The organism is Halorientalis persicus (assembly GCF_900110215.1).
Taxonomy (GTDB): Archaea; Halobacteriota; Halobacteria; order Halobacteriales; family Haloarculaceae; genus Halorientalis; species Halorientalis persica.
Window position 1 is genome coordinate 1 of sequence record NZ_FOCX01000026.1, and the last position, 42,047, is coordinate 42,047.

55 protein-coding genes and 1 tRNA gene are annotated in these 42,047 nt (G+C 57.7%); 3 read left to right on the forward strand and 53 right to left on the reverse strand.

The window, feature by feature from the left end; genetic code table 11:
* Positions 1-97: 97 nt before the first annotated feature.
* The 32 genes from BMX17_RS19625 to BMX17_RS27575 all read right to left on the reverse strand — a co-directional run bounded on the left by BMX17_RS19625 (position 98) and on the right by BMX17_RS27575 (position 20,825).
* The gene (locus BMX17_RS19625; protein WP_139203603.1) at positions 98-625 is read right to left on the reverse strand and encodes an ASCH domain-containing protein; all 528 of its coding nucleotides are present in this window, start codon (positions 623-625) and stop codon (positions 98-100) included.
* Positions 622-960 (reverse strand): hypothetical protein, encoded by a 339-nt coding sequence (locus tag BMX17_RS19630; RefSeq protein WP_092663300.1) that lies wholly within the window; start codon positions 958-960, stop codon positions 622-624. The genes BMX17_RS19625 and BMX17_RS19630 overlap by 4 nt, the downstream gene beginning before the upstream one ends.
* Positions 957-1,550: an HNH endonuclease signature motif containing protein gene (locus tag BMX17_RS19635; protein ID WP_092663302.1), complete on the reverse strand. Its 594-nt coding sequence runs from the start codon at positions 1,548-1,550 to the stop codon at positions 957-959. Before BMX17_RS19635 ends, BMX17_RS19630 begins: the two co-directional genes overlap by 4 nt.
* A gap of 53 nt (positions 1,551-1,603) precedes the next feature.
* Positions 1,604-1,966, reverse strand: coding sequence for a hypothetical protein (locus BMX17_RS19640; protein WP_092663304.1), 363 nt, complete (start codon positions 1,964-1,966; stop codon positions 1,604-1,606).
* Between the two features lie 333 nt (positions 1,967-2,299).
* Positions 2,300-2,449 (reverse strand): hypothetical protein, encoded by a 150-nt coding sequence (locus tag BMX17_RS26370; RefSeq protein ID WP_170845491.1) that lies wholly within the window; start codon positions 2,447-2,449, stop codon positions 2,300-2,302.
* Positions 2,450-2,720: 271 nt separating this feature from the next.
* Positions 2,721-2,978: a hypothetical protein gene (locus tag BMX17_RS25350; protein ID WP_139203605.1), complete on the reverse strand. Its 258-nt coding sequence runs from the start codon at positions 2,976-2,978 to the stop codon at positions 2,721-2,723.
* Positions 2,979-3,196: 218 nt separating this feature from the next.
* Positions 3,197-3,427: a hypothetical protein gene (locus BMX17_RS19660; RefSeq protein ID WP_092663312.1), complete on the reverse strand. Its 231-nt coding sequence runs from the start codon at positions 3,425-3,427 to the stop codon at positions 3,197-3,199.
* A gap of 136 nt (positions 3,428-3,563) precedes the next feature.
* Positions 3,564-3,842 (reverse strand): hypothetical protein, encoded by a 279-nt coding sequence (locus BMX17_RS19665; protein ID WP_092663314.1) that lies wholly within the window; start codon positions 3,840-3,842, stop codon positions 3,564-3,566.
* Entirely contained in the window at positions 3,832-4,968 is a 1,137-nt protein-coding gene (locus BMX17_RS19670) for a hypothetical protein (RefSeq protein ID WP_139203607.1), read from the reverse strand. The genes BMX17_RS19665 and BMX17_RS19670 overlap by 11 nt, the downstream gene beginning before the upstream one ends.
* A gap of 192 nt (positions 4,969-5,160) precedes the next feature.
* Positions 5,161-5,682, reverse strand: a complete 522-nt coding sequence (locus BMX17_RS19675) for a hypothetical protein (RefSeq protein ID WP_139203608.1) — start codon at positions 5,680-5,682, stop codon at positions 5,161-5,163.
* Between the two features lie 86 nt (positions 5,683-5,768).
* Positions 5,769-6,317 (reverse strand): metal-dependent hydrolase, encoded by a 549-nt coding sequence (locus tag BMX17_RS27570; protein WP_092663320.1) that lies wholly within the window; start codon positions 6,315-6,317, stop codon positions 5,769-5,771.
* 65 nt (positions 6,318-6,382) lie between these two features.
* Positions 6,383-7,123, reverse strand: a complete 741-nt coding sequence (locus tag BMX17_RS25355; RefSeq protein ID WP_139203609.1) for a hypothetical protein — start codon at positions 7,121-7,123, stop codon at positions 6,383-6,385.
* 35 nt (positions 7,124-7,158) lie between these two features.
* Positions 7,159-7,599: a hypothetical protein gene (locus tag BMX17_RS25360; protein WP_139203610.1), complete on the reverse strand. Its 441-nt coding sequence runs from the start codon at positions 7,597-7,599 to the stop codon at positions 7,159-7,161.
* The gene (locus tag BMX17_RS19685) at positions 7,596-8,255 is read right to left on the reverse strand and encodes a hypothetical protein (RefSeq protein ID WP_092663322.1); all 660 of its coding nucleotides are present in this window, start codon (positions 8,253-8,255) and stop codon (positions 7,596-7,598) included. Before BMX17_RS19685 ends, BMX17_RS25360 begins: the two co-directional genes overlap by 4 nt.
* A 16-nt stretch (positions 8,256-8,271) precedes the next feature.
* On the reverse strand, positions 8,272-8,706 hold the full coding sequence (locus BMX17_RS19690) for a hypothetical protein (protein WP_092663324.1): 435 nt from the start codon (positions 8,704-8,706) through the stop codon (positions 8,272-8,274).
* Between the two features lie 26 nt (positions 8,707-8,732).
* Entirely contained in the window at positions 8,733-9,047 is a 315-nt protein-coding gene (locus BMX17_RS19695; protein ID WP_092663326.1) for a hypothetical protein, read from the reverse strand.
* A gap of 67 nt (positions 9,048-9,114) precedes the next feature.
* Positions 9,115-9,188: transfer RNA gene (locus BMX17_RS19700), tRNA-Thr, on the reverse strand.
* A gap of 99 nt (positions 9,189-9,287) precedes the next feature.
* A complete protein-coding gene (locus BMX17_RS19705) occupies positions 9,288-10,016 on the reverse strand; it encodes a hypothetical protein (RefSeq protein ID WP_092663328.1) in 729 nt (242 codons plus the stop codon).
* 92 nt (positions 10,017-10,108) lie between these two features.
* Positions 10,109-10,477: a hypothetical protein gene (locus tag BMX17_RS19710; RefSeq protein ID WP_139203611.1), complete on the reverse strand. Its 369-nt coding sequence runs from the start codon at positions 10,475-10,477 to the stop codon at positions 10,109-10,111.
* A 2-nt stretch (positions 10,478-10,479) separates the two neighbouring features.
* Positions 10,480-10,869 carry a hypothetical protein gene (locus tag BMX17_RS19715; protein WP_092663332.1) on the reverse strand — a complete coding sequence of 130 codons (390 nt, stop codon included), beginning with the start codon at positions 10,867-10,869 and terminating at the stop codon, positions 10,480-10,482.
* 67 nt (positions 10,870-10,936) lie between these two features.
* Positions 10,937-11,461, reverse strand: a complete 525-nt coding sequence (locus BMX17_RS19720) for a hypothetical protein (protein WP_092663334.1) — start codon at positions 11,459-11,461, stop codon at positions 10,937-10,939.
* The gene (locus tag BMX17_RS19725) at positions 11,454-11,723 is read right to left on the reverse strand and encodes a hypothetical protein (protein WP_092663336.1); all 270 of its coding nucleotides are present in this window, start codon (positions 11,721-11,723) and stop codon (positions 11,454-11,456) included. Before BMX17_RS19725 ends, BMX17_RS19720 begins: the two co-directional genes overlap by 8 nt.
* 55 nt (positions 11,724-11,778) lie before the next feature.
* Entirely contained in the window at positions 11,779-12,849 is a 1,071-nt protein-coding gene (locus BMX17_RS19730; protein ID WP_139203612.1) for a deazapurine DNA modification protein DpdA family protein, read from the reverse strand.
* A gap of 513 nt (positions 12,850-13,362) precedes the next feature.
* Positions 13,363-14,274: a hypothetical protein gene (locus tag BMX17_RS19735; protein WP_139203613.1), complete on the reverse strand. Its 912-nt coding sequence runs from the start codon at positions 14,272-14,274 to the stop codon at positions 13,363-13,365.
* A 122-nt stretch (positions 14,275-14,396) separates the two neighbouring features.
* Positions 14,397-14,903 (reverse strand): hypothetical protein, encoded by a 507-nt coding sequence (locus tag BMX17_RS19740; protein ID WP_092663342.1) that lies wholly within the window; start codon positions 14,901-14,903, stop codon positions 14,397-14,399.
* Between the two features lie 65 nt (positions 14,904-14,968).
* A complete protein-coding gene (locus tag BMX17_RS25365; RefSeq protein ID WP_139203614.1) occupies positions 14,969-15,940 on the reverse strand; it encodes a hypothetical protein in 972 nt (323 codons plus the stop codon).
* Positions 15,941-16,031: 91 nt separating this feature from the next.
* Positions 16,032-16,898: a hypothetical protein gene (locus tag BMX17_RS19750; protein WP_139203615.1), complete on the reverse strand. Its 867-nt coding sequence runs from the start codon at positions 16,896-16,898 to the stop codon at positions 16,032-16,034.
* Positions 16,895-17,635 carry a hypothetical protein gene (locus BMX17_RS19755; protein WP_139203616.1) on the reverse strand — a complete coding sequence of 247 codons (741 nt, stop codon included), beginning with the start codon at positions 17,633-17,635 and terminating at the stop codon, positions 16,895-16,897. The genes BMX17_RS19750 and BMX17_RS19755 overlap by 4 nt, the downstream gene beginning before the upstream one ends.
* A 54-nt stretch (positions 17,636-17,689) precedes the next feature.
* Entirely contained in the window at positions 17,690-18,805 is a 1,116-nt protein-coding gene (locus tag BMX17_RS19760) for a hypothetical protein (protein WP_092663350.1), read from the reverse strand.
* Positions 18,802-19,182: a DUF6908 domain-containing protein gene (locus BMX17_RS19765; protein ID WP_139203617.1), complete on the reverse strand. Its 381-nt coding sequence runs from the start codon at positions 19,180-19,182 to the stop codon at positions 18,802-18,804. The genes BMX17_RS19760 and BMX17_RS19765 overlap by 4 nt, the downstream gene beginning before the upstream one ends.
* An 83-nt stretch (positions 19,183-19,265) precedes the next feature.
* Complete coding sequence (locus BMX17_RS19770) at positions 19,266-20,255, reverse strand: transcription initiation factor IIB (protein ID WP_092663354.1); 990 nt, start codon at positions 20,253-20,255, stop codon at positions 19,266-19,268.
* 87 nt (positions 20,256-20,342) lie between these two features.
* Entirely contained in the window at positions 20,343-20,825 is a 483-nt protein-coding gene (locus BMX17_RS27575; protein WP_139203618.1) for an SWIM zinc finger family protein, read from the reverse strand.
* Between the two features lie 374 nt (positions 20,826-21,199).
* Between BMX17_RS27575 and BMX17_RS19775 the strand changes: the two genes are divergently transcribed.
* Both BMX17_RS19775 and BMX17_RS25375 read left to right on the forward strand, forming a co-directional pair.
* Positions 21,200-21,583 (forward strand): hypothetical protein, encoded by a 384-nt coding sequence (locus BMX17_RS19775; protein WP_092663356.1) that lies wholly within the window; start codon positions 21,200-21,202, stop codon positions 21,581-21,583.
* A gap of 82 nt (positions 21,584-21,665) precedes the next feature.
* Positions 21,666-22,013 carry a hypothetical protein gene (locus BMX17_RS25375; RefSeq protein WP_211611401.1) on the forward strand — a complete coding sequence of 116 codons (348 nt, stop codon included), beginning with the start codon at positions 21,666-21,668 and terminating at the stop codon, positions 22,011-22,013.
* 98 nt (positions 22,014-22,111) lie between these two features.
* On the opposite strand, the gene BMX17_RS19785 is transcribed toward BMX17_RS25375, so the two are convergent.
* The 18 genes from BMX17_RS19785 to BMX17_RS19870 all read right to left on the reverse strand — a co-directional run bounded on the left by BMX17_RS19785 (position 22,112) and on the right by BMX17_RS19870 (position 39,663).
* On the reverse strand, positions 22,112-22,672 hold the full coding sequence (locus tag BMX17_RS19785; protein WP_092663360.1) for a hypothetical protein: 561 nt from the start codon (positions 22,670-22,672) through the stop codon (positions 22,112-22,114).
* Between the two features lie 59 nt (positions 22,673-22,731).
* Positions 22,732-24,012 (reverse strand): phosphoadenosine phosphosulfate reductase domain-containing protein, encoded by a 1,281-nt coding sequence (locus BMX17_RS19790; RefSeq protein ID WP_092663362.1) that lies wholly within the window; start codon positions 24,010-24,012, stop codon positions 22,732-22,734.
* Positions 24,013-24,015: 3 nt separating this feature from the next.
* Complete coding sequence (locus BMX17_RS19795; RefSeq protein WP_244515064.1) at positions 24,016-24,279, reverse strand: hypothetical protein; 264 nt, start codon at positions 24,277-24,279, stop codon at positions 24,016-24,018.
* A 41-nt stretch (positions 24,280-24,320) separates the two neighbouring features.
* Complete coding sequence (locus tag BMX17_RS19800) at positions 24,321-25,178, reverse strand: hypothetical protein (RefSeq protein WP_092663364.1); 858 nt, start codon at positions 25,176-25,178, stop codon at positions 24,321-24,323.
* A 9-nt stretch (positions 25,179-25,187) separates the two neighbouring features.
* Positions 25,188-26,393 carry a hypothetical protein gene (locus BMX17_RS19805; RefSeq protein ID WP_092663366.1) on the reverse strand — a complete coding sequence of 402 codons (1,206 nt, stop codon included), beginning with the start codon at positions 26,391-26,393 and terminating at the stop codon, positions 25,188-25,190.
* A 38-nt stretch (positions 26,394-26,431) separates the two neighbouring features.
* A complete protein-coding gene (locus BMX17_RS19810) occupies positions 26,432-26,827 on the reverse strand; it encodes a hypothetical protein (RefSeq protein ID WP_092663368.1) in 396 nt (131 codons plus the stop codon).
* Positions 26,820-27,047: a hypothetical protein gene (locus BMX17_RS19815; protein ID WP_092663370.1), complete on the reverse strand. Its 228-nt coding sequence runs from the start codon at positions 27,045-27,047 to the stop codon at positions 26,820-26,822. Before BMX17_RS19815 ends, BMX17_RS19810 begins: the two co-directional genes overlap by 8 nt.
* Positions 27,044-27,625 (reverse strand): hypothetical protein, encoded by a 582-nt coding sequence (locus tag BMX17_RS19820; RefSeq protein ID WP_092663372.1) that lies wholly within the window; start codon positions 27,623-27,625, stop codon positions 27,044-27,046. The genes BMX17_RS19815 and BMX17_RS19820 overlap by 4 nt, the downstream gene beginning before the upstream one ends.
* 148 nt (positions 27,626-27,773) lie before the next feature.
* Positions 27,774-27,962, reverse strand: a complete 189-nt coding sequence (locus BMX17_RS19825) for a hypothetical protein (protein WP_092663374.1) — start codon at positions 27,960-27,962, stop codon at positions 27,774-27,776.
* Positions 27,963-28,004: 42 nt separating this feature from the next.
* Positions 28,005-28,448 (reverse strand): dual specificity protein phosphatase family protein, encoded by a 444-nt coding sequence (locus BMX17_RS26375; protein ID WP_170845493.1) that lies wholly within the window; start codon positions 28,446-28,448, stop codon positions 28,005-28,007.
* Positions 28,449-28,455: 7 nt separating this feature from the next.
* Complete coding sequence (locus BMX17_RS26380; protein WP_170845494.1) at positions 28,456-28,986, reverse strand: DUF6884 domain-containing protein; 531 nt, start codon at positions 28,984-28,986, stop codon at positions 28,456-28,458.
* A 60-nt stretch (positions 28,987-29,046) separates the two neighbouring features.
* Positions 29,047-30,369 (reverse strand): methyl-accepting chemotaxis protein, encoded by a 1,323-nt coding sequence (locus BMX17_RS19835; protein ID WP_092663378.1) that lies wholly within the window; start codon positions 30,367-30,369, stop codon positions 29,047-29,049.
* Between the two features lie 130 nt (positions 30,370-30,499).
* On the reverse strand, positions 30,500-32,002 hold the full coding sequence (locus BMX17_RS19840) for a hypothetical protein (protein ID WP_092663380.1): 1,503 nt from the start codon (positions 32,000-32,002) through the stop codon (positions 30,500-30,502).
* A 247-nt stretch (positions 32,003-32,249) separates the two neighbouring features.
* On the reverse strand, positions 32,250-35,261 hold the full coding sequence (locus BMX17_RS19850) for a VWA domain-containing protein (protein WP_092663384.1): 3,012 nt from the start codon (positions 35,259-35,261) through the stop codon (positions 32,250-32,252).
* A 176-nt stretch (positions 35,262-35,437) separates the two neighbouring features.
* Positions 35,438-35,635: a hypothetical protein gene (locus tag BMX17_RS19855; protein ID WP_092663386.1), complete on the reverse strand. Its 198-nt coding sequence runs from the start codon at positions 35,633-35,635 to the stop codon at positions 35,438-35,440.
* Positions 35,636-35,686: 51 nt separating this feature from the next.
* Positions 35,687-35,947, reverse strand: coding sequence for a hypothetical protein (locus BMX17_RS19860; RefSeq protein ID WP_092663388.1), 261 nt, complete (start codon positions 35,945-35,947; stop codon positions 35,687-35,689).
* A gap of 16 nt (positions 35,948-35,963) precedes the next feature.
* On the reverse strand, positions 35,964-37,979 hold the full coding sequence (locus tag BMX17_RS19865; RefSeq protein WP_211611403.1) for an AAA family ATPase: 2,016 nt from the start codon (positions 37,977-37,979) through the stop codon (positions 35,964-35,966).
* 28 nt (positions 37,980-38,007) lie between these two features.
* Positions 38,008-39,663 (reverse strand): hypothetical protein, encoded by a 1,656-nt coding sequence (locus tag BMX17_RS19870; RefSeq protein WP_092663390.1) that lies wholly within the window; start codon positions 39,661-39,663, stop codon positions 38,008-38,010.
* Positions 39,664-39,761: 98 nt separating this feature from the next.
* On the opposite strand from BMX17_RS19870, the gene BMX17_RS27580 reads away from it, so the two are divergent.
* Complete coding sequence (locus BMX17_RS27580; protein WP_170845495.1) at positions 39,762-40,835, forward strand: archaellin/type IV pilin N-terminal domain-containing protein; 1,074 nt, start codon at positions 39,762-39,764, stop codon at positions 40,833-40,835.
* Positions 40,836-40,928: 93 nt separating this feature from the next.
* Here BMX17_RS27580 and BMX17_RS19880 read toward each other — a convergent pair whose 3' ends face one another.
* The 3 genes from BMX17_RS19880 to BMX17_RS19890 form a co-directional block, all read right to left on the reverse strand.
* Positions 40,929-41,162, reverse strand: a complete 234-nt coding sequence (locus BMX17_RS19880) for a type II toxin-antitoxin system HicA family toxin (protein WP_280141424.1) — start codon at positions 41,160-41,162, stop codon at positions 40,929-40,931.
* Positions 41,163-41,444: a type II toxin-antitoxin system HicB family antitoxin gene (locus BMX17_RS27725; protein ID WP_092663396.1), complete on the reverse strand. Its 282-nt coding sequence runs from the start codon at positions 41,442-41,444 to the stop codon at positions 41,163-41,165.
* A 57-nt stretch (positions 41,445-41,501) separates the two neighbouring features.
* A partial coding sequence (locus tag BMX17_RS19890; RefSeq protein WP_092663402.1) for an IS6 family transposase occupies positions 41,502-42,047 on the reverse strand: 546 nt, incomplete at its 5' end.

A 42,047-nucleotide genomic window follows, 5' to 3' on the forward strand; every position in this document is an offset into this window, starting at 1 on the left:
TTGATAGATATAATGTGGTGCTTTAGCGAACGCTTCTGTGATCACATTGTATCTCGATGGTAGCTTGCCCGGCTGAGTTCCTTGATTTTGCTTTGTGTCAGACATGGTTATTATCTGGGTTGTGAGGGGAGGTGGTGGACTCGTGAGCTTCAGTTCGGCCGTCGCGCCAGGCTTCCCGACCGCCATCATACTCGTCGGCTACGGTCACGTTTGTCCACGAGATTGCGACAACTTCGGTTTCGGGCCCTATCTCTTTTTCTGGGTAGTACTGGCGCATTTGGTCAAGGAACTGGCCTACCTTTCGGTATGAGCGGTGACCTTCGTAGTGGGCCTCGCCAGCGACGCGAGCGAAGTAGGCGGCGTCGTGTTCGCCGATCAGGTCGACTGTAGCACGGCCGACTTCCTCGCCTGTTTCGTCGCAGAGGACGATCGTATCGCCAGTGTGGACGGACTGGTACTTCGATCCAAGGCGGGCTGTCACTGTCTTCTCCTGGTCAAGGATCGGTTGGATATGCACGCTGTCGAACTTGATTCGGAGAGGCGAAGAGCTTGGCTCACCATTGTTTTCTGTTCGCTCTGAGTCTTTTTCTTCGCCTGCCGTACTTTGGCTTGGTCTTTCTGTCATGCCACTGACCTCCGGTGTGGATAGAATGCGCGGTCTGGCTGGTTGAACGGCCAATGAGCAGCGCATGCCCGACAGTACTGCGTATCTGACTCGTGGTCGACGTGCGTGGATCCACATTCGGGACATTCGTCGATCATCATATCGGGCTTCACCATCCACTCTCCGGGGATGTCGCCGTGGAGGTCTGCGAGGATGCAGAACACCTCGTGCGTGGGCCGATCACTGTCACGGAACGAGGACGCCAGCGCGTAGGCTGTCTGCAACGGAACGCCGTAGCGAACTGTTCCGTTGTTCGTCTTGTTCTCGGACTCTTTGGACCTATCTGTGTCTGTCATTGCTGATCTCCTTTTTCGGTATTCGTACTTCCCGGTGCAGCCGATTCGCTTTCGCCAGTTTCGAGATAGTCGTCTAGCGTGACTGCCTGCGCTGGACGGTTGGGCTCACTGTTCTCTTCGGCGGTCTTTTCGCGGTGACACCGGCGACAGAGGGTCTGGAGGTTCTGTTCGTCGAACGGGTGTCCACCTTCTGAGATCGGAGTGATGTGGTCGACGTGGAATGCGCCATTGGAGAAGTTGATCCAACCGTACCGTCGATGAAGTTCTTTCCCGGCGCGTCGCCAGCGGTCGTAGCTGGCTGCGGGGTGGTCGCTCTTTTCTGGGTGGAGCGGCTCTTTCAACTCGTCAATCCGTTCCTCAATCTGCCAGTACGCTCGCTGAGCCATGTCGTAGCTCAGGCCGCATTTTTGGCAGGTGTGGTCGTCACGTTCGAGGACTTGCTCACGGACCACATCCCAGACGAACATCTTCTGGACGGCCTCGGCGATCTCGCGACACCGCTTCGAGCAGTAGTTCCATCGGCCGTCGACAGTTGGCTCCCCGCAAACACGGCACTGGCTGTTGTGATCCTGTGGAAACAGTGTGTCCATTGACTTCCGAAGCCGGCTGCGGTCGGTCGTTTCCCAAACTGGATCTGCCTCGGTCACGCCGACTCACCTCTCTCACTGGACGGGATGCGATCTTCCCATTCGACCAGTTTCACCTCCAGTTGTTTTTCGTAGATGTCTTGGGCAAGATCCTTGGCGTTTGAATGGTGACACTGCCCGATGAGTGGCGGCTGTACCTGGAACTTGTCGCCGTATCTGGATGGCCGAAGCTCGTCGCAGCGCCCGGCCATCATACCGTCGCCCTGAACGACGGATTTCAACATGACTTTTCCACGCTCTAGCCTATCGAGAAGCTCGTGCGCTTCTTCGATAGAGTCGACAGTCTGGAACTCGTCAGCACCGATCCTAAACAGCTCATTGACTTCCTTTTGCTCCTCGGTCTCTTTTGTTTCTGTCATTGCTCATCCTCCCGTTCACCGTCCGCGTCTTCTGACTGCTTGTGACGGGTCCGCTCCATTGCCATGAGCATATGGTTCAGTGCGTCTGCGATGTGCTGAGTAGCTTGATCATATTCGCCCTCGTGAGCGTAGTCACGAGCCTGAAAGAGTTCGTCACATGCCTTCCAAATATGCCAGCGGGCTTCGGGTGCACTAGGACCGAGCCAGTTTTTCCCTGCTCCATGTTTCTTGACGTTCTTCCGATATTGAGCCTCTGCTGTGTTAAGGAGAGTTTCTAGGTCTTTTCGGGGATAGCCGAGAGAATCCACGTGTTCAGTGCCGTCCGCAGGAGACTCACTGGGCAACGTAAGTCACCTCCGTGTAGGTGAACGTCTCATGCCCCTTCCGCTCGGCGCGGGAGTCCGCTTGATCCTTCGCTGTTTCTTCATCGTCCCACTTCATGTGGAAGTGACAGCCTTCGCGCTCGGAGACATACGGGGTCACTCGTTCAGTTTCTCCCCTTTGCTGACTGGTCTTGTCTTCAGAATTGTCAACCTGTTCTGTATTGGTCATTGTTGCTCTCTCTGTTGGATGTCTGTGTTTGGTGGAGTGGTGTCGCCCATCCAAATCGCAGTGAGCATGATGCTCATGCCTACAATTTGGAGAGCTGTTTCTTTTTGAATCAGGCCGAGAAGTGTTAGCAACCAGCCGACAATCAGCATCCCCCACAACCGTTTTTCTGAGGCTTGGAGTGAACGATTTCCTCTCGTGTTCGTCACGTTTGGTCACCGTCTGGAGTGGTGGGGTCTGGCTCGAATGGCCCGGCTACTTGGTATACTTCGTATCCGTCCTGCCGTCCGATGAGCGAGTAGAGGCCGGACTTTGCTTCTTCGACGGCGCGCTCTTTGGCTGTCTCTTTGTCGGGAGCGTTCGGGTGGAAGTGATCCCATCGGGCCTCGCCGGGCTCGTCATCAGGGCCCCAAGCTCGGATGCCGACTTCCCATTCTGGATCTGGCTGAGAATTGTTACTCATTGGTGTAGCTACCTCCTGACTTCATACATCGGTCGTTGCACCACCAGCAGTAGGCAAGCAATCCGCCTGCTGCAGTCTCAGTTACGGTGCGACCGCAGGTTGGACACTCGTCGCCAACCGACAAACGTCGTGATGGGCCTGATGTGGCACTCATTTTTGCAGTAGCGAAAAAACGCCGCTGTTCACTGGATCCGCACGAGAAAAATCGGCCTCTGATGCTACTCGATGGTTTCCCAGCCGCTCTGCTTGAGTTCTTCCAGCTTTTCGAGCGGATATGATCTCTGCTCGGACTTTGGTTTGAGGTCGTCGGAGAGCAGAGAGACGCCAGCAGGGGCGGTCCCCTCGCTGAATCTGACTCTTTCGTCTCCGATGTTGACGCTCATTTCGATCTCGTCTTCTACGAGGGCGATTCTGTCGCCGTCTTCGAATGGGAGTTGTTTGGCTTCCATGGTGTCTGGTTGCCTCGCTGCCGTTGTTGGGCAGGTCATTGGCAGGGGAATGCATCTTGTCTGTGGTGGTGACCGGGGCGGTTCGTTTCCTCATCGCTGTCCTTTGGGGGCGAAAAATGGCTTGGCGTTTGCTCTGTTACTCGACGGGCCGCGTGGAGGCTCTCGATTCAGCATGATCGTTGCGGTGCGTGTCGATCGCGTCGTAGGCCTCTTTTTTTGAGAGGGCTGACTCTGGGTAGTACGACGTCGACCAGCCACACTCTGGATACGGACAGCGATACGTCCGCTGGGATTGCTCGCGACGCCGGCTGTTGAGACAGTCCATCGAGCAGTACGGATGCCCGCTCACGCGTTGGATCGTCTTCGTCCCGCAGTGGAGACACGGCTCCGGATCGATCTCGCGATCACTCGTCATGCGTATCCTGTGCGGGGGTCTGAGTAGCGGACTGGGGCGATGGGAGGACGCCACGTTCCTGCAGCTGCTCCATGTAGTACTCGTGTTCCGCGTCGGGACCACGTGCTGGTTTCGGGAGCATCTCCGCCGTGAGCGACGGCGTCGATGTCTCGGTCTCCGACTCCGGCGGCGCGTCCACATCTGCGGGTTCGGGATCTGGCGATTCGAGGACGCTTTCACACTTCGGACCGGTGCGGGGCGTCCGACACTCGAGGCAGCGCCAGACGAACGGCCCGATCACCCGATCGGGCACTGTCGACTTGGGGGTGTTTCGAGCGTTGGCGACCGGATCGCCGTTGCGATTGTAGTCGCGAAGCGCCGGCGGGACGCCGACTGTGCCATCGCAGTCGTGGGGCTGGACGGAGCCACATTCCCGACACTCGAACTCACGGATATCTCCATCGCGTTCGGAGTGCGTCTCTGGAATGTATGCGAGTGCGCTCACGAGGTAGTAGTCACTCTCACCAGTGACGGTGTCTCGGAACGCCTCGAAGTCCTCACTGGAGAGGATTGCCGTCCCATGCTCGTCGTAGAGCGGCGGGCGGCGGCCGCCGTCGAGGGAGATGTGTGTCCACGGCGTGTCCGCAAACCGGTCCAGAACGGTCTGCCCCTCTGGGTCCGTGGCGGGCGTGTATGCGGGCACCTGGTCCCAGTCATCGGCCATCTTGGTGACCGGGACCTTGTCGAACTCGTCGACGAGCCTGAAGGACTTCAGCTCATGATCGCGGATGCTGCCCTCAAAGCCATCGCGCTGCCGGAAGACGCCTTTGGCCTTCGCGAGAGCGACGGGCGAACTGGGGGCTGGCACAGCGACGAAGATGATCCGATCGAATGTCCAGGTCGTCGTGTTCCCCGTTGGGATTTTGTCGGCGGGGAAGTCAGCTGAGGAGACGTCGGCCTTGCAGTAGGGACACTGCTCGGTGAGCGGGCCAAGGTTGCGCCAACACTGTGGGCAGGTCTGCCCGTCTGGGGATGCCTGAGATGCTGTCTCGCCGGCACTCTGGTCTGCGTCGGGGGCACGGGAGGAATGTTCGCGACTAGATCTGTTCGACGGCGTACCGTCGCTGGGGGGATCGCGTCGGGGCATGTCCGTCACTAGTATATTCAAATTGAGATTACTTAAGTGTTCATCTGAATTCGCACGGATTCGGGTAATATTAGCCATGTAGCTCCCGGTTTCAATCTGCCAAAAACTAGGAAAGTGGGTGTTCTGATGGGGGAGCTCTCCGAATTGGTGACCCCTTCCCGTGTCTTCTTCGAACTTGTTACGTCACCTGGCTCAGATTATCGTTCTCTCAACCATGCCATCCGGTACTACTGTCACCTGAGTGTGTTCGGCGTTGACTTCGAGAGTGGCCGGTTCTGCTTTTGAAGCGAAACGTGACCCATCACGCATGAAGTAGAGTTCGTTTGAATCACCGGCGAATACATAGAGCGTTTTATCACTGTGTTTGAAATTAGCCTCAAATGCAATTCTGCCACTGAGTGCTTTGAGTCCGATATCAGCGGTTAGAATTGGCACCTCTCCGTGGCAACCATTCTGAAGAAACTGCAGCCAATCGACAGCTGCTTGCTCTTTTTTTGATAGGCTGCTGTTTCCGCTAGAGTTTCTGTCACTTGGACCACTGTCGAGGTGGCTAGCTACGTTGAGTTCGCGGGTGGTCTCTGCTACGATTTGACCAGGGCTGATTTTTCTCGTGCCCTCGAATGTAACAGGTTTGTCTGGTTGGTTCCAGTCTTGGGTAGTGATCTGGGGCAGCGGGTCCTTCCTCTCTGTCTGGCTGGGCGGGGACTCTCCCATGTGAACCACTAACATCTAGCTATTCTTATGTGAAAACCAAAAATGTTCGGGGCGTCATGTGGTTGCCATTTTCCGGTTCCAGTAGATCAGTTTACAAGAATCCATAGAAAGAGCCCGTATAGAAGGCTGCCTGTAAGAAGGAGTCCGTAGTTCCAGACTGTGGAATCGGCGCGGCAGTATCCAAATCGCAGTTCACGACGCGAGAGGGGCCATACTGGTTGTATACCGTATTTGCCAGAGCCAACAGTCAGACTGTCAGCGAAAATGTGGCTGAGGAGACTTAGCAGAACAGTACTTCCAATGAGTCCTGCTGCGATTTGTGGTTGGATCGTAGCGAGACTTTGGACTGTCTCTGGATACGGCTCATGTTCAAAGAGCAGCGAGGCGATCTGGGGCCAAAACGTGAGTGCTCCAGCTGTCGTGATGGCGGTGATGAGACCTGCGAACCAGATCGTATGGCTGAATCCCCGGTGGGAGACAATTGGAATCCGCTGGTCCCAGTCTGGGAGTGACGCTACTGCGACTGCAGTCACGGAGAGGAGAATCGTTGCTGCTACACCTGCGGTTAAGTATCCAAGGAGAAGCGCTGGCAATGTCCAGATGAGCGCCATGCCCAGATGGCCGGCTCGATACATGAGTGTAGTGTATCATCCTCTAGAATATCAAACCACTGTCTGGTTTCTTCTGGACGCTTTGGAAATCAACCGAAACTTCCTAGATTGCTTTGACCAGTTCGTTGCTTATCCGTGCTCTCTTGTTTTTCAGTCTCGTCGGTGCTGTTCTCTGTTGTTGTGGAGGATTCGACTTCGAATTCGCTAAGCGAGGAATTAGTTGTCGTGTTGTCGTTGTTCTTCCCGCAGGATTTGAGCCGAGAGACGATGGCGTCCTGATCATTGTCGCCACGGATTTCCGTAGCGTATATCCTGTTTGGTGTGACAGCGAATGGAGGGACGAGACTCTCGCGAGCGGTCAGATATGGCGATAGAGTGTTGTCTCCTCGGTGATGGAAATCTCGGATGGCCTCCCATGCGTCTTCTGGAACGGGGATTGTGGCAATATCGTCGCTCCACGTATCTGCGGCTAGCCGATAGACGAATTCTCGCTCGTTTTGAGTCAGACCGGAGAAGATCGATGCAGTGTGGTCTGGCGTGTGTTCGTAGGTCCACTCGGGATCGAGGATGACGATTCCGACACTGTCTCCGTCGTAGTAGGGGCTCTGTGGATGGCCTGCGACAGTGTGGACGCCAAGATTCTGGCCATTTTCGAGTTTTATTGAGCCCCAGGAGGGGCTGTAGCGGGCGAAATTGAGATAACAGTCGACGCAGGTGAGACCATTCAGGCCGAAGAGTCCGACATCGTCTGTCTCGAAAAGAGGAGTGCCACAGAGTCCGCACTGGTCATTGATACCGCCGATTGGAAGCGAAATCTGACTTGATGCCATGAATTGCTTTCTCTGGTGCTGTGTTGGTCCAGAATCTAGCTAGTGCTTGGATTCTGCCGTTCTGCTGTGGAGCTACTCAGATTGGATTGGAGAGGGATCTCTTCCCAGTCGGCAGCCGCGTATACGACGCGGTGAGCAACGTAGTCTGATGGGCTGATTTTGATTGTGAATTCTCGAACTTCAGATTCGCTGTTGCCGATATCGATCTGTTCGCGTAGAATGAACGTTCCATCGTCATATCGCCAAGAACGTGGTTGGTAGCGAACGATGTCGTGTGACCCGATGCTGCCGTGTTTCTCGTATACTCCGAATTCTGCTGGAACGAAGTCTGGGTATTCTGGCAGATCGCCAGCAAACAGCAGAACTGGGTCGACAGGATGGTCCGGGTATGTCTTTTCTGCGAGTTTGTCAAGAGTTCTTGAGAGATGTACTGAGAGAAGATATTGGCGAATGATTGAGAGGAGTCGGAGTATCATTCGTCTTCACCTGGATTGCTTGGACACTCACCAGGATCTCTCACAGAGAGACCATCCACGAGGCAGGCATCTGCGATGACGGCGCCACGTTCGACCGTGTATTCTGTCTCGTTGTTCTCCGATCGTCTGGCTGCTCTGCGGTATGCTCGGTCTTCACTGTTGTAGGGACCGTGGGCAGTTCCGTTGCCACAGACGTAGTAGCCGAGCGGATCGACTTCTGCTGGCGATGAGGGGTCGGCTGCGTCTTCGAGGGGACTGACGACGAAATTGGCATCATCGAAGAAGGCAGCACGCCGTTCGGGAGACATCCGTTTCTCGAGTTCGTCTTCTAAAGCTTCACTGAGGCTGTTGGCACCGCCTCGGAGGATGTTCATCGGTGCTTGGGCTGTCACGAGAACGTTTTCTGAGGGAGCCTCTTCGGACTCTGAGCCACCTTCTGTGGCGCGGTCCTCAGTGTGATCTTGAAAGTGGAACGGCAGTTGGCACTCGGCTTCAGCGTCGACGATTACTTCGCCGTGGTCGATGCATTCGACTGTTGCGTTCTGGACGGTTTCATCGTCTCCGTCTTCAACAGCTTCGCCGTAGGTTTCGATCTTGAGCGAACAGTTAGCGTGTCGTGCGAGGGCGGTCACGAGGGAGGTGTCGTACAGTGGCATTGGCTTTCTTGAGTGGTTACTGCTTTGCAGGTCGTTTGATGATCTCGACGTGTTTTTTGAGGGCTGGCTGGTCGTCGTCGTCGCTGCTGTCGCGGATTTCGACTTGCGGGAGCATCTGGCCGTTTGGCCACGCGATGTCGATGTGGGCGTCGCACCGTTGCCCTCCGAGCGAGACGGTCACACCGCTGTCTGTGTCTGTGATTACTGTCCGATCTTCTGGTTCGAGATGGGGCTCTGGTTCGGATTCTAGCGAGACGGTACTTCTCGTTAGAGTAGGTGCCCAGGCACCCGCCGGATAGACTCGGACTTGCAGTTCGGATTCCCATCCGGTGCGATAACCGATCATGAGCTGCGGGACATCCGAACAGCCGATGAAGATCGCATCGACACCGTCGTCTTCTTCGATGCTGATTGTCGTTTTGACGGGCTGTTCAACGCTGTGTGTGGGCATTGGTTGACGTGAGTGGGGTGAGTGAGTCACCGTCTGCCTTGCAGGTGGGCGAGAAAGGGATTCTCCGCGTTTGCTTCCAACAGGGACGTTGGAGTTGCGAGGGAGGGGTTCTCGTCAGTGACCGGGACTGTGCAGCTGTCGTGGATCTGCAACACACGAACGTCTTGCGTGTCCGGTTCTAGTGCGGCGATAGTGAGGTACTCCGTATCAGGCCGGCACCGGTCGATTTCTAGCAGGTACAGCACATCGCCGGTGTCTGGATCGCGAAAGTAGCCACCGTCGCCGATAGCGACGGGCGATTTCTCTTCCCAGTCTGGTTCTTTGTCGTCTGTTTCTGACATTGCTCACGCCCCTCGCAGGCGAAAAATGTATGTCTGTGATGGGCGGCGGCCCTGTGTTTTCGACGGAAGCCAGGGCGGGGATTTGAACCCCGGAACTCCCGATTACAAATCGGGTGCTTGGACCGCCCAAGCTCCCCTGGCACTGGCTGGGTATTCTGAACCGCTGCTATTGCGCGATTTCTCTGCGATGGTGGAGTTGTTTTGTCTGGTCCTCTTATCGGTTTCTGGTTGGGAAAGTCTCTAGGCGGTGGCTCTGGATTGGTTCGCTCGGATGAGGTCCCGATCGACGTCGACCGAGACGACGAAGCCATAGTCGGTTTCTCTGCCGTCGATGACCTTTCCGAGTTGTGCGGCGAGCCACTCGACCCGCGAGAACGTACACGGTGCGGTGAAGTCCTCGCGAGAGAGGACCCATTCGCCGACCGTTTCTGCCCAGTAGTGCAGCAGTTCTGTCGAGTCGCGTTCTGCGAGGTCCGTGATCAGCGGTTCGGGATCCCATTCTTCGGCAGCGCCCATTTTCTGCTCTGCTTCCCAGTGGACGATGTCTTCGATGACGTTGTAGCGGTTGTCGAAGGAGAGCCGGCCAAGTGCATCGATCCGGTCGTAGAGGGCTCTGCTTTCGGGTGTCCCGTCCTCGGGATGAAGTTCGATGATATCGTGAACCATCCCGTCGTAGAGGTGGACCCACTCACGGTCGTCGGCTTCGAGTATCTGCTGGATGGTCTGGTTGACGTCGTGGGGGAGGCCGTTGGCGTCGAGGTACTCCTTGAGTTCACGGTTAGAAGCGTCCGAGAGTGAGTCGAGTGGCGGTTTGCCTCTGTCTTTTCGTCCTTGATTGATCGATTTGAGGGCGTCTTCGTGGTCTAGATTCGGGGCGTGTTCGAATCGATCTTGGACGTCGAAATCGAGTCGGCGCATGAACTTCGCGAACGTCTCGATGGTGTAGTGGTTTCCAGTTCTGATGGTCATGTCTGTGTTTGTGGCGCTGGTTGTGGTGGTGAGAGTCGATGACAATCGGAGAGCTGTGCTAGTGGCTGCTGAGGATCGGCGGCGGCGATTGGTTACTCGTCGTCGCGAACCGGGATCGGTGGGACGGCTTCTGTTCGCCGAGTGAGCATCCCGAGGAGAACGAGTTCGGCTGTTCTGCGGTGGCCGAATGATTCGATTGAGTCGTGGGTCTCTTGCCCGTTGAAGGGATCGGAAAGGCTCACTTGCCAATCCCCGTGGGCTTCGTAGACGCGTCCGACACGCGTGCCGTGATCTGACCAGTGCGAGTTGTCTTCGAGGTCGTCGGCCCGTACTTCGGTCATCTCGTCAGTTCTGGTGATGAGTCGCCACGGGCCGGGAAGGACGGCTTCCCTGAATGGTCCAAGGTCGATCTCGATGTCTGCACTTTCGGGGATGTCTGGATGGGTGATTGATTGAGGCATGGTCACTTGAGGCGACGGTTGCGCCAGTCGTCGAGGATTGGTTTGATTGTCTGGAGCGCGGTTTCGACCTGCTCTGCATCGGGACTGCCGTTGGTGCCGTCTGCTGCTTCGATCAGCGTCTGAAGGGCGCTGATCGGAACTGGGGCGAGCCCACTGAACGGCTCGTCGACGTCGTGCTGGGCACTGGCAATTGTGAGACTCCTGCCTTCGTGGACGAGCAGCGTCGAACATTCTTGGCAGTACAGATACACGCCGCCTTCTGCGAAGAGCGGCCGTTCTCTGGCCTGCTCGTAGCCAGTGAACTTGTAGCTCGCAGTGTCGGGGGAGAGATCGACGCTGCGATCAACCGGGCGAGCGCTGCCTTTGTTGACACTGAATACGGGGAGTTCCAATGCTACTGCTCCGCAATTTGGACAGTGCAACGACTCATCTTCCGAATTTGAGTTTGTTGCGTTGTTGTCAGGCATGGATCGGTTCTAGTTTTTCTCGCAGGGAGTCTAGTCGTTCGACCTGTTCGCTGTAGCCGTTGCCGTCGATGCTGTCGAGAACGCCGTCGAGAACGGCGACGAACTCGCTGTAGTCCTGTTGCCACATCAGCTGTTGCTCATTGGTCGCGCAGGCATCTTCGACAGTGCCGATGACTTCTTCGACAGCATCGTCCGGGATGCCTTCGTGGGCCCGCATGGCCAACTCGAACGATTCGACGATGTCTGGGAAGTTGATGGGTTGCTCCGACTCGGTATCGTAGCCGGTGCTGGTGACCGATGCGCCGTCGAACTCGGCGATTTTCTCTCGGAATCTACTCTGGTCGTATTTATCGCCGATGACCTCGATCCCGTAGCGGACAGCGGCCGCTTCGACAGGCACGTCGGTTTCGGACTTGACACTGGCCCCGCTAAATTCGGCGACCAGCTCCCGGAACGTGCCCTGTGTCGGCTGTTCGCCACGGACGATCACCGAGTAGGGGACGAGTCCGTCAGTCATCGGAGACAGCCTTGTTCCCCCAGTCGCTGAGGCCGGCCTGATCGGTGAGGACCTGCGTGGCTTCGAGAACCTTGTCGTTGCCCGTCTTCCGCAGGACCATTCCTTTGTACCGCTCTTCGCCGTGGGCCTCGGCCTTGCGTTCGAGGAAGTTCTTGGCCTCTTCTTCGGTGTCGAAGAAGGGATTGGCCATGTCCTCGCCGAACTTCGTGTGGGTGAGGACGCCGTTGCTGCCGCTCCAGTAGTACTGCTCTCTGTCAGTCATTGCTGAACACTCCACTCCCCCTGATGGCGAAAAATACTGCTCAGTTGCCGGTTGGTCACTGATTCGGGAGCGTCGTCTGTGTTGTCCTAGATTCCGACGCGGCCGGTTGGCCGGCCGATGCGCTTGTTTGCTCTGCTTTTGGTCCGGTCGGGAGCGACCGGGAGGAGGTTGCAGGATGAGTGCCGATTGCTCGCTCTCGGCGGTCGCGTACCGCGTCCCAGTGGGAGAGTGCGGCCGTCCGACAGTGCCGACAGCCTCTCGTCCGTGGATCGGGACTGGGCGCCCCCGGATCGATCTGCCGCCCGCAGACACACTCGAGGAGCTGGTAGTCGGCGGCTGCTCTGTCTCGGTTGTTTGCTCCCCAGTCGGCAAGACTGGTCACGGAGACGTTCGAGCCGGCCCGATCTGTGCTGTCGTGGGGCCGATCCAGCAGGTTGGTGAGGCGATTTCGGTAGTCTAGGTATGTGATGAGGTAGTTCTCCCACGAGCATCGTGGGAATCCGGGCTTGCGATATGCCAGCCACTCGTCGCGCCACTCTGGCCCGTCGTGAGCGGTTGTCGTCGCGTCGGTGTAGAGGTTCTGCTCCCAAGCGTTGGAATCGACAGAATCCAGTGCGTTTCGGACGGCTGGTGATTCGAGAACGGACTGCTTGACTCCAAACCCGTGGAGCGAAACACGCTCGGGGAGCGCTTCCCGTACTCGGAGGATAGTGTTCTTGATCTCGGCATCTTGGCCGCGGCGACAGACGGATCCAAGCCCGACGTAGTCGGTGATGAGCCCGTAGTCGGCTAACTCGTCAATGTGTTCGAGGTAGTCACGGATGTCGTAGCCTTGGACGACGGCCATGGGCTCAGCATCAATATCGCGCGTCTCGTAGGCTTCTAACTGCAGGATGTGGTCCCGCGTGGTCCACTCCTGGTGTGTGCTGACTGTCCGACCATATTCGGACAAAAGTGATGGCTCGCACGCCCAGTCTCGGAGCGCAAACCGACTGATGCAGTCGTCGTGTTCGGCGACGAAATCAAGATGCTCGGTCACCGTGCTGTCGTAGGATCCGGTCTGGGAGAGGGTCGAGTAGCCGCCCGAATCGAGAATCCACTCCGGTCCAGGCCACGGCTCGTTCATTTTGGATGCGAACGATACCATCAGGTGTTCTGGCTCTGGAAACCGACTGGCGTCAAGCTCGCTGTTGACGATCACGGACTCGGTGGTATCTGCCTGCGAAAGAGCCCGGAGCGCTTTTCGTTGCGATCCTGACGAAACTGTCCAGTAAAAGTCGAGTGTGTCGCTGTGCATTGTCGCTGGGCATCTCGCGGGCGAAAAAGCAGTCAGAGGAATGGCAGCAGGATGCCAGCCAGAATGCTGTTAACCTACAATCGGGGTTGTTGGTTAATGACTGGGTTCTGATTTGACGAAAGAGATTTTCAAAATCGAGAATCTGGTTCCGGGTATCATCCACTTTCTGTCTGGCATTTTTCGGCAGGATAGCAAAACCATTTTCACTAGCGAGAACGAGAGTCAAAATGCGGCCTGCCTACACCGGTCGTACGGATGGATGAGCTCCAAAGGAGCGTGTGACTCCGGGGAGTTTCACCCCGGATTTTGACCTACTGGCTGGCCGGAGATATGCTTGTGGACTCAGATTGACGCTTCCCAGCGGCGCTTGGTCCAGTTTTCGTCGACGCTCGTTTCCCCGCTGTCCAGTGAAAGCGTCTTGGTGTGTTCGAAACCTGCACCGGCGTAGCAGATACCTCGGTTTCCGTCGACGCCTGCGAGCGCGATGAGCCGACTAATCTCGGTATTGTGGCGGAGCCAGCCTCGGATTCGACCGAGCATCCAACTGGACGTGTTCGGTGGCCGATTTGGATGGTTTGCGAGCCGAGTGAGATATCGTGTCTGATTGTAGTCGGCGATCTCGCGATTGTGTCCATGCTCGAGAACAGCGACGGAAATGAGATGCCCGTCATAGACGGCCCCGAAGGCGTGGCGGAAGCCGTCGACGCCGAGTAGTCGGTGATCGACGCGGCCGTCTGGCCCGCCCGCGAGGAACTGGTTAACCGTGCGGAGTGCCCCCTCGCCTTCGAGATGGTGGAAATCGAGGGCCTTGGCGGCTGGTGCGGTTGGCACGTTGGTCCGCGGTGGTTCCCAGCGCGAGAATATCCAATCCGGCTCGTCGCCACACTCGGCTGCGGATCGCGGGAAGTCCGGCATTTCCGGTGGTGGACTGGTTCGCCACTCGTGGCCGGGCCCGTGCAAGTCTTTGATCATGGACTCGGTTTCTGGGAGGCGATGCTCGAAGCGAATGGTGGTGTTGGAGCCGTCGTATGCGACCGTGTCGACGACGTGCCGTCGGTATTCCGCGCGGACCTCGCGGAGGCAACTCGTCGTCTGGCCGGTCTCCAGCTGTCGCTTGCGAGTGTCTGTGACCGTCCGGTGAAAGAGATGGTCGCCAGGAGCGATTGATGACGGTGGATGAGAGACCGTCACCTCGTCTTCTGTTCCAGCATCGATGGCTGTGAGAGCGCTTACGCATCCGTATCGGAATGCCATGGTCTGTTCTCCAGCCAGCGAGAAACTGCTCCAGTGCGGTTGGTTGGGATGTTCTGGGAGCGCGATGCTTGGGCCGCCAACACCCGTGTCTTCAGCGCGAAAAAGCGCGGCCGCTCGACGGGTCATTCAAGCGACAACCAGTGCCGCGCATACCGTTCAATCTCGTTAAGTGAGATTTTTGTCGCCTTGAGATCAGCTGTTCGCTGAGAGAGTCTGGCTTCTGGTAGTCCGTTGTCGACTGCTGCTGGCTGGTACCATTCTGCCGTGAGGTCTTGGTATTCGTCGAAAACTGGATCGCTAGACATTCCTTCATCAGTATATATCTGCGTTGGCTGACCAAGGATGAGAGCGTGGCTGAGGATGATACCTGCTGCGAAGCCTAAATGTCCTTCCAGAGACAGGAACATACCAATACCACTGGCTGTTTCGGTCCCCGAGAGTACAAACTCATCACCATCGTCTTTGAGTGTCATTTCATAGTCGCGCTGCTGGGCTGTTAGGCCTGCTGGGAGATCGATTTCTGTGTCTGATGTGTAAGAAACTCTGACATCTGCGAGTTCGTTGTTGATTAGGCTCTCTAGTTCTTCGTCGGGAGCGTAGGGGTCTCTGGTGATTTGGCTATCGGGCATGAGAAGATGTTTGCGGCAGTGTTCACAGGTTTTTCGTGTTCATCTTGATACTCTTTGGGTCTGAGTCATGCCCAATGTTTGTTTGTGGCTTCCTCTGCAATGTGGATATGGACTGTGTGGTGATCCCACGCATCTCCTGGGTGTGATCCAATCTTTTTTACGGCCTGTTCGGTGGACTTTCTGCCTGTTTCATCTTCAAGATCTGCGTGCTCGATGCGTTGGCGGGCAGGGCTAGCATTAATCTCGAGTTTGCGTTGTTGCCATTCTCCGAGTCCTGATTCCCACCGAAGTTCTTGGATGGCTCGGTCGACTAATTCTTCCTCATCGCTATCGAAAATATACCCGAACCGGGTTGACCTGAGTCGTTTGGCTAGGTCTTCGGCTGTCTGATCTGCAACGGTCACGTCGACTTGATTGACTCCGTCGCTATCTCGCAAAAGGTCAGTGACAGCTGCAGCGACATGGTAAGGATTGTGACCAGGCGCATAGACTGTCCAATCACGGAATCGAGCGTATCCTTCGTTTTGCACTCTGGCGCTAAACTCGCAAGGGAGACGTCCACCAGCACGAGTGACGGCATCTGCAATTTCGTCAGTGAGAGGACTAGACGCTGAATCTCGCTTGTATACTCCATCTCCACGTGGGTCTTCTGGTCTTGTGTTTCGGTAGTCTTCTGTTGTTTCTTTCTCGTATCCTTCGGGCGGCTCATTGGTGTCTGCGGCGTGGAGGGGATCTGTTTCTTCTTTGGTTTCGTTGACGCCAATCCGGGCCAACCAGTCGTGTAAGACTGCCCGCCCTGATCGTTTGGGATTGTGTGGATGGAGTGCGACGAATGATATCGAATCCTCGCTTGGTCTGGTACCGGCTTTAAGAGTAATTCCAGCTAGCTCGTCGCGGTAGCGCATATTCCTTTTGTATGGAGTGGCGCCTTCACCCGACGGAACGAGTCGCCGGGAGCCGTCTCGCGCCGGTTTTTCACCCGCAATCACCTCATAGTCCGGCTTGGTACTGTTGTTGGTCTCTCCGCCGTCAGTCATTGCTTTGGATCTGCTATTAGCTCTTTTAGTCATGTTGCCTTAATTCTCCTTCTGATGTTCGCTAATTGAATGCAGTCCATAAATTGATAATTCACTCTTCTACTGCTTTACCTCGCTTGCTGGTGGCTTGTGTTCCTGTTTGAGTGCTGTCGACCATCTGCTGGACTTCGCCGAGTGTGGTCTGATCGTGGTAGGCTGAGACGACGTCGTCGTCAACCTGCGGACCGAGCATGTAGTTCAGCATGATCAGGACGGCAGAGGCGAAGTTGGACCGGACGGTCGTTGAGTCGGTCCCCTGTGGAATGTAAAACGGCGTCTGCTTCCACGATTTGTCTGGGATGACCGAGTTCTTGAGGGCCCGCTCTGCGGTTGAGATGTCGATCGAATCAAGGAAGGGCCGATCTCGGCGGAGAGCTTTGACCATCTCGAGGCTTGTTCCGACGCCGAAGCCGTGGACGTGGACGTGTTCGCCGGCAACTTCTCGGAAAGCTTCGATGGCGTCGATCTGCTCTTGCGTGGATTCGAACTGCTGGAGACCGCCGAGTGCGAAGTGAGAAAACTCTGAGTAGAAGTCGGCGTGTGCGGCGTAGTGGTCTGCATACGGTGGTTGGATCGGTGCCCAGACCTTCGCGTGCGTGTCTGCTTCTCGGACTAGCGGGAGGAACTCTTTGGTGGATTCGAGAGTTCGCGTCGGCTGGCCGACAAAGTCTTTCGGGATGATGATGTCGGCGTCGAATTTCTCGGCGGCTTTGATCACGTCTTCGTTGGACACTGAGGGGTCCTCGAAGTTCGAGTCGATGATGAGTTCGTAGCAGGAGTCTCGCACGCCGTCGGTGGCTTTCTCGCAGTGTTGGAGCTTGTATGGGTACCCGTATCGCGGCCAGTAGGAGGCGGCGAATACCCGGATGGGATTCTTCGCGATGATCTCCATCCGTTCTTTCATCTCCCGCCACATCATCGTCCGTCACCTCTGTTGTCGCCCGTCTGTGCTCTGAACGGTTGCTCGAGTGCCCAGTGATCGGTTGCTGGGTCGATCGTTTCCGTGTCGGCCCCACGTTCGGTGACGATGCCGGTGTGGAACAGACAGCCTTTCAGCTGTGAGATAGGTTCGCCCCGGTAGTTCGAGCAGTCCGTGAGGTCGACGTCTTCGACGGCTTGCCGGTTGCTGTTGCTGTCAGCCCGGAGAAAGAGTCGTGCTGTCCGTTGCTCGTCTTTTTCGGCGAGCGTTTCGACGAGTTCTGGAAGTGTCAGTGGCCGGTCGTAGTTTCGGAGGGTGGAAATGATGAACTCTGCAGGCTCGTAGGTCGCGAAGACGCGCTGGGCGGTGTCTTGCCACGCTGGGAAGACATTACAGAACCGTTTGGGCGATCCGTGAAGGCCGTCGAACGTGGTGAGGGCGGCTTCTGCGCTGCCGTGGATCTTGACGCCGGCGGCGACGACGTGATCACCAAGTGGAGTGCAGGCACCGTCTGGTGTGAGCAGTCCGAGTTCGATAGCGCCCTGTTTCGCCCGCCCGGGGAGGCTCACGAGATGCTGTCGCACGAGTGCGCCGGTCTGGCCGGACCCGACGACGGCTAGCGGGACGCCGAGGTAGTTTTTCGGATGCGAAAACGAGAGTTCCGTCACGCGTGGCGGCCGCTGTCGCGCCTGTTCAATTTCGAGCGAAACGGTGGGCGTGGACCTGGCAGCTGCCACTGTTGCTGAGTCTTGGTTTGCGGTCATCTGTTTCTCCTGTGAGCGACAAACTGGCTAGTCGTCGCCGAACGCGCCCAGGTGTTGCTGTGTGGTCGCGTCTTGAGCGAATGGAGTGACGAGGCGAACGTCCTCGATGAGTCGGCTACTGGCTTGGGCGGCGACAACCGACAGTCGTTCGTCGCCAGCCTTCACCGACGTATCGAAGTCGCGGATTGGGGTGCTGTAGTCCAGTGAATCCAGCAGGTCGGGATCGTCGCGGATTGCGGTCGCGAGTGGCGGCGTGAGGCCAAATCCGAGCCCGTGCAGGTGGGCGTCGTCACCGATGACGGCCCGGACTTCGCGAGCGGCGCTGAGCTTCGGCTGATCTGTGTTCTCGTTTTTGAGCCCGCCGATGGCGAAGGCGAAATCCGAGATGCCGTGGTCGAGTAGCCGGTCGGCACACTCGCCGAATGGCGGTTGCAGTGGGAGGATCACCTCGCCGTCGTACTCGTGGGATTCGAAGTGGGCAACGCCGTCAACGAGTGCGTCGACGGTGGCTTTCATGTCGTGCCAGACGTCGGCCAGGACGACGGCGTCGGCTCCGAGGTCGGCGGCCGTATCCAGCGCGTCGGTGTTGTTGATCGACTCGTCTTTGAACGAGCTGTCAACGATATACTCTGAGCAGGCATCTCGGTAGGAGCCGGTGGCCTCGTGGACTGGCTGGATTCGACTCGGCCAGAACATCCGCTGCCCGTCGTTTCCACCGAGAATTACGTCAACGTAGGCGGCTTCTAGAAGCGTATACAAATGTTTCCCGCCGACGGGTGCCCCTGACAGGTCGTATAACTCGGTCACAAGGGCAGGTTCTCGCCGCGGGGTCAGCCCGAGGTCGTAGACGAGCGCAAGCAGATCGTCTTGTGAGAAGGGCTTGCCGTCCTGTGGAGGGCGACCGATTTCCTCTCGAATGGCATCGTACAGGTGGCGTTTGGTTTTCCCGCTTGGATTGATATCGTACGCGGCGGCGATTTCTTCGACGTGTGACCGCAGGAAGTAGATAGCGGCTGTCGTATTGGATTCGCTGTCGAGAACTCGCTCGCGGAAGGGGAACTTGAAGTAGTCACCAAGTTGGATTCGGAGGTCGACCGGGCGCGGTGACTTGTTCTGAGACGGTGCCTTGCTCAGACTACTCATGACTGTTCCTCTCCGCTGTTGGCGTCTTGCTCGGCGGCTCGGACGAAACCCTGCTTTTCGAGACGGCTGTCCCAACTACTGATGAACTGCTGGACTTCCATCAGTCCCGATTCGTCGAAGCGTTGCTTCCCGAGTGGATGGTGGATATATTCGACGGGCCGCCACCTATCGTCTGTCTCTTTGAACGTGATCTCGGGATCGCACATCTGGTCGCCACGCTGGATGTAGTAGTGGCCGACTGCGACGAGATCGTCACCGATCCGCTCGATGGTGAGGTCCTCGAATGCCGGCGGTGAGACCGTGACTGGATCGTTGACTTCGAGGTCGTCTATCGAGTCGATGCCGTGAGCGGCGAGAATTTGCCGAATGGTTCCCATCGGGAATTGCATATCTCGGGCCATTCGGGAGCGAGAAATGTGGAGTCGTCTAGCGGAACAGAACTTCACAACCGCGAACTTCGCTACTGGGCTGCTGGCTCGAAAACGTCGGATTCGTGGATTTCCTCCACTCGTTTGAGGATTCCTCGTCCTGTTGTGGAGGTGGCCTCAGCTAATTCTACCACTGGAATGTGAGTGCCGGCAGTGTCTTCTCTTGCTGCGAGCAAGAGGCAGGTAGCCGCCATCACTTCGGGATCTTTCCCAGAACTGTAGCCGACATCGAATGCGGCATCAGCGATCTCGATTGCCCGATGCTCAACAGAGTGTTCGACGTCGAGCTTCGATGTGAGAGGCGGGATGAACTCCCGTGGCCGGCGTGGTGGGATGGGGAGTTCTGTGTCTTCGACGACTGCCCGGTAGGCCCTGCGAACTTGGTCCAGTGAGACCTGAGCTTCTGAGGCAACTTCGACGAGTGTGCGTGGCAGGCGGTTGAGCCTGATCGTCGCGTAGACGACGACGGCGGCGATTGTGTCGATCCCGTAATTTGGGAGGAAGCCGCGGCTCTCGCAGTCTCTGAGCAGTTGCCCCGCCTGCTCCCGGTAGTTGGACGGTAGGTCTAGCGCGGAGATGAGGCGATTGACTTCGCCGTGAGCGGAGGCGAGTGCAGTATCCTCGCTGTCGAGTTGCGCTTTCCGGTGGTGCTTTCGTAGGCGAGTGAGCCGAGCTTGTTTGTGACTGGGGACGACGTTTGTTGACTGTCCGATTACCGTTGTGAGTCCGTCGTCGTGTCGACTCTTCGTTGTCGTTTCTCGGGCGTCTTTGGGCTGTATTTCACCGTCTGGCTCTGCGTATTCGGGATTGTATTCGAGTGAGGACCCACCTTCGATGAGGCGTCCACACTCTTCGCAACAGACGTCGCCGTCAACTACGCGGAGAGCACCGCTACAGTCGGGACAGGAGTCAGTATCGAGATGATGACTCTCTCCCTCTTCCGTGTGTTCTGTTGCTGTTGCGTTGTCCTGAGACGATTCGGAAACTGATGCATCTTCTTCGAGTTCTCGAAAAGAGACCATAGAGAAAAACCTCAGCCTTCAGGGAGCGAGAAAACGGATTGCACTTGGCGAGAAGGGGTCCCGTTCTTGACGTTCGTTTGCGCTCGATCAATCAGGTTGATACTCAGGGATATCGAGTGATCGAAGCGCGGCTTGTTGCCGGATCGCGATGAGGTGCGCGCAGATTCCTTCTGACTGGAACATGAGACAGCTGCACCAACCATGGCCAGCGGTCCACTGTTGCCCGTCCGTGTGTTGCGCTTCGCCGTGGGCGGCATCTGGCGAGCGAGAGAGTGAGCAGTTGTGGGCGGTTGGTGTGTCGTCGGGTTCGGTCGGCGGAACGACGACGAAGAGGTCGGGGCGGTTCCCCTGCCTGATCTCGTACCTGGTCTCGAGAGTGTGTTGCCAGAGCTCTGTCTCCGTCTCCCGTGCAGCAGCAAAATCGACTGGCGCGTGTCCGTCTGGGAGCCTTGAGACGATTGGCTCGCTGCGAGTCCCATCTGGTCCTGAATTCGGACCTGATGCCGTCTCTCTTTGGCTAGCGTCCTGGTCGCTTGTCGTGGTCTGTGGCTGGGACTCTGCTGTTTTCATGGGTGAGCCCGTCTACGAATATCTAGCGTTCCCAACACAATAGAACTAGGCATCTGTCCTTTGCTCTAGAGGTCGCTTGGCCGGGTCTTGGGAAGTTAATACTGTCTTGAGATAATCGCAGTATATGATTTGATGGGCACCGTGACGAAAATTTGCACAAAGACTTTGATATCCACCGGTCAACATCCGGATGCTCAGTTTATCGCTGAGCAGACCGCCAACGCCGCCGAAACTGATTCATCATCCACGCACGACTGTCTGTGGCTCTTCATCGGTGCCACAGATGGCCGCTTCTTGGCTGGTTCCCGAATCTTCTGTAACAGAGGATGAACTGAGGGCCAGTTTGAAGTAGTTTCCTGTGTTGGTACGCTTTGATGCCCGAACAACTGAGTAGTAGTGTCACCTACGAGGAACAGGCTGGAGTTGGAATTTGGACGATCGCTGACCTTGACGAGGCGCTTGAGTCTGGGGAACTGGAAGCGGGAGAGGACCATTTCCGTGAGCGGGCTGGATCTCCGGATATGGATGGCGTTGTCATCCATATTGAGGAAGTGGACACGGCTGGGGCATCGAATACTCTAGAACACGTTGAACAGGAGTGGACCGAGTTGGCAAACGAGACTGGGATTGCTCGAACCGCATACGTCGCTGATGGGCTTGCTCGGATGGCGATTGCTCAGCGGAATCAGGCTGAAGAGTGTGAGACCAAAGGCTTCTCCGAGTTTGATGAGGGCCTTGAGTGGGCCCAGAACGCCTGACCAGACTGCCAACTAGTTAGTCTGCTTCATTTGCCCTGCTTGTCTGCCGCTCTGGATTACTGTCGAGCGTGGTGTGTTCGATGTGACCGTCGGGCCAGACAGCATATACAGAAGCGAGGAAGGGGAACCGACACTTTTCGCGTCCGATAGTTTGGATGACGAGCTTTTCCTCGAGGAATGGCGCGATGCTTTCAAGGAACTCGTAGGTGGACTCGTCTTCGAGGTCTGGTTCCCGGTCGATATACGACTCTTTGATCTTCTGGGGCTGGAAGTGAGCGTAGCCGTGGAGTTCGAGAACGGCTTTGCCGTCGCTGGCTTCGTCCTCGTGAGCGAGGACGGTGAGAGACTCGTGGGCGCCAGAGAAGTCGAAATGGCTGATGACTTTGTTCAACTCGTCGATCTGGTCAGCGTCGATTTCGGGTCGATTTGACGCAGTTGCTGCTTGGAATGTAGCCATGGTGTGCGGGCCTTTCGCAGGCGAAAAACAGGGGGCGTCTGAGTGTGGTACTGATGCCTCTGAATGGGTGCTCACTCGATCTGAGCGTCGTAGACACCTTCGTCGACGGCGCGCATCAGTCGGCACGCGGCATCCGCGCAGGCGTCGTCCGTTTGCTCGGCAACCTGAATGCTGTCGATTTCTCCCCCCCAGGCGTTTCCGGTATCGTACTGGCCGAGTGTCACGCCCATGCAACCGGGCACACTGTAGGCGACCTCTAGCGTTCCGTTGTCGATTTGCTGTCGCCAGATCCGGCAGTACAGCCCTCCGCCTGTGTGTCGGACGTGCCCACCGTTCCACGCATCTGGTGCTGCCCGTTTGCCGCCGAAGCCGTCTGGAACGGTGGGGAGTGGATGCTGCTCGCTTCGCTTGGCGACGAATTCGGTGACTGCATCTCGGGGAATCGTGAACTCCATCACCTCGCTGTCGGGGAAGGGAACGAGTTTGAGGTAGCCGTCCCCGTTTTTGAGACCGATCTCGAGGTCGCCGTGTTCGGGAGTTTTCGCCGGTTCGGCGAAACCGCTTGTTTGGTGGAGTGGGCCGATGTCGTCTGGGAGGTCTTCTGCACGCTGTGCAGTGTCGGTGTCGCTCATGGTACTCGCGCTCGTCTGGAGGCGAGAAACTGGACTTTGTGCGACTAGGGGATCGCCATTCATCGACTGGCGTCGTCGAGTGTGACCTGCGTGGTTCGACTAGCGACAGATTCTTCGCTGGTACTGCCGAGAGTCTGCGGTTCGCAGTGCTGTTGGCGGCTGTCTGTCTCGGTTTCGGGCGTGATCGTCTGCTGGATTGTGTTCTCTTCGAGAGCGGCCGCAGCCTCCTGTTGGCGGCGCTTGACCGAAGCCGCGACTTGGCTGGCCCGGCCTTGGCACGTTTCGCAGAGTGTTTGCTGGCAGCTGTCCGCGTCGGCAATCCGTTCCCGCAGGTCGGTATGAGACATTCCGCCGTGACCGATGTAGCAGGTTTCATCGAGTCGTCCTCGCTGGATGGCCTGCTCTTTGTCGACTGCAGCGATGCTGTCGAAGATGCCGGGATACTCGTTTTTGAGGACGGTGAGTCGCATCGGGTTGGGCTTGGTCTGTTTCCGAAGCGAACTCACCTCTTCGTAGATGTCGGGATGTTCGTCTTCCAGCAGATAGACGCGACCGCGGTATTCTTGCACGCGCTGCTCCGTATTCAGTAACCATTCGGCGTGGTCTGGGAATTTTGCTTGGAGGTTGACGAGTTCCTCGTCGCGATGGCCGTAGGCGAGACAGAAGCAGTCGCCACTGCGGTGGATCTTTCGGGCGACGGGGTTACGCGGGAGGTTGTGACGGCCGCGATACTTGGCGACCCACTCATCGGATTTGTCGATGAGTGGTGAGAGCCACCAACCGCGGAAGTTGCCACCGTTTGAAGGATCTTCGTACTGGACTTCGGCTTCGATGTTTTCCATACGGCGATCGGATTCGAGGCGACGGACGCCAGAGAAGTACTTCACGCCGCCGGCCCGATGCCGGCTGAAGTAGCCCAGTTGCCGCCCCTTGAAGTAGATATAGGCCTGCCGGTGGAGGCTTGGACCGGGGAACGCGTACCGGTAGGCGAACAGGTCGAACGGCATCGGCGAGGAGATGATGAAGAAGGGCCAGTTGAACTTCTTACATATTTCCCGCACGTAGTCGATATTTGCCGGCAGCGATGAGTTCGTTGCAAGATGGATAACGAAATCCGCCATGTCGTTCTCCATGGCGAGATGGGTGAGGGCGAGCGAGTCATCCCCTCCAGAGAAGAGGACAGCGCGGTCTTTTCCACCGCCGACGCCAGAGGTATCGAGAACGCGGCTGATCTCCCAGATGTCCACGGGATCTGAGCTTGGTTCTGGTTTCGAGAGATGCTCGGACTGGACAGTTTCCTCTGGTGGTCCGATTTCCTCGTAGCCGTCGAGTTCGATCATGGGTCACTCGATCTCTTCGAGCGTGACAAAGAACGGCCCCTGCCACTTTCGAGCCTTTTTCGGTGCGTTTTGGTGGTTTCGTAACTGGTCAGACTCTGCGGTGTTGTCTTCGAGTAGTTCGCCGTCTTCGTCGATTGCGTCGTCCCGGGGGACTGTGAACTCGAAGGCATCCCCGGTGAGCGCGTATCCGTTGTCCCAGACCTGTGGATAGAATTTCACGTGAACCTGCTCGCTGTCTGCCGTCTGCTGTGGATTGGTACTGCTCATGGCTCGCGTCGCCCGCTGGCGAGAAACAGTGGAACCTGTACTCAGGGAGGGTCTTTCAGTCGTTCTGCGACGTCGACTGGCACGAGACGGGGGGCAGGATATGTGTATGTTCGGATTGCGTCTCCAGAGGCGATTTCTTGGAGCCGTTCGGGATCGTCGTCCCATTCATCCGCCTCTGGGAGATCAGACTCGAAGGCGACGGTTGCGACGGAAGCGTCGTCCGGATAGTTCTCGTTGTAGTCGGCGACGGTGTCGGTGTCGGTGACGTAGTGGGCGTCGGCGGAGTCAGGTGGGAGCGCGACGACGACGGCAACGCTTGCGGTGTCCTCTGGCCTGAATGTCGTAGTATCCCCAGTATCCAGAACGCGCATACCGACTTCGAGAGTGTGGGCCGCTTCGGGATCAAGTGTGGTCGCAATCTGCTTTGCTGTTTCGACGCGGTCGTCAATGTAGTTTGAGAGACTGGCGACGTTCTCACCGTCTCGGATTCGGGATTTGATTTCCTCGAACAGCGACTTGCAGATTCGCTCCTGTTCTGTCGTCGCTGTCTCGTATCGTTGTTTTTCTGTGTCGTTGCCGTGGCGGTAGCCCAGTAGTTTGTGATCCCGGAACAGTTGGTGGACGCGCCGCGAGGCTTCGTCGTACAGGTCGCTAACCTGTGCCCAGTCGGCAGTGCCGTCGAGTGACTTCTGTCTGTATTCGCTGTCAGTGACGATTTTCTCGGCGAAATTCCGAGCGTACTGCTCGTGAAACTCGTCGTAGTAGAACCAGCGTGTCACACTGTAGTCGTCACCGTTGATGAAGACGACTTCTGTCGCACCGACGGGGCCGCCGGTGTCGAATTCGACGGTAATACTGGCATCGCCAATCTCGTATGTGTCGATTGTGCCGCGTGCCATTTTTTCAGTTCATTTGAGGGCGTCAAACGTCGTTGAGACGTGATATCCGAAGTTGTAGTCTTCGACGGATGTTGAATCTAGGTGGCTGTTGGCGTTGAGCCCGACTTGTTTGAGAGTGGCCAATGCTTCGGGGAGTGTTTTGGGGAGGTCATCTGTGTTCGTGGATGGCTCGAAGTCAATCGACTGCGGTTCTAGTTCAGATGGATCCAGCCCGACTGTATCGAAGAGGTCATCGACGACTGCTTCGCGTGGTTGGTGGAACGAAAACTCACCAAAATCAAAACAGAACATCGTTGTTTCTCCGAGGTCGTGTAGTGTCACGTTGACTTTGTCTGGCTCCTGCTTGACAAGCCGGTGGATTGCGATGGTTTTCACTGAGTATAGCGCTTTTTTCTGAATGGAGTAGGCTCGGGCTTCAGCTCCGGCGTTGGCTTGATATGCGTCATCGGCTTCAATGTCAAGGCGTTTCGCGTGTCGGTTGATTGTGAAAACCGCCTCAAGAATGTCGTCTGACCAGATGAGTGGGTCTAGCTCTCCGAAGTCAATTGATGGATGTCGAGATGGGAGAGATATGTCTAGTTCACGTTTTTCGTAGTCCGGTTCTGATGGCCATTCTGAAAGGTCATCAAGTGGTTCGATACGGACAATTGTTCCGACCTGGATCCGATCGAAACCTCTGGCGTCCGTTTCTGCATTTTCCCCGTGTGTAACATACAGAGTGAGTGTCGGATATTCGATTGGGACCGGGGGTCGATCTGGCTCATCATCGATCTGATCGTTCCACTCTGTGAGTAACGGCGAATCGTCTGGGAGTGGCTCAAGATGGTCGAATCTATAGTCATCATCGGACGCCTCGAAGAGGTTGTCTTCGCGACTTGCCCAGACTTCGAGTCTCCGATTCATATCGGTGAACGGGTCGTGTGGATCGACTGCATCGTGTTCTTGATGTCTAGAAAGGCCTACTCGCTCCCATTCGGTTGCAGGGAGGTGGACTCCACCAAAACTGGAGACATTGAGACCACCGTCTTCGACACTGGCCTGTTCGATTACGGCGTCGAAAGACGATACTTCTGCAGTAGTTGTTTCTGGAGTCCCACTAGAGTACGGCTCTGTTGGAATCGTGAGTTGGCTGTTCTTGAGAAAGAATCGGGCAGGATTCCCTTCGTTTGCTACAAGATGGTGCGCGACGACATCCGGTGGATCTTGCTCTGGCATCTGTGAGTGTGTTGGGTATCTCTTGGAGAGTTCTAGTTTTAGGTATTGTCCTGGGTCTGGTCCCAGTCGTCGCGCTGCTTTGCCTGCTCAAGCGCGTCGGCAGGATCGAGCGATGCTTCCACGGCGCCGGCGAGTACTCGGTCGGGATATATCTGCACAGTCTCTTGTCCCGTGTCGAACTCTGCAACGGGGGGCTCGTCGACCGTGAGTTCGTGCTGCTCGCGAAGGCTGGTCGGTGGCCGACGCTCGAGTTCGATGACAGTCTGCCGGCCCGGTTCTCGCGGGTCGTCGCGGGACCGAATGCCGTAGGGCTTGAGTGCGTCTCGTGCGTTCCTGGTCAGTGGGCGATTGGGACTTACGACGGTGGTCGTCTCTGGTACTGGATCGAGCGACGGCTCGGCAGCTGGTGCGGTAGCCTGCTGGCTGTTACTCATCGTTTCCCTCTCGAATATCGACACTGACGGTCGTGTCCTCTGTGACCGGATTTTCGATCTCACTGTAGCGACTGACGTGTTCGTTGTAGTCTTCGAGCAGCAGACTGATCTCTGCTTCGAGTTCGTCGGCGAGGTGGACGTGGTCGGCTTCGTCTGCTGGCAGTTCGAGGTTCGTGATGGCGATCTGGGCGAGGCCGGTGGCCTGGTCTGAATCGGTCATGAGTGGTGTTCGGACAGCGTGCTGTTTCGATCGATCGATGCACCGACGCCGAGCCGGTCGCGGCGGGCGTCGGATTCGTCTGTGTTGTCGGTGGCGTCAGGCTCGTAGTCGCGGCCAAACCGCCCGACCGGCGGCACGTCGTTGTCGTCGGTGAACTCGGGGAGCGCGGTGACTGGCTTAGGCTCATGTCGGAGGCCGCAGACGTCGATCTCGATGTGGCCGCCGATGGTGTAGCGACCGAAAATGTCGGTTGTTGCATCCGGTTCGACCACGGCAGCAACTTCGAACAACCGGTAGACGCCGGGTCCGTCACACGGATCGTCACAGGACGCACTGTGGCCGAAGTGGGGGACTTTGCAGATGTCTGCCGGCTTCGGAACGTGGGGATGCGTGGCGGCGATGACCTCCACGTCGCCGAAGGTTTGGAGTTCGAGGACTTCTTTCACTGACCGTCCGTGGTCGGGGCTGACGATTTTCTCGAGATGCCGGAGTGAGTCGGCATTGATCTCCACGATCACAGAGATTTCCCGACAGAGTTGCTGGTCCGGTGCTGTGGCTTGGTCGCTCTGGTCTGTCATGTCTTGTTGGACCGACTTGGAATTTTCTGGCATATGCTTCACGTTCTAGGTGGCGAGAAACGACTGGTGGTGAGGGGCTACGACCGTGTCTTCTGTGCGATGTGTCCCCTCCTGTCGGTGCTACAGCGAATGGGACGTTCTGTCGGGCTTAGGCCCCCCCGACCTCGACGCCGACGCGGAACTCGCCTTGCTCGGTGTCGATGTAGCCTTCGGCGTCGGCGTGGTCGATGGCTGCTTCGAAGGAGTCCCAGCCGCTGCCGAGGCTCCGGTACTCGCCGGTTCGGTCGTTGTAGACGAAGACAACCTCGTGGTTTTCGGGTGACTGATTGATGGACATTGCACTCCTGCTGCTGGCGAGAAACAGACCTGACTCAGACGACTACTCGTTGGTGCTGGCGTATCTCTCGGCGAATTCTTGGAACCATGCGGGTGTGAAAATCATTGTGTCGTGACAGTTCCTGATAATATCGGCGGCTTCGTCGTAGGAGAGGTCTTCCAATTCCATGATAACCGCAATAGATGCATTCACCGACCGACACACTCCGCTCTCGCAGTGGACCAATGTCTTTCTCCCAGCACGCATATGCTCAAGAGTGGTCTCCACAGCCTCTGCAAACAGATCATATGAAAATTCAAGTTCGTTGTTTTCCGAGCCATGTTCGTCTGGGGAGTCTGAGAGAAGATACTGGTGATAGTACTCGCAATCTACTTTATCAGCGGTGTTAAACCGGCAGATGGAAACGACCGCATCGAATTCGGTCACTTCGTTGTCCGCGATATACTGGTGATGTGTCAGCCACAGATCGTCGATGACCTGATTCATCGTGACATCATCTAGTGGTTGTGTGGAAAGGCGGGAGGGATTCGTTGGCGTCGATTGTTTTTCGAAGCCAGCCCATCTGGTCGCCAATCCCGTCGAAATCGTGTTCCTCAAACGGGTAGACTGTCCGATATTCTGAAAGCACGGATCGGACTTGCTCTGGCAGGTAGTGCGACGTAGCGAGAACGACGATGGTGCCGACAGGCTCGCGTTCGTGGAGTTGCGTCGCCAGTTCCACGCAGACCTGATCAGCCCACTCAGCGACCGCTTCATCCCCGATGTAGCTGTCGTCCTGGGGCCGGAGTGAGGCATCATACGTCGTGAGCGGCTCGTTCGGCTCAACGACGCCATGTTCTCCGGAGAGGATCAGCTGATCGTCGCACAATTCTTCTGAGAATTCCTGCTTGAGGGAGGCATACGACGAGTTGTAGAGGTCCTTCGCTGGGACTGTTTCACCGTCGTCAAGATCCTGCTTGCTACTGCCACAGGCGATGAGGGCGATGTCGGTCGTGCCACGAGTGGTGTGGAGGGCGTTTGCCATGGGAATACTCTGCTCTCTCGGTTGCGAGAAACGGTGTTCGCTTGCTGACTGGTGGTTGGTCTAGAGGTTGCTCTGGACGTCGAGTTCGTTCATCGCGTCGACGTCTTGGCTGATCTCTTGGATTTTCGCGGTTTGCTGTTCGTTGGCGGCTGCAATTGCTTCGGCTTCGCTGGCCACATCTTCGAAGTCTTCGGCCGTTTCGTCGATCATGCTAGCGATTTCTTCGGTGCTTGCGGCTTGGTCGTCGGTCGCGTCTGCGACTTCGGCGACGCCGTCTGAGACTGCTTCAACTACTTTGGAGATGTCTTTGAATGTTTCCCCGGAATTCCGGACTTTCTCAGCGCCGTCCTGGACCACCCTGTTGGTTTCTTCGAGACTGGAAACCGTGTCGGTGGTGCTTTCACGGACGTGTGCGACGATTTCTTCGATTTCGGAGGCTCGTTGTTGGGACTCTTCGGCGAGTGATTTGACTTCGTCGGCAACGACGGCGAACCCGTCGCCGGCTTCGCCAGCACGGGCGGCTTCGATGGAGGCATTCAGTGCCAGCAGGTTTGTCTGGTCGGCGATGTCGTTGATCACGTCGACGAGTTCGTTGATCTCTTGAATCCGGTCGTTGAGTTCTCGAACGTCGTCTGTTGCTTCGGCAGCGGCGTCCTCGATACCGGCCATGATCTCGATGGTCTCCTCAGCGTCTTCTTTCCCGGCTTCGGCCTTTTCTCGAGCCTGCTCGCTCGTTGTTTTGACCTCGTCTGCTGTGGCCGCGATTTCTTCGACTGTTGCACTCAGTGATGCGACTTCTTTCGAGACGTTCGTGATCGAGTCCAGTTGCCTGTTGGCCTGCTGGCTAATCTCCTGTGAGTTGTCAGCGACTTCTTCAGACGACGCTTTGAGTTCGTCAACGGCGGATTTGATGCTTTGGCTTGCGGCTTTCTGATCGGAGATATCGCGGAATGTCTCGCTGATGGCAACAATATCGCCTTCCGGGTCGTGAATGGGCCGGACAACCAATTCCGTAGGGATGACCCGCCCGTCGTAGCTTTCTTTCTCGACTTCGACGCGGATTTCGTCCTTGCCTTCGTCGACGATCTGTTTGAGAGTGCAGTTGCCAGTCCCGCAGACTTCCGGATTGCAGAACTGGTCGTAGCATTTCACGGTCGCGCTATTTTCTGCGTCGACGCCGCCGAGTTGCTTCATTTGCTCGTTTTCCACAACGACGTTGAAATCCAGATCGAGAATCCGCATCGCGGCGCCGGTCGACTCCATTACCTGCTTGAGATTGTTGGTTAGTACATCCCAGAGTTCGTCTTCTGGGAGTTCTTTGCCAGCGAAAATCTGTTGAGAGAAGTCTTCTCCTGCTGTTGAACCGTCTTCAGTGGTGGCCATGTGTCGGGTATTTCATGCTCTGCAATTCAGTCTTGTTGCGATTCCCACGCGGCGAGAGGGGCTCTGCTCGGGGGTGGTTTGGACTGCTGCCTCAGTTGTTGGAGTAGCGAGACGGGGCTTCTCGCCATTCTCACGGGGTGTCTCTTGATGAGCGCGCTGGCTCAAACGAGTCTGGTGTCGCCGCTCCTCGTGGACCAGAAAAGCGTCTGTCGTCCGTTTCCCACGCTGAAACGCGTCGCCGAGCCGTTCCGGTGAGTGGCTTGGAGTGGAGCGATTCGGCTAGTTCCACCAACCGCTCGTACGTGCGCTGGCAGGATTGCCGAGCGGGGAGTGCAACCGGATCTTCGTCAACGTAGGCGCAGTCTGTCTCTCCGCCCCACCGAGTCTCGCTTGGGACGTGGATCTCGTACTGGATCGTGTACTCGTCTTGGCCGACAGGCCCGCTAAGAACCAACCGACGCGTGTACCGCTCGTTGATACTCTGCTCGTAGGTGACTCGAAGTGTTCCCGGCTGTCCGTCGTCCTGAACGACGCGTGGCTCCTTTGCGAGAGTCCACTCCTCTGGCGGTTGATGCAGGCACTCGTGGTGCCCGGGATGGGACCAGAGTTCGGGATCGTGTGTTTTCATCCAGTCGATGGCGACCGACCGCGCTTCTGCATCGCTGTACTCGGCTTGGACTTTCCCCGGGAGCGAGTCGGGTGGGAAGCGACCACGGACGCCGCCGAGTCTGTCGTCGCCGACCTCAACCCATGAAAAATCCGTGTGATGGTGGAGGATTTTGACGTATGCGTGCCCGTCGGACTGTTCCCATCGTTCGTGGCCGGTGAGTCGTGTCGGCGTATACTCCCAGCCGTTGACTTCCGAGGGCACGTTCTGGCAGTACTCGAAGTCCGAGTCGAATGGAGTTCCGTCTGGATCGGAAAGCAGTGTCGCAGTCTCGGCGCTGTCGATGCCGGGCCACTCGAGGTGGCTTGGCGGTGTATGCTCGTCGGCTCGCCGAACGTTCAGCTGGTAGCGCGGGACGGCGGTTGGTGCAGGTACCCCCTCCGTGTGTGTCATCGGCCAGTCGCCTTGCAGGATTCGGACGACGCCGCTGGTCTGCCAGTTGTCTTGGATCGCCCAGGCGTAGTTGCTGGCGTCGTGGAGGACAACGTTGTATCCTGAACCACTTGCCTGTGGTTGGATCCAGACGGCCCGTGTCCACTCCCACGGATTTGATCCACGGTCTTCTCGATCTGGTTCCGACAGCGCAACGTGCAGAATCGAACTTTTCTCCTCAGCATCTTTCGCCGCTAGCTTCGACACCCACTGCTCGTACTCTGTTTGGTGCTCATACCAGTGTGAGCTATCGAACTGGCCGCCGCTTGTGATACCGAACTGGCTCAAGCCGCTTCCGAGCAATTCACTCGTCGTGAGGGCACTGCTGTAGTCTGGATGGCAATCGATTGCGATTTGCTCTTCGTCCGGACTGGAACCGGTCTCCGTGAACTCGGTGAGACGATCTTGCAGTGTTTCAACGGCCTCACTGTGCGAGTCGACATGGAACCACTCGCCGTTGAGAGACGTGTGACAGAGTGCCCACGCATCATCGAGATACGGCGGTCGAATGTCGATCTGCAATTGGTCAGACATTCTCGGAGTTCTCGCTGTCGGATGCCGGGCGGTATCGGCACTGCTCGCAGACGAGGTGCCACTCGCCAGTGCGCTTCACGTCGATGAGGTGGGCCGCTTCGCATCGTGGGCAGACGTCGCCGTGGCTGTAGTCTCCGGGCCGTTCTTTCGGTTCAGGCGGTGAGTGCTGCCGTGGTCGGAGGGATCCGAACTGGAACAGGAGCATCGCTCTGTCTCGGTAGGGGGCGACAAACGACTGATTTCTCGTCTAGATGCCCGTCAGTAGCGACGCGAGGGTGTCGAGCTTCTCGGTCAGGTTCTCTTTGTTGAAGACGGTTCGAGAGGCTGTCCACTTGCCTTCCAACTCTGCTGCTCCGGGGGGCGCACGATTTCGGGCGCTGGTCGTGGCGAGTGTGAGCGAACAGACGGGGGGTTCGCCGAGTTGCTCTGCGACGGCGCCGGGACTGGCAGGCTGGCCGTCGGTCATGGTGATGATGAGCGGCTCCTGTTGCTGGCGGCGAACGAGCGCTTTCGCCAACTCAAGAGCGTCCGAAAGCGGTGTCCCACCGCCGGTCTCGGTCGTGAGCAGTGCGTCTTGGACATACTCAACATCGACGCTGAACGGCTTGATGAGGCGGGCTTCGTCTCGATAGAAGTCGATGACGGCGACGTTGATGCCGAGGTCTTCGGCTGCGGCGGCGAACGTCGCGACCGCCTGGACAGCTGGCTCGATCTCGTTGCTCCGGTACCCGCCCATCGATCCAGAGCGGTCTAGTACCAACACGAGCGCGTATTCTTTCTCGTCGCCGGGCGTTTTCCGCTCGAAGGCACGCGGATCACCGTAGGAGAGCTTGTAACCCTGTGCGGGATCGACTCGCCCGCTGGTTTGACCGGGGATGACGTCGCTCTGCTTGTCCATCGCGAGGACGTTCGCCAGCGTGTCGGCTACCTGTTCGGATTCGGCTTCGATGGTAGCCCACGTCTGCTGGTCAGCGACGCTGTTCTGTGTTGTTGGCTCAGTCTGGCCCGTTTCTGGCGTCGTGATCGAAGTGAGCGAGCCACTGCCCGCGCCCTGACCGCCTGGCGATTGCTCCCCAGTGGGATCGTCGTCAGTGTCTTCCAGCAGGTCGTTGATCTGGTCTAGCTCGTTGTTGACGGCGTCTGTGTTGGGTGTCGTCTGGTCGATTTCTTCGCGAGCTTTCTCTGCATCGGACTCGAGGGCGTCCGCGTCAATCTCAGGATCGATTGAGGGCGCACTTGGTTCGGAACGACTGCCGTTCTGCCCGTCGGAGTCAGACTGACTGGTTTCCTCGCCTTCGCTTGGAGTGGCGTCGGTGTCATCTGCTTCTGAGTCGTCGGGCTGATCCGGCTCGCCATCAGTATCCGATTCAGAATTCGTGTCAGCGTTTTCACTTTGCACGTGGGGTGTCTCGTCGTCACCGGACTCACCATCTGCATCTTCGCTTGGACTTCCGGCGTCGGCTTCAGAACCGTCTGTCTCGTCGCTACGCTCGTCGCTGTCAGCGTCGATGCTATTGTCCCCACTCTGCTCCTCTTCTTCGCCGGAGCGGCTTATGTCGCTGTCCGCGTCGTTCTCGTCGTTTTGCCCCAATGCGAAGTCGCCCAGTGCAGACTGGCCGCTACTGATTCCTGAGCTCCCATCGCTTGACCCGGGGTTTATATTGGGTCGGGTATCGCCGCTGGAACCACTGCTTGCCGCTGGGTCTTCCGAAGCGGGTCCGTCTTCGGCGCTGGCTGTGGTACCGCTAGCGTCTTCGCTGTCGTCTTGGCTCTCGCCCTGCGTCTGTTCGCTTCCATGATCTCCGGCACTATCGTCACTGGTGTCTGCTTCGGGAGATGTGTTCTCTTGGTTTGCTTCGGTGTCTCCGCTTGTTTCCGGTTCGTCGGCTCCCGGTTGGTCGTCTGCACCACTCCTCGCTTCCTGAGAGTCGGTTGCCTGCGATTCGTCTGTGTTTTCGTCGGCTTGCTCGGGGTCCGACGTGGACGGCTGGTTGGGCTCGGTGTCGACGTCGTCCGGCTCGGGCTCTTGTGGGTCGATGTCGGGATGGTCGGTGATCGACTGAAGCGGCGTCTCGTCGGTTTCCTGCCGCTCGGTCGTGACTGCTTCTGGGTCAGGTTGGCCGGCGGGCTGATCAGGACCTGCTTTGCTGTCTGATTGGTCGGTGTTGTCCTCGCTGTCCGGTTGGGCGCTGTTTTGCTGTCCTTGCTGCTCCTGTTGCTCCTGCGGTCCCTGCTGGCTCTGTTGCTCCTGTTGGGCTTGCTGGTCTTTATCGTGACTGTCCTGATTGTCTGCGTCGGTACTCTGAGCCTCTTCACCTGACTCTTGTGGCGAATCCGGTGAAGACTCGTTCCTGTCTTCGCTCTCGAAGAACGGCGCCATGTGGGCCGTCCAGAACTCAGTGAGTCGGCGAGCGCGCTGAATGGAGGCTTCCTTGCCGTAGAGTCGGATACTGTCTTGCTGTTCGTTCCGAAGACCGTGGAGATCGGCGGCGAGTTGCTTGAGCGGCTCGTGGATCGAGAGGAAGGCGTCTTCGTCTGCGTCGGAGGCGAAGGTGATTCGGTCGTCGTCGGGGTCGGCGAGAACGGGGCCGACGCCAGTGTAGGTTTCGGACCCCGGGAAAATCGCGTAGTCGTATAGCGCGCCCGTGACCGCATCCCAGAAGGAGAATTCGGCCCCATGTTCGACGTCGGAGAGCGGCTGGCTGACGATTCGGCGAATGAGCGTCAACTGCGTCGTTGCTTGGTCGGTGAAGGCATCGGCCCGGCGGGCTTCGGCCTCGATGACGCCGTCTTCGCCGATATTCAGTAGCTCGTGGGCTTTCTCGCGCTGGGCCTCGCTGTCGATCTCTTGCTCGATGATCTCGGTCTGGCCGCTAACGTTCGTGAGCAGGAGGTGCAGCAGTTCGTGGAGGACGATGCCGTGTTGGTAGGCACGATCGACAGTGGCTTGGTCGGAAATCGGGAGCGACGACGTATCGGCTGGCTGGCCGGTAACGGCGATCAGGTAGTCGCCGTCGATGCTGTCGGCGAGGTGGGCAGCGGCGTCGGCGTCAAGGCCGGCGTCGCTCGTGAGTGCGTCCGCTGTCGCGGGCATGATGAAGCCTGTATCGACACTCGGCAGGACGCGCAGGTCGACACGTGCCTCGAGATGAGGCGGCAGGAGTCCGGTAACAGTGTCCGCAAGCCGTTGCTCGCGAACACTGCTGGTCCGGACGTGTGCGGCTTCGTCGGGTGTGAAAGTGTCTGGTGCAAGTGACATGGCTCTGGGCGAGTGGATCTGGCTCGGCTACTCCGCCAGCGAAAAACTGAGCGCGTGAGACGTGGATAGACCGTAGTTCGTAGTGGGAGGACTAGTGCCGCTTCAGGCGTGAATCGCTAGATTCACAGGACACAACGCCTCTTGATTAATTCTAGCAGTTCAGAACTGAAGCAGCACTAGGCCGGAAGTACTTCGGAATGGGATTCGATGCTGACCGGATCAATGAGCCCGATCCCATCGCCGGTGAGGGAGATGATCTGGTTCTCCACTTCGGTCACGAGGACGTTGTCGCGGCCGTATTCTGTCGCAAGTTCGTTGTGGACGGCTTCGATCTCGGCTTCTTGCTTGGAGTTCTCGGGGATGATGAAGGTCATGCTTCACTGCCCTGGAAGCGAGAAACTTCTGTTGAGACGGCCGACAGCCAGTCACTTTTCGATCTCCTGCCACCAACCGGACTGGAGTGAGCGGGCGACATTCCGAATCGACATACTCTTCTCCTTGGTTTTGCCGTTCGCTTCAATCACAAACTCGACATTCCGGATGCCCGCGCCGCTACACTTGAGGTCAGTGACAGTGATGTCGCCAACCTTGTCACCGTCTTCGTCCCCCATCCGGAACCATTCAAACTGCGCGCCCTCTTCGACTCCGTGGCTCGCCGCGATTTCTCGGGCTTCGTCAAGTTGCATTGGTCTGTTTAGTCGTTCAGTCAACGATATTTCGGAGCGTCTGGTGTGCGGCGTCGGGATTCTGGTTCGGTTCTGCCACGGCCCAGAGGACGTTTTTCATCGCCGCCCGGGGACTCGCCCCGTCATCGATGTGTTCGCAGACGGTCATCAGCGATCGGGTCGAGACCGTCGGCCAGGACTCGTTTTCCCGCGTCTTGTGAGCCATCTCGACGAGTTGGCGGAGCGTCTCCCGTGAGGCCGTCTGCCAGTTCCGGTTGGCCTGTCGAGCGACTGCTTCGGTTTCCGTTTTGACATCCTGGGGATACTGATGCTGGAAGCGACGGAACCGTTCCCGCGTCGCCGAGTTCATCGGCTCGGAATCGCGGTACTCACGCGTCGGCGGGTTCATCGTCACGATGATCCGCGCTTGTGGATGTGGCTCGACCAGCTGGCCGTGGCTCTTGATCAGGAGCTTTCCTTCGTTGAGGAGGCGGTGCATCGCCATCGCTGCACCTGCCCGCATCGTGGGGAACTCGTTGATGACCAGCCACTCCCCGTTCAGGAGTGCTTGCTTGACGGGACCGCTTCGCGGTTCGATCACTCCGTTTTCATCGGGCGTCAGCGGCCCGAATAGGTCGTCCGGCGTGGTGGTCCGGTCGGCGTCGATGGAGCGGTAGCCATTGTTCGTCTTGTAGGCGAGATACTTGATGAGATAGTTCTTCCCGGCACCGCGCGGGCCTTCGATACAGACGGGAACCAGCCCACGCGCCAGTTTGTTCGCGATGAGGACGTCCATCTGGACCTGGAGACGCGGCTCGACCGGGACGGCAGGCGGGATGACTTCGCCGTCCGCGACCGGGAGGGCATCGTCACCGGCGTCGGGATGGGTTTCGGGCTTGGGGATCGACGGGTGGTCGTCGGTAGCGTTGACCGGCAGCCCAGTCTGTTCGGGGTCGTCAGCGTGCTGGCCGATCTCCGAGTAGTAGACGCTGTCGGCGTCGGTGATGTCACACTCTGCGATAGCTTGATACCGCGGATCGGGCACGTCGGCGTCCACGCTGTCCACGTCGACGACGCGAGCGGTCCCACTCCCAGCCTCGTTCGTCCGTGACTCGTACCGTTGCTTGTGTTGCTTGATGAGGCGAGGGGCAGTCGGGATCGCGGACGTGGCTTCGGCGATGATCGCGCTCGTCTGTTCGGCGTCCACGTCGGTCACGAACGCTTCGGCAGCAGTCGAAATCTGGTCGGCATCCTCGAGATCGACACAGAACGCTTTCTCGGCGGCTTCTTCCTTGATGACTTCGGCACGGGCTTCGTTGATGGTCGCGCCGGCTTCGGCTAGTTCTTCGATCGGCGCGTCGGCGATTTTGCGGAACGACTCCAGGCATTCTTCTTGGAGCCGGTCACGCTGAGTGTTCGAGACGCTGTCCAGATTCGTCAGCGGGCTTGGGGGGAGATACTGCGAGATATGATCGTCGGCGGCGTCTGCGAGGTCCTGAGTGTCCGTGAATGCCAGATCGCGGTAGGTCGAGAAGCCGGCGTGCGTGAGCGCGTCCAGTATCGCATCGACGTTCTCGAGTTCTGCCTGCCACTGGGCCGGAATTTCGTCTTGGAGAGCCTCGTAGTCGATGGGATCGGCCCGTTCTTCGAGTTCTTGCTCGATCTCTTTCTGGAGGGCTTCTGGATCGGCTTCGGAAAGGTCCTCGAACGAACTGTAGCCGAGTCCCTGCAGGACTGATGCGATGTCTTCGGTGACGCCGTTGAGGTCGGCGAAGTCAGCTGTCTCGAAGTGGGCGGCGACTGCATCGGGTTCGTCCCCGACAGGATCGACGCTTGTGATGACTTTCCCGTTGTCGTCCGAGCGAGAGATGCCGTACACGTCGCCGGCTCGCTCGTTGACTAGCTGCTCGATGTCGGCGTCGATGCCGAACTCGTCGGCGGCGGTCATCGCGAGCGTTTCGAGCGGGACCGACCCGCCTTCGGCGGCGAGAAGGCGATTGGCGAGGTGGCTCAGCGTCTCCTGCTCGGCAGTCTGGTGGTGTTGTGTACTCATGATTTCTCCTGTGGGGGCAGTGGGCCGCTCAGTCGTCGGCGGTCGTCATGTCGGCCGTGGGCGCGTCTGTGTCCCCCGCCTCGCGAGAAACGTCGTCGGTATCATCGCCCCCATCCGCATCACTGTCGGCGGTCTCGGCATCGCCGTCGTCGCCGTCACTGGCTTCCGCGTCTTCGATGTCGTCTTCGGAGACGAACGCGTCGATCTGGCGATCCACGGTTTCTTGGACCTGTTGGGCTTGGCCGGCCGCGATGTCGCTCAGGTCGAAGCCCTCCATGTCGTCGAAGTCTTCCAGGTCGTCCAGCGTGTCGCCCAGCGTCTGCTGGCTGTCGGGAAGGATCTCGGCATCGTCCTCCTCGTCGTCACTGTCGGCATCGCGCTGGTAGGCTTTGATCGCGACGCGGAGTTGCTGTTTGGGCTGGCGAACGAGTTTCCCGGCGACTTCGGCGAGTTCTTGGAAGCGACTGCTGCCACGCTCGCCGCCGTAGGCTTTCAGCAGTGCGATCTTGAGTGAAATCTGGAGGTTCCACAGGGTCGGCTGGCCGCTCGGGTTCGCCAGTGCCGTCGCCCGGTCGGCCGCCTGCTCGGCGATTGACCCGGAGAAGCCCAGATACTCGTAGAAGTCCGTCACGGAGAACGGCAGCGTGTTGAACTTGAGCGTGAGCATCCGCGCCCGGGCCAGGTCGCTACTGAGTTGCGTGGCGAAGCTGTCCAGCTCTTCGAGAATCTCGCTGTGCCACTCGGTCGGGGGCGTCCGGTTGGCGCTGCGCTCGTGGGACTCACTCATGAACTCCCCGACGTGCTTTCGGGAGAAGCGAGCGTCTTTCCCGGGCACGGGCATGGTTGTGTCGACAGCGGGAATGTAGACGACCGGCCGGGCCCAGATGGTGGACGACCCGCGGTAGTCGTAGCCGATCTGGGAGCCGTAGTAGACAGTGATTTCGCCGCCGTCGTCGGCGGCAGTCATCTGCCCGGCTTGGTCCTCGCCGACAGTCCCGAACTGGTCGATGAGGGCGTCACCGTCGCCGGGGAGGACGCTTCCCTCGTCGTCGACTTCGACGGTGTACTGCTTGTCGGGGAAGACGGTCGTGATCCGGCCTTCGCCGCCCCAGTCGTGGTAGTGGATCCAGCCGAACGGCGACGGATCGTCTGCACCTTCTTTCTGTGCGGCGACGACGAGCCGTTCGAGGAACGCCTGCATGTCGCCGGCCTCGTAGGAGGTCGTGGCGATCTGCCATCGGAAGCGGCAGTTGAATCCGAGCGTTCGGAGGGCGAGACGGCGACGGTCGATGATGTCTTTGTGGTCGGCAACCGGGATGTGCCGGCTGGCGTTTGCGGTGCTGGTGATGTCGTCGAGGTCGTGGCCGGCGGCCTGCTCGAGTTGTTCGACGTCCAGCCCGTCGACGTTGCGGATAGCCTCTTGATCGATGGTCGCCTCGGCGTCGTCAGCGACGAATTCGTTGACGGCCAGCAGGTCGCCGTTGCCCGGCACGGGGAGGACCTGAATGGCGTCTTTGAAACACTGGCTGGTATCGAAGCGGTCGCCACTGGCTGTGACGGCGTCAGGATACTCGCCCGAGCGGGTCAGGCCACAGAAGCCGACAGTGCCGTTGGGGCTGATCAGCGACTCGACCGATGCACTGAACGCGATCTCGCTTTCGGATGGAGTTTGGTTCGTTGTCATGCTCATCACCTGGAAGTGAACAGGCTACCTCCACTGCGGGCGAGAAAATGCCGTTGCCATGGCAAACCACTCTCAGGTCCTTAGAAACCAATTTATTTTTGGAACTGAAAATCACGACGCCAGTATTAACACCTTCTGTGATAGGTTATGGGTTAATGGCCCTATGGCGGCGGCTTTTGAGAAGTGTAGAGCGTGGTCAAGTCGGGATTGGAACATTGATAGTGTTCATAGCGATGGTACTAGTCGCGAGTATTGCTGGCGGTGTGCTTCTCTCAACCGCGGGGTTCTTACAAAGCCAGTCTGAGGAAACTGGGGAAGCGTCCTCTGCCCAGGTTTCAGACCGTGTTACTGTTATGAGCAAGTATGGGAAAGTCACGGAAGCAAACAACCGGCTTGTCCTCGATAGTAGCCAACTTGACGAGTACGAGAGTGGAAGAGAGGAGTACCGCGAGGAAATAATTGTAGAATTTGGCACAGTGTTCCTGTTTGGGGGCGGGGCAACAGCCGGTTGCTCACCGCCATTCCATCTTGTGCTGGATGGGGTGCGTTCTGAAGAACCATTTGCCGACTCTTATGCTGATGGCCCCGATTATGACCAACTCAAATTTGAGGAGACATCAGCGGGCGAAATTAGAGTAACTCATTTGGACCCTGATGGTGAGGATTACGTCATTACCACGTCAGAACCACCAATCTCAGCTAAGATCGTGGATGAAATGGACTGCAATAGCGATCTCCTTTTTGAGGACCCTGACGGTGACAGTGGGATGTGGTGGCTTGTCGACGAGACAGGGACTGCTGAAATTCGACCTGCAAGAGAGAGTCTCTCGCAGGTGAGTGTTACAGTACAGAGTGCACCCGGTGCGGGAGATGTTGACCTGACCGACGCTGTTGTAACGTACACAAGTGCAACGACGGTACAGCAGCTCACATATGCTGAAGGGAGCGCCAGTAAAACCACATTTACGACCGAGTCACTGGAAGACGATGATGCTATTCTTGAAGACGGCGAACAAGTTACTCTGAAATTAAATACGGCTGAGCTTGAACCAGGGCTCGGACTCAAGCCCGGTGCTGAAGTACAACTCAGTATCAATACGAGAAGCAGCGCAACTACCACCACTACAATAACAGTGCCTGACACATTCTCGCGGGCCGAACCATTGTTGTGAATCGCTTCGGGGTCAACCCCGAGGCACTCGGCTTGCCCCGCCTGTAGATGCGTCGTGAGTACGAGCGTCGGACCGAGTTCGGCGAAGGGGGGATCAGAGGATCTCGTCGATCCAAGCACACCACGACTGAAAGTCGTTCGCACCGCACTGGTCCGCGATGTTCCGGAGTGTATCGCCACTGACTTCTTTCCCCATTGGAATCGTGACGTTCCGGATCTCACCGGTCTCTGGGTGAATGTACCGGAGTTTCAGATGCATTCCGGCACGGTCGACGGGCTGATACCCCATCTCGCTCAGTGCGACGACAAGTTCTCGGCGCCGGCACAGCTACTCGGAAAACCAGGGTGATTCGGGTTCCTGTGGTTCGGCGGAGACCTCTTCGGGGTCAAGCCCTAAATCATGCAAGTCGGCGTCCGTGACCGGTTCCCCGATCTCTCCGGTATGCAGTGCTACGGCCTCGTCTAGGTTTACGAGCGCTTCAGATCGTGTTTCTCCGTGACTCGCCACACCAACCCCTTTGTCGATAGCGGACCACCGGCCATCGTTCTCTTGTACCAGCTGAATTTCACGCCGTGCTGAGTCTGAATCGCCAGTGTCGGCTTGAGCCATACCTTCACTTACACGAGAACGCAGTAAGACACTTCGGGAGAGGTCACCAGGTAGTGTTCAGATTAGCTGATTCCATGCGAAGGCGAACGATCGAAGCCAGTCGTCAGCTGTGTCTCGTTCGGCGTTGCTAAAACAGTTTGAGAACGAAGAGGTGCGTCGTTTTACCTCACGAAAGACACGTTCAACGGAATTCCGATTTCCGTGGCGTTCGTATCTGAAATCGAGGCCGTGTCGCTGGCAGGCGTCTTTCAGCGGTGCTGCACCATCGACGAGAAACACGGCGTCGTCGACATCGTGTTTCTCGCGGAGTTCAGCGAAAAACGCGTGAGTGAACGCGTTGGTTCTCACCGGTTCAAGCTTTGTGTGGAGTAATTCGTTCGTATCAGGATCGACGGCGGCGTACAGCCAGTAGCGCTCGTCGTCGAGCTGGATCACAGTCTCGTCAACCGCAACGTGATCCGGCTGGCGTCCGTCTTGGGGCTGTAGATCGGCCTTATGAACCCAGTTATGAACGGTGGATCGTGCGCGTTGGACACCGAATACCTCAAGAAACGAAACAGTATTCGAAAGCGAAAGTCCAGCCAGGTGTAGCTGAATACTGAG

What these genes read in the sequence shown, in the direction of transcription:
- BMX17_RS19790 (WP_092663362.1), bottom strand. Translation starts at nt 24,012, where the DNA reads ATGATCGAACTCGACGGCTACGAGGAAATCGGACCACCAGAGGAAACT.
- BMX17_RS19785 (WP_092663360.1), bottom strand. Translation starts at nt 22,672, where the DNA reads ATGAGCGACACCGACACTGCACAGCGTGCAGAAGACCTCCCAGACGAC.
- BMX17_RS19635 (WP_092663302.1), bottom strand. Translation starts at nt 1,550, where the DNA reads ATGGACACACTGTTTCCACAGGATCACAACAGCCAGTGCCGTGTTTGC.
- BMX17_RS19835 (WP_092663378.1), bottom strand. Translation starts at nt 30,369, where the DNA reads ATGGCCACCACTGAAGACGGTTCAACAGCAGGAGAAGACTTCTCTCAA.
- BMX17_RS26380 (WP_170845494.1), bottom strand. Translation starts at nt 28,986, where the DNA reads ATGGCAAACGCCCTCCACACCACTCGTGGCACGACCGACATCGCCCTC.
- BMX17_RS19810 (WP_092663368.1), bottom strand. Translation starts at nt 26,827, where the DNA reads ATGAGTAACAGCCAGCAGGCTACCGCACCAGCTGCCGAGCCGTCGCTC.
- BMX17_RS25365 (WP_139203614.1), bottom strand. Translation starts at nt 15,940, where the DNA reads ATGACTGACGGCGGAGAGACCAACAACAGTACCAAGCCGGACTATGAG.
- BMX17_RS19800 (WP_092663364.1), bottom strand. Translation starts at nt 25,178, where the DNA reads ATGGCACGCGGCACAATCGACACATACGAGATTGGCGATGCCAGTATT.
- BMX17_RS19630 (WP_092663300.1), bottom strand. Translation starts at nt 960, where the DNA reads ATGACAGACACAGATAGGTCCAAAGAGTCCGAGAACAAGACGAACAAC.
- BMX17_RS19760 (WP_092663350.1), bottom strand. Translation starts at nt 18,805, where the DNA reads ATGAGTAGTCTGAGCAAGGCACCGTCTCAGAACAAGTCACCGCGCCCG.
- BMX17_RS19865 (WP_211611403.1), bottom strand. Translation starts at nt 37,979, where the DNA reads ATGAGTACACAACACCACCAGACTGCCGAGCAGGAGACGCTGAGCCAC.
- BMX17_RS19625 (WP_139203603.1), bottom strand. Translation starts at nt 625, where the DNA reads ATGACAGAAAGACCAAGCCAAAGTACGGCAGGCGAAGAAAAAGACTCA.
- BMX17_RS19815 (WP_092663370.1), bottom strand. Translation starts at nt 27,047, where the DNA reads ATGACCGATTCAGACCAGGCCACCGGCCTCGCCCAGATCGCCATCACG.
- BMX17_RS19675 (WP_139203608.1), bottom strand. Translation starts at nt 5,682, where the DNA reads ATGGGAGAGTCCCCGCCCAGCCAGACAGAGAGGAAGGACCCGCTGCCC.
- BMX17_RS26375 (WP_170845493.1), bottom strand. Translation starts at nt 28,448, where the DNA reads ATGAATCAGGTCATCGACGATCTGTGGCTGACACATCACCAGTATATC.
- BMX17_RS25350 (WP_139203605.1), bottom strand. Translation starts at nt 2,978, where the DNA reads ATGAGTAACAATTCTCAGCCAGATCCAGAATGGGAAGTCGGCATCCGA.
- BMX17_RS19670 (WP_139203607.1), bottom strand. Translation starts at nt 4,968, where the DNA reads ATGCCCCGACGCGATCCCCCCAGCGACGGTACGCCGTCGAACAGATCT.
- BMX17_RS19870 (WP_092663390.1), bottom strand. Translation starts at nt 39,663, where the DNA reads ATGACAACGAACCAAACTCCATCCGAAAGCGAGATCGCGTTCAGTGCA.
- BMX17_RS19775 (WP_092663356.1), top strand. Translation starts at nt 21,200, where the DNA reads ATGCCCGAACAACTGAGTAGTAGTGTCACCTACGAGGAACAGGCTGGA.
- BMX17_RS19685 (WP_092663322.1), bottom strand. Translation starts at nt 8,255, where the DNA reads ATGCCACTGTACGACACCTCCCTCGTGACCGCCCTCGCACGACACGCT.
- BMX17_RS25360 (WP_139203610.1), bottom strand. Translation starts at nt 7,599, where the DNA reads ATGATACTCCGACTCCTCTCAATCATTCGCCAATATCTTCTCTCAGTA.
- BMX17_RS19735 (WP_139203613.1), bottom strand. Translation starts at nt 14,274, where the DNA reads ATGGCATTCCGATACGGATGCGTAAGCGCTCTCACAGCCATCGATGCT.
- BMX17_RS19850 (WP_092663384.1), bottom strand. Translation starts at nt 35,261, where the DNA reads ATGTCACTTGCACCAGACACTTTCACACCCGACGAAGCCGCACACGTC.
- BMX17_RS19690 (WP_092663324.1), bottom strand. Translation starts at nt 8,706, where the DNA reads ATGCCCACACACAGCGTTGAACAGCCCGTCAAAACGACAATCAGCATC.
- BMX17_RS25355 (WP_139203609.1), bottom strand. Translation starts at nt 7,123, where the DNA reads ATGGCATCAAGTCAGATTTCGCTTCCAATCGGCGGTATCAATGACCAG.
- BMX17_RS27570 (WP_092663320.1), bottom strand. Translation starts at nt 6,317, where the DNA reads ATGTATCGAGCCGGCCATCTGGGCATGGCGCTCATCTGGACATTGCCA.
- BMX17_RS19640 (WP_092663304.1), bottom strand. Translation starts at nt 1,966, where the DNA reads ATGACAGAAACAAAAGAGACCGAGGAGCAAAAGGAAGTCAATGAGCTG.
- BMX17_RS19660 (WP_092663312.1), bottom strand. Translation starts at nt 3,427, where the DNA reads ATGGAAGCCAAACAACTCCCATTCGAAGACGGCGACAGAATCGCCCTC.
- BMX17_RS27725 (WP_092663396.1), bottom strand. Translation starts at nt 41,444, where the DNA reads ATGGCTCAAGCCGACACTGGCGATTCAGACTCAGCACGGCGTGAAATT.
- BMX17_RS19825 (WP_092663374.1), bottom strand. Translation starts at nt 27,962, where the DNA reads ATGTCCATCAATCAGTCACCCGAAAACCACGAGGTTGTCTTCGTCTAC.
- BMX17_RS27575 (WP_139203618.1), bottom strand. Translation starts at nt 20,825, where the DNA reads ATGAAAACAGCAGAGTCCCAGCCACAGACCACGACAAGCGACCAGGAC.
- BMX17_RS19725 (WP_092663336.1), bottom strand. Translation starts at nt 11,723, where the DNA reads ATGACTGACAGAGAGCAGTACTACTGGAGCGGCAGCAACGGCGTCCTC.
- BMX17_RS19860 (WP_092663388.1), bottom strand. Translation starts at nt 35,947, where the DNA reads ATGCAACTTGACGAAGCCCGAGAAATCGCGGCGAGCCACGGAGTCGAA.
- BMX17_RS19665 (WP_092663314.1), bottom strand. Translation starts at nt 3,842, where the DNA reads ATGACGAGTGATCGCGAGATCGATCCGGAGCCGTGTCTCCACTGCGGG.
- BMX17_RS19710 (WP_139203611.1), bottom strand. Translation starts at nt 10,477, where the DNA reads ATGCCTCAATCAATCACCCATCCAGACATCCCCGAAAGTGCAGACATC.
- BMX17_RS19720 (WP_092663334.1), bottom strand. Translation starts at nt 11,461, where the DNA reads ATGACTGACGGACTCGTCCCCTACTCGGTGATCGTCCGTGGCGAACAG.
- BMX17_RS19750 (WP_139203615.1), bottom strand. Translation starts at nt 16,898, where the DNA reads ATGATGTGGCGGGAGATGAAAGAACGGATGGAGATCATCGCGAAGAAT.
- BMX17_RS19765 (WP_139203617.1), bottom strand. Translation starts at nt 19,182, where the DNA reads ATGGGAACCATTCGGCAAATTCTCGCCGCTCACGGCATCGACTCGATA.
- BMX17_RS19805 (WP_092663366.1), bottom strand. Translation starts at nt 26,393, where the DNA reads ATGCCAGAGCAAGATCCACCGGATGTCGTCGCGCACCATCTTGTAGCA.
- BMX17_RS19730 (WP_139203612.1), bottom strand. Translation starts at nt 12,849, where the DNA reads ATGAACGAGCCGTGGCCTGGACCGGAGTGGATTCTCGATTCGGGCGGC.
- BMX17_RS19770 (WP_092663354.1), bottom strand. Translation starts at nt 20,255, where the DNA reads ATGGTCTCTTTTCGAGAACTCGAAGAAGATGCATCAGTTTCCGAATCG.
- BMX17_RS19795 (WP_244515064.1), bottom strand. Translation starts at nt 24,279, where the DNA reads ATGAGCAGTACCAATCCACAGCAGACGGCAGACAGCGAGCAGGTTCAC.
- BMX17_RS19705 (WP_092663328.1), bottom strand. Translation starts at nt 10,016, where the DNA reads ATGACCATCAGAACTGGAAACCACTACACCATCGAGACGTTCGCGAAG.
- BMX17_RS19855 (WP_092663386.1), bottom strand. Translation starts at nt 35,635, where the DNA reads ATGACCTTCATCATCCCCGAGAACTCCAAGCAAGAAGCCGAGATCGAA.
- BMX17_RS19840 (WP_092663380.1), bottom strand. Translation starts at nt 32,002, where the DNA reads ATGTCTGACCAATTGCAGATCGACATTCGACCGCCGTATCTCGATGAT.
- BMX17_RS19695 (WP_092663326.1), bottom strand. Translation starts at nt 9,047, where the DNA reads ATGTCAGAAACAGACGACAAAGAACCAGACTGGGAAGAGAAATCGCCC.
- BMX17_RS19820 (WP_092663372.1), bottom strand. Translation starts at nt 27,625, where the DNA reads ATGACAGACCAGAGCGACCAAGCCACAGCACCGGACCAGCAACTCTGT.
- BMX17_RS19740 (WP_092663342.1), bottom strand. Translation starts at nt 14,903, where the DNA reads ATGCCCGATAGCCAAATCACCAGAGACCCCTACGCTCCCGACGAAGAA.